This window comes from Candidatus Polarisedimenticolaceae bacterium (assembly GCA_036275915.1).
Classification (GTDB): domain Bacteria; phylum Acidobacteriota; class Polarisedimenticolia; order Polarisedimenticolales; family DASRJG01; genus DASRJG01.
The window spans coordinates 57,672-115,342 of sequence record DASUCV010000006.1 but is presented as its reverse complement, the minus strand read 5'-3'; the positions used below and the strand labels follow the sequence as shown (position 1 = coordinate 115,342).

At 69.2% G+C, this 57,671-nt stretch carries 49 protein-coding genes and 1 pseudogene (2 of these 50 cut by a window edge); 24 read left to right on the top strand and 26 right to left on the bottom strand.

Translation table 11 applies throughout. The features are described 5' to 3' along the window. The 5 genes from VFV19_06570 to VFV19_06550 form a co-directional block, all read left to right on the top strand. Window positions 1–1,060 carry the 3' portion of a PP2C family protein-serine/threonine phosphatase gene (locus VFV19_06570; protein ID HEX4823957.1) on the top strand. The gene continues 185 nt to the left of window position 1, outside the view, so the window shows 1,060 of its 1,245 coding nt (coding positions 186–1,245); its start codon lies beyond the left edge, outside the window; it ends in the stop codon at window positions 1,058–1,060. After that, window positions 1,057–2,151, top strand: a complete 1,095-nt coding sequence (locus tag VFV19_06565) for a histidine kinase (protein HEX4823956.1) — start codon at window positions 1,057–1,059, stop codon at window positions 2,149–2,151. The genes VFV19_06570 and VFV19_06565 overlap by 4 nt, the downstream gene beginning before the upstream one ends. Further along, window positions 2,148–2,915, top strand: coding sequence for a LytTR family DNA-binding domain-containing protein (locus VFV19_06560; GenBank protein HEX4823955.1), 768 nt, complete (start codon window positions 2,148–2,150; stop codon window positions 2,913–2,915). Before VFV19_06565 ends, VFV19_06560 begins: the two co-directional genes overlap by 4 nt. A 94-nt stretch (window positions 2,916–3,009) precedes the next feature. Then, window positions 3,010–4,275, top strand: a complete 1,266-nt coding sequence (locus VFV19_06555; protein ID HEX4823954.1) for a hypothetical protein — start codon at window positions 3,010–3,012, stop codon at window positions 4,273–4,275. Window positions 4,276–4,343: 68 nt separating this feature from the next. After that, window positions 4,344–6,524 (top strand): M1 family aminopeptidase, encoded by a 2,181-nt coding sequence (locus VFV19_06550; GenBank protein HEX4823953.1) that lies wholly within the window; start codon window positions 4,344–4,346, stop codon window positions 6,522–6,524. 22 nt (window positions 6,525–6,546) lie between these two features. Here the strand turns inward: VFV19_06550 and VFV19_06545 are convergent, their stop codons facing one another. Together VFV19_06545 and crcB are read right to left on the bottom strand one after the other, a co-directional pair. After that, the gene (locus tag VFV19_06545) at window positions 6,547–6,888 is read right to left on the bottom strand and encodes a DUF190 domain-containing protein (GenBank protein ID HEX4823952.1); all 342 of its coding nucleotides are present in this window, start codon (window positions 6,886–6,888) and stop codon (window positions 6,547–6,549) included. Continuing rightward, window positions 6,885–7,277, bottom strand: coding sequence for a fluoride efflux transporter CrcB (gene crcB / locus VFV19_06540; protein HEX4823951.1), 393 nt, complete (start codon window positions 7,275–7,277; stop codon window positions 6,885–6,887). The genes VFV19_06545 and crcB overlap by 4 nt, the downstream gene beginning before the upstream one ends. 134 nt (window positions 7,278–7,411) lie before the next feature. On the opposite strand from crcB, the gene VFV19_06535 reads away from it, so the two are divergent. From VFV19_06535 to VFV19_06515, 5 genes and pseudogenes are all read left to right on the top strand, one after another. Beyond that, window positions 7,412–13,672, top strand: coding sequence for a HAMP domain-containing protein (locus VFV19_06535; GenBank protein HEX4823950.1), 6,261 nt, complete (start codon window positions 7,412–7,414; stop codon window positions 13,670–13,672). Then, the gene (locus tag VFV19_06530; GenBank protein HEX4823949.1) at window positions 13,672–15,288 is read left to right on the top strand and encodes a response regulator; all 1,617 of its coding nucleotides are present in this window, start codon (window positions 13,672–13,674) and stop codon (window positions 15,286–15,288) included. The genes VFV19_06535 and VFV19_06530 overlap by 1 nt, the downstream gene beginning before the upstream one ends. Before the next feature lie 50 nt (window positions 15,289–15,338). Next, window positions 15,339–16,145, top strand: a complete 807-nt coding sequence (locus VFV19_06525; GenBank protein HEX4823948.1) for an LOG family protein — start codon at window positions 15,339–15,341, stop codon at window positions 16,143–16,145. A gap of 6 nt (window positions 16,146–16,151) precedes the next feature. After that, complete coding sequence (locus VFV19_06520; protein HEX4823947.1) at window positions 16,152–18,203, top strand: chloride channel protein; 2,052 nt, start codon at window positions 16,152–16,154, stop codon at window positions 18,201–18,203. Beyond that, window positions 18,200–19,090 (top strand): annotated as a pseudogene (locus tag VFV19_06515) (RluA family pseudouridine synthase). The gene VFV19_06520 and the pseudogene VFV19_06515 overlap by 4 nt, the downstream one beginning before the upstream one ends. Window positions 19,091–19,117: 27 nt before the next feature. Here VFV19_06515 and VFV19_06510 read toward each other — a convergent pair. Then, entirely contained in the window at window positions 19,118–20,296 is a 1,179-nt protein-coding gene (locus tag VFV19_06510) for an FIST N-terminal domain-containing protein (GenBank protein ID HEX4823946.1), read from the bottom strand. Window positions 20,297–20,444: 148 nt separating this feature from the next. On the opposite strand from VFV19_06510, the gene VFV19_06505 reads away from it, so the two are divergent. The 4 genes from VFV19_06505 to VFV19_06490 are packed head-to-tail and all read left to right on the top strand — an operon-like array spanning window position 20,445 to window position 25,973. Further along, entirely contained in the window at window positions 20,445–21,803 is a 1,359-nt protein-coding gene (locus VFV19_06505; GenBank protein HEX4823945.1) for a transglycosylase SLT domain-containing protein, read from the top strand. Between the two features lie 40 nt (window positions 21,804–21,843). Continuing rightward, complete coding sequence (locus VFV19_06500) at window positions 21,844–23,019, top strand: 4-hydroxy-3-methylbut-2-enyl diphosphate reductase (GenBank protein ID HEX4823944.1); 1,176 nt, start codon at window positions 21,844–21,846, stop codon at window positions 23,017–23,019. Window positions 23,020–23,050: 31 nt separating this feature from the next. Further along, a complete protein-coding gene (locus VFV19_06495; protein HEX4823943.1) occupies window positions 23,051–23,944 on the top strand; it encodes a molybdopterin-binding protein in 894 nt (297 codons plus the stop codon). 19 nt (window positions 23,945–23,963) lie between these two features. Then, window positions 23,964–25,973 (top strand): hypothetical protein, encoded by a 2,010-nt coding sequence (locus tag VFV19_06490; protein ID HEX4823942.1) that lies wholly within the window; start codon window positions 23,964–23,966, stop codon window positions 25,971–25,973. A gap of 88 nt (window positions 25,974–26,061) precedes the next feature. Here VFV19_06490 and VFV19_06485 read toward each other — a convergent pair whose 3' ends face one another. The 7 genes from VFV19_06485 to VFV19_06455 form a co-directional block, all read right to left on the bottom strand. Then, the gene (locus VFV19_06485) at window positions 26,062–27,018 is read right to left on the bottom strand and encodes a hypothetical protein (protein HEX4823941.1); all 957 of its coding nucleotides are present in this window, start codon (window positions 27,016–27,018) and stop codon (window positions 26,062–26,064) included. After that, window positions 27,006–27,998, bottom strand: a complete 993-nt coding sequence (locus VFV19_06480; protein HEX4823940.1) for a hypothetical protein — start codon at window positions 27,996–27,998, stop codon at window positions 27,006–27,008. Before VFV19_06480 ends, VFV19_06485 begins: the two co-directional genes overlap by 13 nt. Window positions 27,999–28,013: 15 nt before the next feature. After that, window positions 28,014–29,489, bottom strand: coding sequence for a hypothetical protein (locus VFV19_06475; GenBank protein HEX4823939.1), 1,476 nt, complete (start codon window positions 29,487–29,489; stop codon window positions 28,014–28,016). Continuing rightward, window positions 29,476–30,453 carry an ion channel gene (locus tag VFV19_06470; protein ID HEX4823938.1) on the bottom strand — a complete coding sequence of 326 codons (978 nt, stop codon included), beginning with the start codon at window positions 30,451–30,453 and terminating at the stop codon, window positions 29,476–29,478. The genes VFV19_06475 and VFV19_06470 overlap by 14 nt, the downstream gene beginning before the upstream one ends. An 18-nt stretch (window positions 30,454–30,471) precedes the next feature. After that, on the bottom strand, window positions 30,472–30,696 hold the full coding sequence (locus VFV19_06465; GenBank protein HEX4823937.1) for a rhodanese-like domain-containing protein: 225 nt from the start codon (window positions 30,694–30,696) through the stop codon (window positions 30,472–30,474). A gap of 9 nt (window positions 30,697–30,705) precedes the next feature. Beyond that, window positions 30,706–32,274, bottom strand: coding sequence for an FAD-dependent thymidylate synthase (locus VFV19_06460; protein HEX4823936.1), 1,569 nt, complete (start codon window positions 32,272–32,274; stop codon window positions 30,706–30,708). Window positions 32,275–32,335: 61 nt separating this feature from the next. Continuing rightward, window positions 32,336–32,980, bottom strand: coding sequence for a CvpA family protein (locus VFV19_06455; protein HEX4823935.1), 645 nt, complete (start codon window positions 32,978–32,980; stop codon window positions 32,336–32,338). A gap of 62 nt (window positions 32,981–33,042) precedes the next feature. Here VFV19_06455 and VFV19_06450 point away from each other — a divergent pair, with 62 nt between their 5' ends. Further along, a complete protein-coding gene (locus VFV19_06450) occupies window positions 33,043–33,627 on the top strand; it encodes a TMEM175 family protein (protein ID HEX4823934.1) in 585 nt (194 codons plus the stop codon). A 3-nt stretch (window positions 33,628–33,630) separates the two neighbouring features. Here the strand turns inward: VFV19_06450 and VFV19_06445 are convergent, their stop codons facing one another. The 6 genes from VFV19_06445 to VFV19_06420 are packed head-to-tail and all read right to left on the bottom strand — an operon-like array spanning window position 33,631 to window position 40,200. Then, entirely contained in the window at window positions 33,631–34,533 is a 903-nt protein-coding gene (locus tag VFV19_06445) for a hypothetical protein (protein ID HEX4823933.1), read from the bottom strand. A gap of 13 nt (window positions 34,534–34,546) precedes the next feature. Continuing rightward, window positions 34,547–35,998 carry an amidophosphoribosyltransferase gene (purF, locus tag VFV19_06440; protein ID HEX4823932.1) on the bottom strand — a complete coding sequence of 484 codons (1,452 nt, stop codon included), beginning with the start codon at window positions 35,996–35,998 and terminating at the stop codon, window positions 34,547–34,549. A 51-nt stretch (window positions 35,999–36,049) separates the two neighbouring features. Continuing rightward, complete coding sequence (locus VFV19_06435) at window positions 36,050–36,598, bottom strand: hypothetical protein (protein ID HEX4823931.1); 549 nt, start codon at window positions 36,596–36,598, stop codon at window positions 36,050–36,052. Then, complete coding sequence (locus VFV19_06430) at window positions 36,556–37,233, bottom strand: hypothetical protein (protein HEX4823930.1); 678 nt, start codon at window positions 37,231–37,233, stop codon at window positions 36,556–36,558. Before VFV19_06430 ends, VFV19_06435 begins: the two co-directional genes overlap by 43 nt. 58 nt (window positions 37,234–37,291) lie before the next feature. Then, window positions 37,292–39,496, bottom strand: a complete 2,205-nt coding sequence (locus tag VFV19_06425; GenBank protein HEX4823929.1) for a patatin-like phospholipase family protein — start codon at window positions 39,494–39,496, stop codon at window positions 37,292–37,294. Further along, complete coding sequence (locus VFV19_06420) at window positions 39,493–40,200, bottom strand: alpha/beta fold hydrolase (GenBank protein HEX4823928.1); 708 nt, start codon at window positions 40,198–40,200, stop codon at window positions 39,493–39,495. The genes VFV19_06425 and VFV19_06420 overlap by 4 nt, the downstream gene beginning before the upstream one ends. Before the next feature lie 52 nt (window positions 40,201–40,252). Between VFV19_06420 and mqnE the strand changes: the two genes are divergently transcribed. The 5 genes from mqnE to VFV19_06395 all read left to right on the top strand — a co-directional run bounded on the left by mqnE (window position 40,253) and on the right by VFV19_06395 (window position 44,366). Continuing rightward, window positions 40,253–41,380: an aminofutalosine synthase MqnE gene (gene mqnE, locus VFV19_06415; protein ID HEX4823927.1), complete on the top strand. Its 1,128-nt coding sequence runs from the start codon at window positions 40,253–40,255 to the stop codon at window positions 41,378–41,380. Then, window positions 41,377–42,186, top strand: a complete 810-nt coding sequence (locus VFV19_06410) for a menaquinone biosynthesis protein (GenBank protein HEX4823926.1) — start codon at window positions 41,377–41,379, stop codon at window positions 42,184–42,186. Before mqnE ends, VFV19_06410 begins: the two co-directional genes overlap by 4 nt. Before the next feature lie 85 nt (window positions 42,187–42,271). Beyond that, the gene (mqnC, locus tag VFV19_06405; protein ID HEX4823925.1) at window positions 42,272–43,303 is read left to right on the top strand and encodes a cyclic dehypoxanthinyl futalosine synthase; all 1,032 of its coding nucleotides are present in this window, start codon (window positions 42,272–42,274) and stop codon (window positions 43,301–43,303) included. Continuing rightward, window positions 43,304–43,618 carry a DUF167 domain-containing protein gene (locus VFV19_06400; GenBank protein ID HEX4823924.1) on the top strand — a complete coding sequence of 105 codons (315 nt, stop codon included), beginning with the start codon at window positions 43,304–43,306 and terminating at the stop codon, window positions 43,616–43,618. It abuts the gene before it with no gap. A gap of 31 nt (window positions 43,619–43,649) precedes the next feature. After that, window positions 43,650–44,366 (top strand): glycosyltransferase, encoded by a 717-nt coding sequence (locus tag VFV19_06395; GenBank protein ID HEX4823923.1) that lies wholly within the window; start codon window positions 43,650–43,652, stop codon window positions 44,364–44,366. Between the two features lie 81 nt (window positions 44,367–44,447). On the opposite strand, the gene VFV19_06390 is transcribed toward VFV19_06395, so the two are convergent. The 8 genes from VFV19_06390 to VFV19_06355 form a co-directional block, all read right to left on the bottom strand. Further along, window positions 44,448–47,318 (bottom strand): protein kinase, encoded by a 2,871-nt coding sequence (locus VFV19_06390; protein ID HEX4823922.1) that lies wholly within the window; start codon window positions 47,316–47,318, stop codon window positions 44,448–44,450. Between the two features lie 52 nt (window positions 47,319–47,370). Continuing rightward, a complete protein-coding gene (locus VFV19_06385) occupies window positions 47,371–48,102 on the bottom strand; it encodes a hypothetical protein (GenBank protein ID HEX4823921.1) in 732 nt (243 codons plus the stop codon). Window positions 48,103–48,295: 193 nt separating this feature from the next. Next, window positions 48,296–48,850 (bottom strand): ORF6N domain-containing protein, encoded by a 555-nt coding sequence (locus VFV19_06380; GenBank protein ID HEX4823920.1) that lies wholly within the window; start codon window positions 48,848–48,850, stop codon window positions 48,296–48,298. An 82-nt stretch (window positions 48,851–48,932) separates the two neighbouring features. Beyond that, a complete protein-coding gene (locus VFV19_06375; GenBank protein HEX4823919.1) occupies window positions 48,933–49,361 on the bottom strand; it encodes a DoxX family protein in 429 nt (142 codons plus the stop codon). A 120-nt stretch (window positions 49,362–49,481) separates the two neighbouring features. Then, complete coding sequence (locus VFV19_06370) at window positions 49,482–50,318, bottom strand: DUF6159 family protein (GenBank protein HEX4823918.1); 837 nt, start codon at window positions 50,316–50,318, stop codon at window positions 49,482–49,484. Window positions 50,319–50,462: 144 nt separating this feature from the next. Then, window positions 50,463–50,951 carry a DUF5946 family protein gene (locus tag VFV19_06365; GenBank protein ID HEX4823917.1) on the bottom strand — a complete coding sequence of 163 codons (489 nt, stop codon included), beginning with the start codon at window positions 50,949–50,951 and terminating at the stop codon, window positions 50,463–50,465. Next, window positions 50,948–51,355 (bottom strand): thioesterase family protein, encoded by a 408-nt coding sequence (locus VFV19_06360; protein HEX4823916.1) that lies wholly within the window; start codon window positions 51,353–51,355, stop codon window positions 50,948–50,950. Before VFV19_06360 ends, VFV19_06365 begins: the two co-directional genes overlap by 4 nt. Continuing rightward, the gene (locus tag VFV19_06355) at window positions 51,352–52,131 is read right to left on the bottom strand and encodes an enoyl-CoA hydratase/isomerase family protein (GenBank protein HEX4823915.1); all 780 of its coding nucleotides are present in this window, start codon (window positions 52,129–52,131) and stop codon (window positions 51,352–51,354) included. The genes VFV19_06360 and VFV19_06355 overlap by 4 nt, the downstream gene beginning before the upstream one ends. 48 nt (window positions 52,132–52,179) lie before the next feature. Between VFV19_06355 and VFV19_06350 the strand changes: the two genes are divergently transcribed. The 3 genes from VFV19_06350 to VFV19_06340 are packed head-to-tail and all read left to right on the top strand — an operon-like array spanning window position 52,180 to window position 55,064. Beyond that, window positions 52,180–53,109, top strand: a complete 930-nt coding sequence (locus VFV19_06350) for an NADP-dependent oxidoreductase (protein ID HEX4823914.1) — start codon at window positions 52,180–52,182, stop codon at window positions 53,107–53,109. Continuing rightward, the gene (locus tag VFV19_06345; protein ID HEX4823913.1) at window positions 53,106–53,882 is read left to right on the top strand and encodes an alpha/beta fold hydrolase; all 777 of its coding nucleotides are present in this window, start codon (window positions 53,106–53,108) and stop codon (window positions 53,880–53,882) included. Before VFV19_06350 ends, VFV19_06345 begins: the two co-directional genes overlap by 4 nt. A 3-nt stretch (window positions 53,883–53,885) precedes the next feature. Next, a complete protein-coding gene (locus VFV19_06340) occupies window positions 53,886–55,064 on the top strand; it encodes a DNA polymerase IV (protein HEX4823912.1) in 1,179 nt (392 codons plus the stop codon). A 1-nt stretch (window position 55,065) separates the two neighbouring features. Here the strand turns inward: VFV19_06340 and VFV19_06335 are convergent, their stop codons facing one another. Then, window positions 55,066–55,569: a YajQ family cyclic di-GMP-binding protein gene (locus VFV19_06335; protein ID HEX4823911.1), complete on the bottom strand. Its 504-nt coding sequence runs from the start codon at window positions 55,567–55,569 to the stop codon at window positions 55,066–55,068. A gap of 2 nt (window positions 55,570–55,571) precedes the next feature. Then, a complete protein-coding gene (locus tag VFV19_06330; protein HEX4823910.1) occupies window positions 55,572–57,494 on the bottom strand; it encodes a molybdopterin-dependent oxidoreductase in 1,923 nt (640 codons plus the stop codon). Window positions 57,495–57,516: 22 nt separating this feature from the next. On the opposite strand from VFV19_06330, the gene VFV19_06325 reads away from it, so the two are divergent. After that, a protein-coding gene (locus VFV19_06325) for a hypothetical protein (protein HEX4823909.1) crosses the window boundary here: on the top strand, window positions 57,517–57,671 show its 5' end (the start). The gene runs 1,867 nt beyond the window's last position; only the first 155 of its 2,022 coding nucleotides appear in the window; it begins with the start codon at window positions 57,517–57,519; the stop codon falls past the right edge of the window.

Below are 57,671 nucleotides of genomic sequence, written 5' to 3'. Positions count from 1 at the left end.
CGACTTCCGTCCGCTCTGGATCTCGAGTGTCCTCTTCGCGGAGGTCGTCGGCTTCACGTCGCTCGTGAGCGCGCGCCTCATCTTCCCGCTCTACCGGCGGCTTCCCTTCGCGCTGCGGATCGTCGTCCAGGTCGCGACGCTCGTCGTCGGCACGGTCGCCGGCTCGGCGGCGGTCTTCGCGATCCAGCCTCTCTACTTCCTGGCTTACCCGCGACTGCTCGCCGTCATCATGCTCATCAACGCGGTGCTCGCGGTCTTCGTCGGCATCGCGGTCCACACGTATGACGCCATGCGGCGCGAGCTCGAGGCGAACTTCCGCGCGCTCCGCGCGAAGGAGGCCCTCGAGCGCGAGGTCGCGATCGCGCGCGAGGTGCAGCGAGAGCTCCTTCCGCGGGCGATTCCCGAAGTGCGCGGCCTCGAGCTGGCCGGGGTCTGCCTCCCCGCGATCGGCGTCGGGGGCGACTACTACGACTTCCTCCCCCTCCCCGACGAGCGGGTCGGCATCGTCATCGCGGACGTCTCGGGGAAGGGCATCCCGGCCGCGCTCCTCATGGCCGGCCTCCAGGCCTCGGTGCGGAGCTTGGCGCTCCCCGGGATCTCTCCGTGCGAGATCAACCGCCGCCTGAACGACATGCTCCACCAATCGACCTCGGCCTCGCGCTACGCGACGCTCTTCTTCGCGATCTACGATCCCGTCGACCGCAGCCTCCTCTACAGCAACGCCGGCCACTTCCCGCCGCTCCACTGCGGACCTCGCGAAGCCGCGCGCCTCTCGCAGGGCGGGCTGCCGATCGGCCTCATGCCGGGGTCGCTCTACGGCGAGGGGCGGCGTGAGCTGGGGGTCGGCGACCTCCTCGCGCTCTTCACGGACGGCGTCGTCGAGACGCCGAGCCCCGCGGGCGAGGAGTTCGGGACGGCGCGGCTCGTCGAGGTCCTGAGCCGCCATCGCGACCAGCCGCTCGACGCGGTCGTCTCCGAGGTCGTCGACGCCGTCGCGCGGTGGAGCGGCGGCGGCGCGCCGCACGACGACCTCACGCTCGTCCTGGCTCGCGCACGATGAAGGCGCGGCGGCGCGCGGGTTACTCGCTCACCGTCCAGGTTCTCCTCTGGATCGCCGGCAGCTCGGCGGCGGGCGCCGTCGTCGGCGTCACGGTCGGCCTCTTCCGCGACAAGCCGCTCGACGCCAGCCTGCTCCTCATGAGCCTGCTCTTCGGCAACGTCGTCGGGCTCACGGTCTTCGTCTGCTCGGTCGCGCTCTACCCGGCGTTCCGGAACCTCGCCCCGGCGCTGCGCTGGGCGCTCCTCGGGATCGGCCTCCTCGCGGGCTCGGCCGCGGGGACGGCGCTCGTTCTCTGGCGCTTCCTCTTCTTCGTCTTGTCCGACACCCGCCAGGCGCTCGCCGTCTTCGCGCTCAACGCCGTCCTGGCGCTGATCGTCGGCGGACTCGCGCACGCCTATGAGGGGATGCGGTGGCGGCTCGCAGAGTCGCTCCGCGAGGTCGAGGAGGTCCGGCTCGTCGAGGCGCAGCTCCAGGAGCAGGCGGCGAAGGCGGAGCTGTCGGCATTGCAGGCGCGGATCAACCCGCACTTCTTCTTCAACACGCTCAACACGATCTCGGCCCTTCTCGCGTCCGACCCGGCCAAGGCGGACGACGTCGTCGTCACCCTCGCCGAGCTCTTCCGGTATACCTTCAAGGCGGCGCACGCGGGAGCGGTGCCGCTCTCCGAGGAGCTGGAGTTCGTCGAAGGCTACCTCGCCGTCGAGCGCGCGCGCTTCGGCGATCGGCTGCGCGTGGCCTGGGCGATCGACCCGAAGGCGGCCGACGTGCGCGTGCCGGGGCTCATCCTCCAGCCGCTCGTCGAGAACGCGGTGGGCCACGGCGTCGCGCCGGTCCCGGGCGGCGGGACGATCCGTATCTCCGCTCGGGTCGACGGCGGCGTGCTCGTCGTCGAGGTCGAGGACGACGGCGTCGGCCTGCCGGCGGCCGTCGAGCTCATCCGCGAGGACCACGGCCTCGGCAACGTCCGCCGCCGGGTCGCCTCGGCGAGCGGCGGCGAGGGCGCGCTCGAGCTGTCGGCGGCGCCTTCGGGGCGCGGGACGCTCGCGCGCGTCGTGCTGCCGGCCGTCGTCGCGGTGGGAGGACGGGCATGACGCTCCGCGTCGTGCTCGTCGACGACGAGAAGCCGGCGCGCGATCGCCTGCGCCGCTTGCTCGCCGCGATCCCGTCCGTCGAGGTCGTCGGAGAAGCCGGCGACGTCGGCTCCGCGATCGAGATCCTCGATCGCGAGCGTCCCGATCTCTGCCTCCTCGACGTCCAGATGCCGGGCGGCGACGGCTTCGACGTCCTGCGCCGCGCCGCGAGCCCTCCGCGTGTCGTCTTCACGACCGCGTTCGACCACTATGCGGTCCGGGCGTTCGAGGTGAATTCGCTCGACTACCTCTTGAAGCCGGTCCACAAGGACCGCCTCCGCGAGGCGGTCGAGCGAGCGCGCGCCGAGGCCGTGCGCGGCGCGGGACCGCCCCCGAGCGACGTCCTGCGCCTGCTCGAGGAGATCCGCGCGGAGACGGCGCGTCCGCCTTCGGCCCCGAAGCGGATCCCGGCGAAGCGCGGCGCCAAGATCCTCCTCCTCGACCCGTCGGAGGTGATCTGGTTCGAGTCGGAGGACGAGCTCGTCTACGCGCGCACGGCGGAGGGCCGGGCGATGGTCGAGCGCCCCCTGGGCGAGCTGGAGGAGCTCCTCGCCGGCACCTTCTTCCGGATCCACCGGAGCTACCTCGTCAATCTCTCCAGGGTCGGCGCGATCGTTCCCGAGGACGGGGGGATCTACCGGGTCGTCATGAAGGACGAGGCCCACACGCCGTTGCCGCTTTCGCGCCGCCAGGCCCAAAAACTGCGGGAGATCATCCCTTGGTAGGCGCCGCTGGCCCCACGGAAACGACCGCTGGCCCGGAAGTCGTAGCGATCGCGACACGGGAACGTTACAACCCTCCTCGAAAGGAGGCCCGGCCATGAGCGACAACCCGATCCGGCCCCGCCAGGCTCGACTCGGCGTGTCCCTCGCCTGGCTGCTCCTCATCGCCACCGCCACCGTAGCGGCGGCGCCTTCCGAGCCTCCCGCCCCTCCCGAGCCGCCTTCCCCGCCCGAGATCTCGGTCCGCGGCTTCACCGTCCGCCCCGGCGAGACCGTCCGCGGGAACGTGGTCAAGATCGCCCCGTCCGCGAACATCGAAGGGACGGTCGACGGCGACGTCTATCTGACCTCGCCCTCGGTACGGATCACCGGCGTCGTCACCGGCGACGTCTTCGTCGCCGGCAGCCAGGTCGACATCTCCGGCGAGGTCAAGAAGTCCGTCCGCTGCTTCGCCGCGAACGTCTCCGTCGACGGGACGATCGGAGGCACGCTGCTCGTCACCGGCGCCACGCTGACGATCGGCCCCAAGGCCAAGATCGTGGAGAGCGTCACCGCGTTCACCGGGCAGCTGACCCACCACGGCACGATCAACGAGTCGCTCGAGTTCACCGGCGGCACCGCCGTCCTCGGCGGCACGGTCCGCGAGGACGCGACGCTGACCGCGGACGCGATCGAGATCGAGCAGGGCGCCAAGATCCAGGGCGACGTCTCCTACTCCACCCGCCACCGCATGGACGAGGCGTTCAAGGCGATCACCGGCGGCGACGTCACGTTCGACGAGGAGCGCGAGGCGAAGCGCAGCACGAAGGAGAAGCGCTCGCACGAGGACCGGCTCTTCCACCCGTCGACCTTCAGCGTCGGGATCTGGGTCGCCTTCTTCGTCGCGTCTTACCTGTTCGGCTGCGCGCTGCTCGCGATGTTCAAGCACCACGAGCCGAGGATCGACGCCGCGATCGGAAGCGACACGCTGAGGACCGCCGGCCTCGGGTTCGTGTCGATCCTCGTGACGATCGCGGTCTGCCTCTCGGGGATCCTGATCCTGACCCTGCCGTTCGTCGCGATCTACCTCATCGCGTACGCGGTGGCGGTCTACCTCGCGAAGATCCCCGTCGCGGTGTGGGCCGGGCGGCGCCTCCTGGGGCTCATCGGCCGGACCACAGGACCGTTCACGGCGCTGCTCGTCGGGCTCATCGCCCTTTACCTCGTGTTCATGATCCCGATCCTGGGAGTCTTCGCGCAGATCGCCGTCGCGCTGCTCGGCCTCGGCTCGATGATCGCGGTCTACATCGCGCAGCGGCAGGCGCGCCGCGCGGCCGCCGCGATGGCCTCCGCCCCGCCCGAGGCACCCCCCGCGGCCTCCTGACCGCGCGGGCAGCCCGGTTTTGGTCGTATAACATTCCGCCGGTCTTCACTCGATCAGCGGGGTGCTCCGTGTCCTTGACTCGATTCGTGCGCGTCGCCGCGCTCGGCCTGGCTCTCCTTCCCGCGGCCTACGCCGCGCCCGAGCCGCTCCACATCCTCTCGCCCGAGGAGCGGGCAACGCTCAGGAAGAGCCACCTCGCGATCGCGGGGATGACCCTTCCCCGCACCCCCGAGGTCGAAGCGATCGCCGCAGCCCAGGACGACGTCGACATCCAGCACTACTTCCTCGATCTGGAGTTCGTGCCGTCGACGCAGCGCGTCCAAGGATCGGTCACGATCACGGGGATGAGCCTCGTGGCGGGGTTCCAGCATCTCGTCCTCGACTTCGCGAGCAACATGGGGATCGTCTCGATCTTCCGCGGGGCGACGCAGCTCACCTACACCCGCCCGACGAACGTCCTCGACATCCTGCTCGACCAGCCGTTCGGCGTGGGACAGACGTTCGTCGTCAAGGTCAACTACTCCGGCGTCCCCGACGCGACCGGATTCGGCTCGATCAGCTGGCGGAAGACCGGCTCGGCGGCGATCGGCAGCGCCGTCTCGACGCTCTCCGAGCCCGAGGGCGCGCGCTCGTGGTGGCCGTGCAAGGACCGCCCCGACGACAAGGCGACCGTCGAGGAGTGGTGGACCGTCCCCTCGACCTGGATCGCGACCGGGAACGGCGTCCTCATCGGCTCGGGACCGAACGGCACCGGCAAGACGCGTTACAAGTGGAAGCCGACCGATCCCCTGACGACCTACCTGGTCTCGGTGACCGCGTCGGTCTTCTCGACCTTCTCCCAGACCTACACGACGCTCACCGGCGGGACGATGCCGGTCGACTACTACGTCTACCCCGAGGATCTCGCCAAGGCGCAAGCGTCGTTCACCCCGACGCCGTCGATGATCGCCTTCTTCGCGCAAACGTTCGGCGAGTACCCGTTCGTCATCGACAAGTACGGGATGACCGAGTTCTCATGGGGCGGCGCGATGGAGCACACGACGAACACCAGCTACGGCTACCAGCTCGTCAACGGCGGCCACAACTACGACTCGGTCATCGCGCACGAGCTGTCGCATCAGTGGTGGGGCGACGCGGTCAGCCCCCGCACGTGGGCCGACGTCTGGCTCAACGAGGGGTTCGCGACCTACTGCGAGGCGCTCTGGGCCGAGCATCTCGGCGGCGCGGACGGTTACAAGAGCTACATGAGCTCGCTCGCGTCGTCCAACTTCGCCGGATCGGTCTACAACCCGTCGGATCTCTTCGGCTCGACGGTCTACGACAAGGGCGCATGGGTCCAGCACATGCTGCGGCACCTCGTCGGCGACACGAACTTCTTCAATGCGATGCGCGACTGGTACGCCGGGCACGACAACGGCGCCTCCGACACCGCGACCTACCAGGCGACGCAGGAGGCCCGGTACGGCAGCTCGCTCGCCTGGTTCTTCCAGGAGTGGGTCTACCAGCCGGGTGAGCCGAACTACCAGTACGGCTGGACGACCGCCGCCCTCGCCGACGGCACCTATCGCACCTACGTCCGCCTCCAGCAGCTCCAGACGACGGGGCTCATCACGATGCCGGTCGAGTTCACCGCGGTGACGAGCTCGGGCAACCAGGTGCGCACCGTCTGGAACGACCAGGCCGATCAAGTGCTGACGTTCATCACGACCGATTGGCCGTGGGATCTCCGTCTCGACGACGGCGGATTCATCCTCAAGTCGGCCGCGACGGTGGTGGAGCTTCCCGACGCCGACGTCGACGGCGTCCCCGACGGCATCGATAACTGTCAGACGATCGTGAATCCGGACCAGCTCGACTTCGACGGCGACGGCGCGGGCGACGCCTGCGACCCCGACGACGACAACGACGGCCTCGCCGACGTGAGCGACTGCGCTCCCTTCGACGCCTCGCAGGGCACGCCGGGCGAGGTCGATGTCATGACGGTCAGCGGCACCGGTCACGTCGCCTGGAACGCCGCGGCGCGGGCGGACGTCTATGACGTGGAACGCGGGACGCTGTCGACGTTGAGCGCCGGTTACGGAGGCTGCTTCGCGTCTGCGCTCGCGGCGACGTCGATCGACGACGCCGACGTGCCCGCTGCGGGCGACGGCTTCTTCTATCTGGTACGCGGAGACGATACGGGATGCGGCGGCGCGGGCTCGTTCGGCGTCGATTCGAACGGGGTGCCGCGAGCGGCGAGCTGTCCTTAGTCGAACTCGGGCCGCCTCTGGTTCAAGATACCGGTCTGCTCCGGTAGGTCACGACCTGAACCTTCTCGAGCGTGACCATCCCGTCCTGGACCATCGTGTCGAGGATGGGAAGGAACCCGTCGATCGCGGCCTGGGTGTCGACGATCTCGATCACCATCGGCAGGTCCTCCGAGAGGCGAAGGATCTTCGCGGTGTGGACGCGCGAGTGGGCGCCGAAGCCCATGGGACCGCGGAGCACCGTCGCGCCGGCGAGCTTGTGCTCGCGCGCGGCGAGGACGATCGCCTCGTAGAGGGGCTTGCCCTGCCAGCGGTCCGACTCGCCGAGGAAGACGCGGAGGAGGACGCCTTGGCCTTCGAGCTTCATCGCACGCCTCCGAGGCTACGCGCGAGCGTGAACCCGAGCCAGGCGGCGATGAGCCCGGCGACGACCGACCCGACGATGTTCCCGAGCGCGGCGCCGACTTCTCCTTCTCTCAAGAGGGTGAGGGTCTGCAGGCTGAAGGAGGAAAACGTTGTGAACCCGCCGAGAAGCCCCGCGATGATGACCTGGCGCGTCGTCGCGGAAACGATCATCGGCGAATCGGGGCCCGTGAGAAAGAAAGCGATGCCCGCGGCGAACGAGCCCGACACGTTGATGACGAGCGTCCCCCAAGGGAACGTCTCTCCGAATTTCCTCGAGACCCATCCGTTGAGGCCGTAGCGCATCCCGGTGCCGACGAATCCGCCGAGACAGACCATGAGAAGGCGCGCCATCGGCGGCAATCCTACCCCCTCCTGCAACCGCCTAGGGGCATCTAGGTGACCTCCCTAAATACGAGACCGGATTCTCATGCTGGAATTGTCGGGATCCCGCAGCACGGGCGGGATCGAATCACTTCGGAGGCACCATGAAGCGAGCCCCCGCAAACGGCGGAGCCGCCGTCGCCGATCCGACACCGGTCGCAGCGCTCGACAAGCGGCAGCTCCTGCGCGCGCTGCAGCACGTGCGCGGAGGCGACTTCAGCGTGCAGCTTCCCGGCGATTGGACCGGGATCGACGGCGAGATCGCGGAGACGTTCAACGAGATCATCGGCGCGAACCGGAAGATCGCGGGCGAGCTCCAGCGCATCGGCCAGGTCGTCGGCCGCGAGGGCCGGACGCGCGAGCGCGCCAAGTTCGATCTTCCGCGGGGCGCCTGGGGCGACATGGAGGGCTCGTTCAACACTCTCGTCGACGACCTGTTGCGCCCGACGACGGAGGTCACGCAGGCGATCGCTTCGGTCGCGCAGGGCCATCTCACGCAGATGATGCGTCTCGACGTCGGCGGCCGCCCGCTCGAGGGCGAGTTCCTCCGCTCGGCGACGATCGTCAACACGATGATCGAGCGCCTCTCGATCTTCACGTCGGAGGTCACGCGCGTCGCGCGCGAGGTCGGCTCCGACGGCAAGCTCGGCGGCCAGGCGCAGGTGCCCGGCGTGAGCGGCGTGTGGAAGGACCTGACCGACAGCGTGAACTCGATGGCGTCGAACCTCACCGCCCAGGTGCGGAACATCTCCGAGGTGACGATCGCGGTCGCCAGCGGCGACCTCTCGCGCAAGATCACGGTCGACGTGCGCGGCGAGATCCTCCAGCTCAAGGAGGCGATCAACACGATGGTCGACCAGCTCCGGTCGTTCGCGTCGGAGGTCACGCGCGTCGCGCGCGAGGTCGGCACCGAAGGGAAGCTCGGCGGCCAGGCGGTCGTCCCCGGCGTGGCCGGCACGTGGAAGGACCTGACCGACAGCGTCAACGCGATGGCCGGAAACTTGACCGCGCAGGTCCGCAACATCGCCGAGGTCACGACCGCCGTCGCGCGCGGCGACCTCTCCAGAAAGATCACGGTCAACGTGTCGGGCGAGATCCTCGAGCTCAAGGACACGATCAACACGATGGTCGACCAGCTGAACGGGTTCGCCGGCGAGGTCACGCGCGTCGCGCGCGAGGTCGGCACCGAAGGCAAGCTCGGCGGCCAGGCTCAGGCTCCCGGCGTCGGCGGCACGTGGAAGGACCTCCTCGACAACGTGAACTTCATGGCGTCGAACCTGACCGCCCAGGTCCGCAACATCGCCGAGGTCGCGACCGCGATCGCCCGCGGCGACCTCTCGAAGAAGATCACGGTCAGCGTCTCCGGAGAGATCCTCCAGCTCAAGGAGACGCTCAACACGATGGTCGATCAGCTGAACGCGTTCGCGTCCGAGGTGACGCGCGTGGCGCGCGAGGTCGGCACCGAAGGGCGGCTCGGCGGCCAGGCGGTCGTTCCGGGGATCGCCGGCACGTGGAAGGACCTCACCGACAACGTCAACCTGCTCGCGGCGAACCTCACGACCCAGGTCCGCAACATCGCCGAGGTGACGACCGCCGTCGCGCGCGGCGATCTCTCGAGAAAGATCACCGTCGACGTGCGCGGCGAGGTCCTCGAGCTCAAGGTGACGATCAACACGATGGTCGATCAGCTGAACGCCTTCGCCGCCGAGGTCACCCGCGTCGCGCGCGAGGTCGGGACGGAAGGGAAGCTCGGCGGCCAGGCCCAGGTGCTCGGCGTCGCCGGCACGTGGAAGGACCTGACGGACGGCGTCAACTCGATGGCGTCGAACCTGACGGCGCAGGTGCGCAACATCGCCGAGGTCGCGACCGCCGTCGCGCGCGGCGACCTCTCCCGCAAGATCACGGTCGACACCAAGGGCGAGATCCTCGCGCTCAAGGACACGCTCAACACGATGGTCGATCAGTTGAACGCCTTCGCATCGGAGGTCACGCGCGTCGCCCGCGAGGTCGGCACCGACGGGCGCCTCGGCGGCCAGGCGCTCGTGCCGGGAGTCGGCGGGACGTGGAAGGACCTCACGGACAGCGTCAATTTCATGGCGTCGAACCTGACGGCCCAGGTGCGCAACATCGCCGAGGTCGCGACCGCGATCGCGAACGGCGACCTCTCGAAGAAGATCACCGTCGACGTCTCCGGCGAGATCCTCGAGCTGAAGGACACGCTCAACACGATGGTCGTCCAGCTCAACGCGTTCGCGTCGGAGGTCACGCGCGTCGCCCGCGAGGTCGGGACGGAAGGCAAGCTCGGCGGCCAGGCCCAGGTGCCCGGCGTCGCCGGCACGTGGAAGGGGCTCACCGACAACGTCAACTTCATGGCGTCGAACCTCACGGCCCAGGTGCGCAACATCGCGGAGGTGACGACCGCCGTCGCGCGCGGCGACCTCTCGCGCAAGATCACGGTCGACGTCAAGGGAGAGATCCTCGAGCTCAAGGACACGATCAACACGATGGTCGACCAGCTCAACGCGTTCGCCGGCGAGGTCACGCGCGTCGCGCGCGAGGTCGGCACCGACGGCAAGCTGGGCGGCCAGGCGGTAGTCCAGGGCGTCGCCGGCACGTGGAAGGACCTCACCGACAGCGTCAACTTCATGGCCGGCAACCTGACCGCGCAGGTCCGCAACATCGCCGAGGTCGCGACCGCGATCGCCGGCGGCGACCTCTCGAAGAAGATCACCGTCGACGTCCGCGGCGAGCTCCTGAACCTGAAGGAGACGCTCAACACGATGGTCGAGCAGCTCCGCTCGTTCGCGGCCGAGGTCACGCGCGTCGCCCGCGAGGTCGGAACGGAAGGCAAGCTCGGCGGCCAGGCGGTCGTCCCCGGCGTCGGCGGCACCTGGAAGGACCTCACCGACAACGTCAACCTGCTCGCCGCCAACCTGACGACGCAGGTCCGGAACATCGCCGAGGTGACGACCGCCGTCGCGCGCGGCGACCTCTCGCGCAAGATCACCGTCGACGTCAAGGGCGAGATCCTCGAGCTGAAGGTCACGATCAACACGATGGTCGATCAGCTCAACGCGTTCGCCGCCGAGGTGACGCGCGTCGCGCGCGAGGTGGGCACCGAGGGCGCGCTCGGCGGCCAGGCGGTCGTCCCCGGCGTCGCCGGCACGTGGAAGGACCTCACCGACAACGTCAACGTCATGGCCGCGAACCTCACCGAGCAGGTGCGCGGGATCGTCAAGGTCGTCACCGCGGTCGCCATGGGCGATCTCAAGCCGAAGCTCACCGTCAACGCGAAGGGCGAGGTCGCGGCGCTCGCCGAGACGATCAACAACATGACCGGCACCCTCGCCACGTTCGCCGAGCAGGTCACGACGGTCGCGCGCGAGGTCGGCGTCGACGGGCGCCTCGGCGGCCAGGCGAACGTCCCGGGCGCCGCCGGCACGTGGAAGGACCTCACCGGCAACGTCAACCTGCTCGCCGCCAACCTCACGACGCAGGTGCGCGCCATCGCCGAGGTCGCGACGGCAGTGACGCAGGGCGACCTCACGCGCTCGATCCAGGTCGAGGCGCGCGGCGAGGTCGCCGAGCTCAAGGACAACATCAACACGATGATCGACAACCTCCGTCTCACGACGGAGCGCAACACCGAGCAGGACTGGCTCAAGACCAACCTCGCGCGGTTCACGGGGATGCTCCAGGGCCAGCGCGACCTCGGCGCCGTCGGCCGCATGCTCCTCTCCGAGCTGACCGTCCTCGTCAACGCGCACCAGGGGGTCCTCTACCGGTTCGAGGGGGGCGACACGCCGGAGCTCCGGCTCCTCGCCGGCTTCGCCGACCACGGCAAGGACGGCCACCCGCAGTCGATCAAGCTCGGCGAGGGGCTCATCGGCCAGTGCGCGCTCGAGAAGCGCCGCATGATCATCACCGACCTGCCCGAGGGCACGGTGCCGATCGCGTCCGGCCTCTTCCAGTCGGTCCCGCGCAACGTCATCGTGCTGCCGATCCTCTTCAAGGACGACGTCAAGGCGGTCATCGAGCTGGCGTCGCTGTCGACCTTCACGTCGTCTCAGCTCGCGTTCCTCGACCAGCTCGCGGCGTCGATCGGGATCGTCCTCAACAGCATCGAGGCGACGATGCAGACCGAGGGCCTCCTCGTCCAGTCGCAGCAGCTCGCCGGCGAGCTGCAGGCCCAGCAGCGCGAGCTGCAGCAGACGAACGACCAGCTCGCCCAGAAGGCGCAGCAGCTCGCCGAGCAGAACGCCGAGGTCGAGCGGAAGAACCAGGAGATCGAGCAGGCGCGGCGCGCGCTCGAGGAGAAGGCGACCGAGCTCGCGCTCACGTCGAAGTACAAGTCCGAGTTCCTGGCGAACATGTCGCACGAGCTGCGCACGCCGCTCAACAGCATCCTCATCCTCGGCCAGCAGCTCTCCGAGAACATCGAAGGGAATCTCTCGGCCAAGCAGGTCGAGTTCTCGCGGACGATCCACGGCGCCGGCACCGACCTCCTGAACCTCATCACCGACATCCTCGACCTCTCGAAGATCGAGTCGGGAACCGTGACCGTCGTCGCCGAGGAGGTCGTGGTCTCGAACGTCGTCGACGGCGTCGCGCGTCCGTTCCGGCACGAGGCCGAGGGCAAGCGCCTGACCCTGGACGTCGACATCGATGCGGCGGTCGCGCCGGTCATGGTCACGGACAGCAAGCGGCTCCAGCAGGTACTGAAGAACCTTCTCTCGAACGCGTTCAAGTTCACGGAGCAGGGCGGCGTCCGCATGCGCGTCGCGCCGGCCGGCTCGGGCTGGAGCACGGACCATCCGATCCTGACGCGTGTCCCCACCGTGCTCGCGTTCGAGGTGCGGGACAGCGGCATCGGCATCCCTGCGGAGAAGCAGCGGATCATCTTCGAGGCGTTCCAGCAGGCCGACGCCGGCACGAGCCGCAAGTACGGCGGAACGGGTCTCGGTCTCGCGATCAGCCGCGAGCTGGCGACGCTCCTCGGCGGGGAGATCCAGCTCCGCAGCACACCCGGGCTCGGCAGCACGTTCACGCTCTACCTCCCCCAGGTGTACGTCGGCGTCACCGGTGCCGAAGCCGTCGAGTCGTCGGGGGCGCGCCGGTCGATCCCCGCGGTCGGCGTGTGGGAGCGTCCGGTCGAGAAGATCCCGGACGATCGCCTCGACATCGCCCCCGGCGATGCCGTGCTCCTCATCGTCGAGGACGACCCGGCCTACGTCCGCATCCTGATGGACCAGGCACACGCGGCCGGGTTCAAGGTCCTGGTCGCCCTCCGTGGCGGCGACGCGCTCGCCCTCGCGCGTGAATTCCGCCCGACGGCGATCTCGCTCGACGTGTTCCTCCCCGACATGCTCGGCTGGACCGTCCTGAGCCAGATCAAGCAGGAGCCGGGGCTCCGCCACATCCCGGTGCAGATCGTCACGCTCGACGAGGACCGGCAGCACGGCCTCGCCCGCGGAGCGTTCAGCTTCGTGCCGAAGCCGGCCTCCGCGGAAGGGCTCGAGTCGGCGTTCCTCCGCATCAAGGACTACGCGGCCCCGCGCACGCGCCGCCTGCTCGTCATCGAGGACAATCAGGCGGAGCAGGTCTCGATCGCGGAGCTCCTGGGCCACGACGACGTCGACATCGACACGGTCGGCTCCGGGGCCGAAGGGCTCGATCGCATGCGCGAGGGATCGTACGACTGCGTCGTCCTCGACCTCCGGCTCCCCGACATGTCGGGGTTCGAGGTGCTCGAGCAGGTCAGGGACGACGAGACGATCTCCGATCTCCCGATCGTCGTCTTCACCGGAAAGGAGCTGACGCCGGAGGAAGACGCGCGCCTCCACACGCTGGCGCGCAGCGTCGTCGTCAAGGGGGTCGAATCTCCCGAGCGCCTCCTCGACGAGACGGCGCTCTTCCTGCACCGCGTGCTGGCCGACCTCCCGCCGGAGAAGCAGAAGATGCTCGACCGGCTCCATCGCTCGGACGAGGACCTCCTCGGGAAGACCGTCCTCGTCGTCGACGACGACATGCGGAACATCTTCGCCCTCTCGAGCGTGCTCGAGCGACGCGGGATGCAGGTGCTCACCGCGGGCACCGGCCACGAGGCGATCGCGACCTTGAACGACAAGAACGACGTCGCCATCGTCCTCATGGACATCATGATGCCGGAGATGGACGGGTACCAGACGATGACCGCCATCCGGCAGGAGCCGTCGCTCCGGCGCCTGCCGATCATCGCGCTGACGGCGAAGGCGATGAAGGGCGACCGTGAAAAGTGCCTCGACGCCGGCGCGTCGGACTACCTCGCGAAGCCGGTCAACACGGAGCAGCTCTTGTCGGCACTCAGGATGTGGCTCCACCGCTGATGCACGCCGTGGACGACAGGGTCAACATCCTGCTGGTCGACGACCAGCCCGGAAAGCTCCTCGCCTACGAGGCGATGCTCGACGAGCTGGGCGAGCGTCTCATCAAGGCGGGCTCCGGTCGCGAGGCGCTCGAGCACCTCCTCAAGAACGACATCATGGTCATCCTGATGGACGTCAGCATGCCGGACCTCGACGGCTTCGAGCTGGCGGAGATCATCCGGCAGCACCCGCGCTTCCAGAAGACGGCGATCATCTTCGTCTCCGGCGTCCATCTCACCGATCTCGACCGCCTGCGCGGGTACCAGTCCGGAGCCGTCGACTACGTCTCGGTTCCCGTCATCCCCGAGCTGCTCCGCGCCAAGGTGCGCGTCTTCGCCGAGCTCTACCGCAAGACGCGCGAGTTCGAGCGCCTGAACGCCGATCTCGAGGCGCGCGTCCACGAGCGCACCGTCGAGCTCGAGCGGGCGATCGCGCGCGAGCGCGAGCTGACGGAGCGGCTCCGCGAGAACGACCGGCGCAAGGACGAGTTCCTCGCCCTCCTCGGGCACGAGCTCCGTAATCCCTTGGCGCCGATCATCAACGCCGCCAGCCTCATGCGCCTGAAGGCCGGGGCCGACCCCGACCTCTCGCGATGCCGCGAGATGATCGAGCGCCAGGCCGGCCAGCTCACCCGCCTCGTCGACGACCTCCTCGACGTTTCCCGCATCACGCGCGGCGCGATCACGCTCCGCGCCGAGCCGGTCGCGCTCGAGGCGATCGTGGCGAACGCGATCGAGAGCACGCGGCCGATGATCGAGAAGCAGCGCCATCGTCTCGACGTGCGCCTTCCCGACGAGCCGGTGGTCGTCTGCGGCGATCCCGCGCGGCTGACGCAGATCGTGGCCAACCTCCTCAACAACGCGGCGAAGTACCAGGAGGAGGGCGGCCGGATCGACCTCGAGGCCCGCCGCGAGGGCGATGACGCCGTCCTCACGATCCGGGACCACGGGGTCGGTATCTCCGCCGACCAGATCGGGAGCGTGTTCGAGCTGTTCTTCCAGGGCTCCGAACCGGGCCGCCGCGTCGAGGGCGGGCTCGGGATCGGGCTCTCGCTCGTGAAGAAGCTGGCGGAGCTGCACGGCGGCACCGTCGAGGCGAGGAGCGACGGCGCCGGGCTCGGGGCCGAGTTCACCGTGCGCCTCCCCTGCCTCCCCGCCGCGGCCGCGCCGGCTGAGGCCGCGCGCGCCGAGCCGGAGTCGCATCCCGCGCAGCGGATCCTCGTCGTCGACGACAATCGCGACGCCGCCGAGAGCCTCGCGATGCTCCTCCGGAGCGTCGGCCACGACGTCAGCGTGGCGCACGACGGGGAGAGCGGCCTCGCGCGCGCGCTCTCGGAGCGGCCGGAGACCGTCTTCCTCGACATCGGCCTGCCCGGCCTCGACGGCTACGAGGTGTGCCGGCAGGCGCGCCTCGGCGGGCTCGTCGACGCGCGCATCATCGCGCTGTCGGGGTACGGGCAGGAGCGCGACCGCCGCCGGTCCCGCGCCGCCGGATTCGACGGCCACTCGGTGAAACCGGTCGACCTGGACGCGCTCCTGGCGCTCCTCCAGCCGTGGCCCGTCAAGCGCTCGCCCTGACACGCGCGATCGCTGGTGTTCCACGGCGCGCTCTGCCATGATGCGGGGCCATGGAGAAAGCCTACAAGAACGAAGAGTTCCTCATGAGCCGCGACGCGCGCGCGCTGCGGATCCTGAGCGAGTACATCGAGCCGCAGTCGCGCTTCGCGCGCTACCACGTCCAGGACACGGTCGTCTTCTTCGGGTCGGCGCGCGCGCTCCCGATGGAGCAGGCCGAGAAGGCGCTCGCCGAGGCGAAGGCGCAGGGCGACGCGGGGATCGTCGAGCGCGCCGAGAGCGTCGTACGGCTCGCGCGCTACTACGAAGACGCCCGCGCGCTCGCGCGGATGATGACCGAGTGGTCGAAATCGCAGTCGAAGTCGAGCCGGCGGTTCCTCGTCTGCTCGGGCGGCGGCCCCGGCATCATGGAGGCCGCGAATCGCGGCGCGTCGGAGGCCCACGGCATCTCGATCGGCCTGGGCATCTCGCTCCCCTTCGAGGCCTCGACGAACGACTACATCACCCGCGAGATGCAGTTCGAGTTCCACTACTTCTTCATGCGCAAGTTCTGGTTCGTCTACCTCGCCAAGGCGCTCGTCGTCTTCCCCGGCGGGTTCGGCACGATGGACGAGCTGTTCGAGCTCCTGACGCTCGTGCAGACGCAGAAGAGCAGCAAGCACATGCCGATCATCCTCTACGGCCGCGAGTTCTGGAGCGACGTGCTCAAGCTCGACGCGCTCATCAAGTGGGGCACGATCTCGGCGGGCGACCTCGCGCTCTTCCACATCGCGGACAAGCCCGAAGAGGCGTTCGAGTACTTGAAGCACGAGCTCCACACCCTGTATGGGGCGAAGGATTCCGAAGTCCCGTCGGTGTAGATCCACGTGGCGCCGCTCCGGCTGAACGTCTTTCGCGGGATCGCCTGGCTGCGGCGGAAGCTGCGGCGCCGGTTCAACCAGGACGATCGGGCCTACGCGGTCGGGCTCACGCTCGGTGTCGGCGTCCTGGGTGCCGTCGCGGCGGTCGCCGTCCGTTACGTCGGGATGGCGATCCAGTGGCTCGTCCTCCACAACGCCGACGAGCCGCTCCGGGTCGCACGCACCCTCGGCTTCCCGATGATCATCGTCGTCCCGATGGCCGGAGGCATCCTCTTCGGCCTCCTCATCCGCCTGCTCGCGCCGGGCCGGTCGGGCGAAGGCACGTCGGAGATCATGGAGGCGGTGTCGCTGCGCGGGTCGGCCCTGCTCGACCTCCCGGCGACCGCGAAGAAGTCGCTCGCGTCGACGGCGCTCAACGCGCTCGGCGGATCGGTCGGCCGCGAGGGGCCGATCGTCCAGCTCGCCTCCGCCGCCGCCTCGCGGCTCGCGACAGCCCTCCGCGTGCCGCTCGAGAGGCGCCGCGTCCTCATCGGCTGCGGGGCCGCCGCCGGCATGGCGGCGGCGTACAACGCCCCGATCGGCGCCGCGATGTTCGTCATGGAGGTCGTCCACGGGAACTTCGCGCTCGAGATCTTCGGACCGGTCGTCCTCGCGTCGGTGACGTCGACGATGGTCTCGTGGGGCGCCTTCGGCTCCGCTCCGCTCTATCCCGTGCCCTTGGAGCCGCCGCCCGCGCTCCTCTCGCTCCCCCTCTTCGCGCTCCTGGGCGCGCTCGTCGCCTGGACCGGCGTCGTCTTGAGGGCTGGGCTCGACACCTTCGAGCGCGGCTTCAAGAACGTGAAGCTGCCGATCGAGGCGCGCGCCGGGCTCGGCGGCCTCGGCGTCGGCCTTCTCGCGTGGTGGATCCCCGAGGTCTGGGGGAACGGCTACGACGGCGTCCGCGAGGTCCTCGCCGGCGCGCTCATCCCCAGCGTGCTCCTCCCCCTCCTCATCGCGAAGATCCTCGCGACGTCGTCGTCGATCGGCTCGGGGGGCTCGGGCGGCGTCTTCACGCCGGCGCTCCTCGTCGGCGCCGCCGGCGGCGCCCTCTTCGGCTTCGGCGCCGAGAAGGTCCTCCCGGCGCTCCACGTGACACCGGTCTTCTTCGTGCTCGCCGGGATGACCGCCGCGATCGCCTCGACGACGTTCGCGCCGATCACCGCGCTCATCATCGTCTTCGAGATGTGCCAGAACTACGGTGCGGTCATGCCGCTCGCCGTCGTCACCGTCACCGCGACGTGGGTCGCCCGGAGCCTGCGGCGCGACTCGATCTACACCGCGTCGCTCCGCCGCCGCGGCGTCGACTTCGATCTCGCGTTCGAGCAGATGGCGCTCGCGTCGCTCCGGGCCGAGGACCTGGTGCGGGCGGATCCGCTGTCGGTCCAGGCGGAGGCCCCCGTCGCGCAGGTCCTCGACCTCTTCGCCGCGAGCCGCGGCACGGCCGTCTACGTCCTCCGCGACGGGCACCTCGTCGGCGCGATCGACCTCCGCGACGCCTTCCAGATCGCCGGCTCGCCCCGGCGGAAGGACAGCCTCACCGCCGCCGATCTCGTGCGCGACGTGCCGCGCGTGAACCCGCGCACCCCTCTGGACGAGGTCATGCGGCGCTTCAGCCAGCTCGAGCTGGCGCAGCTCCCCGTCGTCGCCCTCCACGACCCCGACCACCTCATCGGGTCGGTCGCGCGTCGGGACGTCGTCTCGGCGCTCGACCGCGAAGTGCTCCGCCGGAGGATGGTGCTCGCCGAGTACCTCGGCGCCACGGTGCCGCGCGAGTTCGGCGCGCGCCGCTCCGAGGACCTCACGATCCAGGAGCACCCGGTCCCCGAGGGGTGGATCGGGCGCACCCTCCAGGAAGCCGATCCCTTCCGCACGCGCGGCCTCTTCGTGCTCGCCGTCCGCCGCGACGAGATGGAGGAGGTGCGCGAGATCACCCCGGTCCCAGCCGAGCACGCCTTTCGCGAAGGCGACCGCCTCGTGCTGCTCGGCTCGCGGTCCTCGCTCGATGGAGTCGTGACATGACGCGTCTGACCGCCGAGGCCGGCGACGAAGGCCACACCGTCCAGCGGCTCGTCCACGAGCGCCTCCCCGCTTCGAACGCGGAGGCGAAGGGGCTGATCGCCGCGGGATGCGTGACGCGGAACGGCCGCCCGGTCGCGAAGCCCGACGTGCGGGTCAAGGCGGGCGACACGGTCGAGGTCGTCCGCGAGCAGGACCGGAAGTACGCCGCGGCCGCGAAGGGCCCTCGCGGCGGCGACGGCTGGCGCATCGTCCACGAGGACGACGACGTCCTCGTCGTCGACAAGGACGCCGGCGTCCTCACCGTGCCGACGACCGCGCCCGGCGACGACTCGCTCGAGGAGATGCTCCTCGCCGCGTACAAGAAGCGCGGGCACAAGAAGCCGTCGCTCCACGTCGTGCACCGGATCGACCGGTTCACCTCCGGCCTCGTCGTCTTCGCGCGGCACCACCCGGCGGCTCAAGAATTGAAGCGCCAGTTCCTCGAGCGCACGCCGCAGCGCGTCTACACCGCCGTCGCCGAGGGCCACGTCGAGCCGCAATCCGGGCGCCTCTCCCACCAGCTGGCCGAGCACCCGAAGAGCCTCAAGGTCCACGTCGCGGCGGGGGTTGCCGGCGCGCGCGCCGCGTCCCTCCGCTATCGCGTCGTCGAGCGGATGCCCCACGCCGACCTCCTCGAGGTTACCCTCGAGACCGGCCGGCGGAACCAGATCCGCGTCCAGCTCGCCGCGACGGGGCATCCGATCGTCGGCGACGTCGCTTACGGGCGGCCCTCTCCCTTGATCGGGCGCGCGGCTCTCCACGCCCGCAAGCTCGCGTTCGACGCGCCGCGCGGACGCAAGCGCCTCACGTTCGAGTCGCCGCTCCCGGCGGACATCCGCCGCCTCGTGACGAAGCTCAGGACCGGGGCGGCGCCGTCACTCCGAGAAGAGGACGAGCACTCCGGTGTACGTGAAGAGGTGGTTCGCCCCGCGCAGCGGCGCGATCTCGGCGTTGCAGAAAAACCCAAGGACCGGCACGCCCGGAAGATGCCGCGCCAGCGCCGCTGAATCGACTCCGTCGCGGCCGTAGAGCGAGCGGCCCCGCGCCAGGCAATCGAAGTAGAGGCCGAAGCGATATCCGCCGGGCGGCGCCGCGGCCGCCGCGCGGGCGGCCATCGATTCGACGTCTTCCCGTGCGGCCCGGGGCTCGCGCCGCGCGAAGAGGATCGACTGCCCCTCGTCGACCTCGGCGGCGATCGCGACGACGCCGGTGTCCGGATCGACGGCGACGATGTTCCGGACGAGGTACTCGCCGGCTCGCAGGACCGATTCGCCGGGCTCCGGCAGGAGCGCGACGGTGAGCGCGCTCATGATCTCCATCGGATCGTCGAACTTCGGGTCTCCGGCGGCGGCGCGGAGCGCCTCGAGCGCCGGCATGCCGTCGACCTCGAGGAGCAGGTTGTCGTGCGCCCCGGTCACGCGCCTCGGCGTGCCGAGCGGCCGGCAGCCCTGCGTGAGCGCGACGTGGTAGCGGAAGTCGCCGCCGAGACGGATCCCCGACACGGCGCCGGTGGCGACCTCACCGCCGCTGAACTGGAAGGTGCCGCCCGAAGGCGCCGGCGACGAAGCCGCGCCTCCGGCCACCGGAACCTGCCCGAGCGTCACGTCGAGCCCTTGCAACAGGCGGTCGGGGCGGACGATGTAAGGGTCGGGCCACACGAGGACGACATCGCCCGAATCGCGCGAGGCCGACAGACGCTGGCCGAGGTGGATCCCCGCGGTCAGCCCGTGATCGCCGGTATCGCCGAACAGGAAGGGCGTCCCGCGCATCGCGTCGGATCGCACGGCGAGGACGCCGACCGCGGGGCCCTCCTCGAGCTCTTCGCCGCCGGCGAGGACACCCGAGGCCGAGCAGCCGACGACGTAGGGCGTCCCGACGGTGGCACCGACCGCCTGCACCAGCTCCGGGATTTCCTGCGTGTGCTCGACGGTGGCGAAGACGATCGCGAAATCGGCGTGACCTTCGGGTAACGCGGCGGCGGCACGCGACGCCGCCTCGGTGGCGGCGGTCTCCGTATCGCCTTGTCTCGAGAGCCCGGCCCCTGCGTGGATCATCCCCAGTGTCGCCCTTGTCGCCTCTTTCGAGGCGGCAGCACGATAGCAGGCGGCCGGTTGCGGTGCCGAGCCCGCATTTCCGTTTGATGGGGCGCGGAAACCTTCTTATATTGTCTGTCGTCGGAACGCCCACGCCCGGAGGCTCCAGGTGTCGCGCCGCTCGCTGTTCTCGCTCGCGCTGGCCGCGGTGTTTTTCACCGCATCGGCCGGAACGGCGCGCGCGCAAGAGGCCGATCCGTTCCCGTGCCCTCCGGAGCTGCGCGAGGGGGTCGACTTCTGGAAGAACGTCTGGTCGCAGTGGACGCTCTCCCAGGTCGTCCTCCACGACACCGAGCATCCGTCGATCGTCTACGAGGTCTTCGAGCTGCCGCCGCCCGCCGGCGACGTCTACACCGACGAGCAGCGCGCCTTCGTGAAGTCCCGCAAGGAGGCGATGTCCGCCCGGCTCGCCACGATCGAGAAGAAGCTCGCGGCCGGCGACGCGCTCGACGACGACGAGAAGGCGCTCGCGCTCAAGATCACCGAGATCGCCGGCAACAACGGCATCGCCGGCGCCTCCGACCGCGTCCGCTCGCAGCGGGGCCTGCGCGAGCGGTTCCGACGCGGCATCGAGATCAGCGGCCGCTACCGCGAAGCGTTCGTGAAGTCGTTCCGCGAGCTCGGCCTCCCCGAAGGGCTGGCCGATCTCCCCCACGTCGAGTCGTCGTTCCAGGTCGAGGCGCGCTCCTCCGCCGGCGCCGTCGGCGTCTGGCAGTTCACGCGCGCCGCGGCGAAGAAGTTCATGCTGGTCACCTCCGGAATCGACGAGCGGCTCGACCCGGTGGCGGCCTCGCGCGGCGCCGCACGCTACCTCGGCGCCGCGTACGCCGAGCTCGGGAGCTGGCCGCTCGCGATCACCTCGTACAACCACGGGGTCGAGGGGATGAAGGCTGCGCGCGATCGCTTCGGCACCGACTTCGTCCGCATCCTCGCCGAGTACGACGGCCGCGCCTTCGGGTTCGCCTCGAAGAACTTCTACAAGGAGTTCCTCGCCGCGCGCGAGATCGCCGCGGATCCCGCGAAGTACTTCCCCGAGGGGATCACGCCGGAGCCGGCGCTCGAGGGCGACGTCGTCACGCTCAAAGATTCCGCGCCGGCGTCCTCGCTCACCGCGCGTTACGGCGTGCCCGGCGCGAAGCTCCAGGCGATGAACCCCGCGTGGACGACGAAGGCACGGAGCGGGCACGCGCCGCTCCCCGCCGGCACGCAGGTCTGGCTCCCCGCGGGGACGCTCGAAGCGTTGAACACGAAACCGAAGCACCCACAGAAGACGGTCGTCCTTCCCCCGTCTCCACCGGCGTCGGCCGGCGCCGAGTTCGCCGTCCACATCGTCAAGAAGGGCGAGACGCTCTTCCGCATCGCCACGAACTACGGCGTCTCGCTCGCGCGCCTCGTCGATGCGAACGGCCTGGGCACGCACTCGCCGATTCACCCCGGCCAGGAGCTCCGCATCCCCGTCCTGAAGTAGCTGACTGTCGACTGTTGACTGTCGACTGTAGACTTCCCGCATGGGCGAGCCCCGCTACACCAACCGCGGCTTCGGCCTCAAGCAGGTCATCGGCGGCCAGGTCGTCCGCGACTACGCGAGCCCGCTCGTCGACCGGATGCGCACTGAGGGGTTCAAACTCGAAGCGGGCGATCTCACGTTCCATCTCGCGCAGGAGTTCGGCTTCTGCTACGGCGTCGACCGTGCCGTCGAGTACGCTTACGAGACGCGCGAGAAGTTTCCCGACCGGACGATCCACATCACCGGCGAGATCATCCACAACCCTCGCGTCAATGGTCGCCTGACGGAGATGGGCATCCGCTTCCTCGATGACAAGACGGTGGATGAGCTGGGCGCCGAGGACGTCGTCCTTCTCCCCGCCTTCGGCGTCACGGTGCCGACGATGGAGCGCCTCCGCCGCGCGGGCTGCGTCGTCGTCGACACGACGTGCGGGTCGGTGCTCAACGTCTGGAAGAACGTCGAGCGCTACGCCAAGGACGGTTACACGTCGCTGATCCACGGGACGTGGAGCCACGAGGAGACGCGCGCGACCGCGTCACGCGCCGGCAGGTACGTCATCGTCCGCGACATGGACGAGGCGGAGGTCGTCGCGCGGATGATCGAGCACGGCGGCGACTCCGCCGCGTTCCTCGAGCGGTTCCGCCACGCGGTCTCGCCCGGGTTCGATCCCGCAGTCCACCTCGAGCGGCTCGGCTGCGCCAACCAGACGACGATGTTGTCGAGCGAGTCGCTCGCCGTCGCCGCGCGGGTGCGGCGGGCGGTCGCCACGCGCCACGGCGAGGACGAGGCGAAGCTGCGCTTTCGCGCCTTCGACACGATCTGCTCGGCGACGCAGGAGCGGCAAGACGCGCTTCGCGCCCTTGTCTCCGGCACGCCGCTCGACCTCCTCCTCGTGATCGGCGGGTACAACTCGTCGAACACGACGCACCTCCTCGAGATCGGCATCGAGCACGGCCTGCCGACGTTCCACATCCAGGACGCGTCGTGCCTCGAGGGGCTCGATGCCTTGCGGCACCAGCCGCTCCACCGCAAGGCGGAAGCGGTTGCGCCGGGCTGGCTCGCGCCGGGGCGCCGGACGATCGGCGTGACGGCGGGCGCGTCGACGCCCAACGCCGAGATCGAGCGCGTCATCCGGCGCGTCGCCACGCTCCGCGGCGCCGCGCTCCCCGACGCCTGACCCTCTGCTATCTTCCTCGGCCGGAGAAGCCGTGAAGCCGTCCAAGCCCTCGTACCGCTCCAGCCGTCCCGCGCCCGGCGCCAGGCGGCGCCCGTCGCCCGCGCCGGCGCCCAAGGTCGTCGTCGACCGCCAGGGACCGCTTCACGCCGAGATCGTCGTGGTGGGGCGTGAGCTGCTCCGCGGCCAGGTCCGGGACGGGAACGCGGGCTGGATCGCCGGCGAGCTGACGCGACGCGGCGCCCTCGTCCACCGCGTCACGATCGTCGACGACCTCGAGCGCTCGATCACGAACGCCGTGAGCGAGGCGCGGCACCGCGGCGTCCACCTGATCGTGACGACGGGAGGCCTCGGGCCGGCGCTCGACGACCGCACCCTCGCCGGTGTCGCCGAGGCGCTCAACCTCCCGCTGACGCTGAGCGCGCCGGCGCGCGACATGGTCGAAGAGGCGTACCGGGCCCTCAAGGAGGCGCGGGTCATCGGGAACACGGGGCTCGACCGCCCGCGCGAGAAGATGTGCATGCTGCCGGTGGGCGCGGAGGCGCTGCCCAACGCCGCCGGCGTCGCGCCCGGGATGCTCCTGCGCCTCACCGGGGGTGCGGCCGTCGTGGCGCTTCCCGGGCGGCCCGAGGAGACGCGCGCCGTCTTCGAGGGCGCCGCGGAGCGCCTGCGTGACCTCTTCCCGCTGCGCGCGTCGGCCGAGCGCGAGCTCGAGGCGCCGACGTCGGACGAATCCGCGATGCGGCCGGTCCTCGACCGTCTCGTCGAGGAGTTTCCCGGCGTGTGGATCAAGTCGCATCCGCCCGCCGGCCGCCGCCGCGACCCGATCCGCGTGACCCTCCAGTCGTTCGCCGCCACCCAGAAGGAAGCCGACACGCTCGTCGAAGGCGCGCTCCGCCGCCTCCTCGCGCTCGCCGGCAGCCGCTGACTCCACCCGTGAGGCTCCCATGGTCCGAACTCTTCTCGCGCTCGCGACGGGCGTGCTGATGCCCACCCTCGTCCTCGCCGCCCCGCCGAAGCCGTCGATCGCGCCGGCGACCGTCGATGCGACGGTCGCGAAGATCGTCGCCGCCCATCCGGGAAGCGACGCCCGCGCGCGGCAGGGCGTGGCGCAGGCGGCTCAGCGGTGGTTCGCCGACGACGGCGACGACGCCGCGTTCACGGCGTTCTGCGCCCTGAACTTCGCGGCCGACGACGCCGCACGCGACGCGATCTTCGCGCGACTCGAGACGGTGCTCGAGCAGATCGACGGCCGCATCCACGAGATCCGCCGGATGCTCGTGAGCCCGCAGGACCTCGACACGGGGCCGGTCTCCCCGCTCGACCTCAAGCTCGGCGATCTTGATCTCGCCGCCCACGTCGACGACGATCTCTTCAAGACGAAGGTCGCGTTCGTCGCGCTCCTGAACTTCCCGGTGCACACGCTCGCCGAGCGTCTGACATCGGGCGGGTCGTGGTCGCGCGACACCTGGGCGCGCTCGCGGATGATGGACCGCTTCGCCGTTCGCGTTCCGGCCGAGATCCAGCAGGAGGCGACGAAGGCGTTCACCGCCGCCGAGCAGTACATCGCCGGCTACAACATCCGGCTCGACAAGCTCGTCGACCGGAGCGGCAAGCCCCTCGGATTCCCCGACGGGCTCTCGGTGATCACGCACTGGGGGCTCCGCGACGAGCTGAAGTCGCACTACGCCGAGGGCGCCGCGGGGCTCGCGAAACAGCGCGCGATCTACGAGGTCATGACGCGCATCGTGCGGCAGGAGATCCCCAAGGACGTCATCGACCGCGGCGATCGCACGTGGAATCCGTGGTCCCCCGCCGCCGACGCCGACCGCGAGCCGGACACGCGCTACCGCAAGCTGCTCGACACCTTCCAGGCGGTGCGCCTGGCCGACCCGTACTGCCCCACGGCACCGACCTACATCGACCGGAAATTCGAGCTCGACCGTCAGATCCCAGAGACGCAGGTCGAGCAGCTCCTCGTCTCGGTGCTGTCGTCGGCCGAGGTCAAGGACCTGGCCGCGCTGATCGTGAAGCGCCTCGGGCGGCCGCTCGAGCCGTTCGACATCTGGTATGCCGGCTTCTCGCCCCGCGCCGGGAAGAGCGAAGCCGAGCTCGACGCGATCACGAAGGCCAAGTACCCGAGCGTCGAGGCGTTCCAGGCGGGGCTGCCGTCGATCCTGACCGGCCTCGGCTTCACGGCGGAGAAGGCATCGTGGCTCGCGGAGCGCATCGTCGTCGATCCGTCCCGCGGCGCCGGCCACGCGATGGGCGCCGTCCGCCGCGAGGACAAGGCCCACCTGCGCACGCGCATCCCGTCGGGCGGCATGCTCTACAAGGGCTACAACATCGCGATCCACGAGCTCGGGCACAACGTCGAGCAGTCGTTCTCGCTCGGCGAGATCGACCACTGGTTCCTGAACGGCGTCCCGAACAACGCCTTCACCGAGGCGCTCGCGTTCGTGTTCCAGGGGCGCGACCTCGAGCTGCTCGGCCTCGCCGGCTCGGACGAGGAGCGCGCGAAGCAGGAGGCGCTGAACGACCTCTGGGGCGCCTACGAGATCGGCGGCGTCGCCCTCGTCGACATGGGCGTCTGGCGTTACATGTACGCCCATCCCGACGTCACGCCGGCGCAGCTGCGCGTCGAGACCCTGCGCATCGCGCGCGACGTCTGGAACCGGTACTACGCGCCGCTCTTCGGCGTGAAGGACGTCGACCTCCTCGCCGTCTACTCGCACATGATCTCGTACGGGATGTACCTGCCCGACTATCCGCTCGGCCACATCATCGCGTTCCAGGTCGCGAAGACGGTTCGCGTCCCGAAGTTCGGCGCTGAGTTCGAGCGCGTCGCGCGCCAGGGCCGGCTGACCCCCGACGCATGGATGCGCGGCGCCGTCGGCGCGCCGCTCTCGGCTCAGCCATTGCTGGATGCGGCGCGTGCCGCGCTGCGGGGACAGTAACCAAGTTTTTCTTACACAGAGGGAACAGCTTCCGAAACTTTGAACAGCAAGTTTCGGAAGCTGTTCCCTCTGTGTAAGAAAAACTTGGTTACTGTCCCCGAGCTGCGGCGGCCATCGCGGCGAGCTTCGCGCGGGCGACGTCGACGCGCAATGCGCGCAGGCCGCCGTCAGGGACGGCCCACAGACGGTCGGGCGGCAGGAGCTCGCTCAGTCGCGCGACACGGCCGCGGATCTCGTCCTCCGTCTCGACGCGGGAATCGACGACGTCGACGATGCCGACGCCGGCGACGCGATCGGAGGGCAGCGCACGCGTGAACGCCTCGAGCCCTTCGTAGTCGCAGTGCGCGCCTGCGACGAGGAGGCCCTGCGCGGGGAGCGACGCGAGATCCCTCCCGACCGCCTCGAAGTCGACGTAGCCGAGGTAGAGCCAGACGCGCGCGCGGCCGCGGAGCGGTGCCGTGACCTTCTCGAGCGCCTCGTGGAGGAGCGCGACCTCGCCCGCGCGCGCCCCGGCCGACGGCTCGTCGAGCTGGATCTCACGGGCGCCGGCGGCGACGAGCGCGAGCGCCTCGTCGCGCACGATCGCGGCGAACGCCAGGCATGCCTCGCGGCGCGAGGGGTAGTGCTCGTCGAACGCGGCGTCCATGAGCGAGTACGGGCCGGGGATCACCGCCTTCATCACGCCGCGCGTGAGGTCGCGCGCGAAGGCCCAGCGGTCGGCCGTCGCGGCGACGCCGCGACCCAAGGGACCGACGATCCTCGGCCGGCGAACGTAGCGGTCGCCGTAGACGCGCACCCATCCGTCGATCTCGATCCCGGAGAGCCCCTCGGCGAACGTGGTGATCGGGTCGGCGCGGTCCATCTCGCCGTCGACGAGGAGGCTCAGGCAGAGGCCCTCCTGGAAATCGACGGCGCGGCGTACGGCTTCGTCCTCGACCTCGCGAAGCGCCGCGGCGTCGATCTCGCCGTCGCGGAAGCGGCGGCGCGCCTCGTGGAGCGCCGGCGGCTTCGGGAACGACCCGATCGTCGACGTCAGGAGCGCCATCGCCACTCCCTCTCGAGTCGCTCCTTGAGGTAGCGCGCCTGGAGAAGCTTGTCGAAGGCCGCGTCGCGCGGGATGAGCTCGAGGCCGCACTGCGGCCCGACCATCGTGTCCCGCGCCATCAGGATCTCGCGGTAGGGCGCGAGGCGCTCGGCGACCTCGTTCGCCGTCTCGAGCCGCGAGGTGCGCGCGTCGAAGAGGCCGAGATGGACGCCCCGTCCTTCCGGCAGCTGCGCCAGGAGCGGCCAGTTCGCCTGGCCGTGGACCATGTCGAGGCCGAGGTGCGTGCCCGGAAGCGCCGCGAGCGCATCCGAGAGCGCGCCGAGATCGCCGAAGTAGGTCGACAGCACCGTCGTCGCGCCCTCGCCGCAGGCATCGAACACGGTCGCCGCGGTCGCCGCCGCCAGCTCCGCATCGTCCGCCACCCGGCAGAGCATCGGCTCCTCGAGCTGGAAGTGGAGGATCCCCGCCGCTCTCAGGTCGCGCGCCTCGTCGGCGAGCGCCGACGCGTACGCGTGCGCGAGCGACGCGACGTCGCCGTAGTGCCGATCGCGGCTGAGGCGCGCGAGCGTGACCGGCCCCGGGAGCGCCGCCTTGAGCGCCTTGGGCCGGACGTCGAGCGCCTGCCGCGCGTCGCGCACGAGGATCGGTCCGTTCCGCGCGACGTCGCCCGTGACGACGATCCGGCGATCGTAGAGCCCGGTCTCGAACCACCGCGTCAGACCGCAGAGCGTGACCCCCCGGAGCTTCCCGGCGACGTGGGAGAGCGGTCCGCTCCAGCGCACCTGCCCGTCGGTGACGACGTCGACGAACGCCCGGCTCTGCTCGGCGACGACCATCGACGCCACCTCGTCCTCGACGAGCCGGACCGTCGCATCGTCCGCCTGTCCGCGCTCGCGCTCCCTCGCGACGCGGCGCAGCTCCTGGTCCCACGGCGCGTTGCCGATGCGCGGGTACGACGAGTGCGTCGCGGAGCGGATCATGGGCGGAGCGAGAGTCTACCGCGCCGGCGGGTCTTCGAGGTGCACGACCGAGGTGAACAGGTTGGCCCAGACGACGTGGAACCGCGGGTCGCCCTCGATCCGGCGCGAGAAGGTGACGTAGCGCGCCGGCAGGAAGACCCAGCGGCAGCCGAACGTATTCCGGATCGCGCCGTAGAGATCCTCGGCCTGGCCCCGCGCGATCTGCGTCCAGAGGAGGGTCCGCTCGCGGCTCGTCACCCACATGTACGTGGGGTCCATGCCGACGAGGTAGTGATGCGTCCCGTCGGCGTAGAAGAGCTCGGGGAATTCGTCCCAGCCGAGGTGGAAGATCGTCTCCCCGGGGGGCACGTGGTCCTTGATCCACGCCGACGCCTCGAGATACTGCGGCGGATCCTCGTCGGCCGCCGCCGCGCGGTCAGCGGCCCAGGTGCGCCAGAGGATCGCGGCGATGAAGAGCGAGGCCACGAGAACCGCCCGGCGCTGCCTCTCGTCCCCAATGGGATGGTCCGCCACCACGTCCCGGACGGCGACCGCGGCCAGGAGAAATGTGAACGGCGCCGCCATCTCGATGAACCGCTGGCTCAGGAACGCGAGGACGAGGAACCCGCCCGCGACCGGCAGGAGCGTGCGCGCCTCCTCCGGAACGCGCCGGCGGTAGCCGATCGCGAGCAGCGCCGCCGCGAAGACGACGAAGACCCCGAAGTTCCGCAGCAGCAGCTCCATCGGCGGCAGCGGCAAGAGCTCGGTTCCGATCCGTAACGTGTCCCCCATCGCCCACGACGCGCGGAGCACCTCGACGTTCGAGACCCACCACATCCTGAAGTCGTTCGGGAAGTAGGGACTGAGCGTGATCCCGGCGAGCGCGCCGCCGGCGGTCCACAGCGTCGTGCGAAAGCGGGAGCGGCCGGGCGCCGGCGCGACGACGTCGTGGAGCAGCGCGACGCACGGCAGCAGATGGAACGAGCAGTGCCAATGCGCGTAGACGAACGTCAGCGCGGCGGCGAGGCGCGCCTGCCCGCGCAGGATCGCGCCCGTGCCGGCGAGGGCGAGCCCGATCGCGAGGACGACCGGGCGCGTGTACGTCATCCGGTAGGTCATCTCGGGCGCCAGAGCCAAGAGGCCGATCGCCCACAGCGCGGGCCACGGGACGCGCAGCGACCGGACGGTCCCCCAGAAGATCGTCATCGTCACCGCCGCGAGGAGGACCGAGAGCGCCTGCGCGCCCCGCAGCGGGTCGCCGAGCGTGAACGGGATGAGCAGCGCGTGGTACAGGATGTTCAGGTCGGCGAACCGGTCCTTCAGGAACGATTCCTGGAACCAGGGGAAGCTCCGCGACAGCCCATCGTGCCTGACCACCTCCGCGTACTTCACGTGGTACCAGCCGTCGGTGTCGTAGATCGGCGGCCCGGCGAGACGGATGCTTCCGACGACGAACGCAGTCAGGAGGAAAACGCCGAGGGCGCCGGCGAGCGCCGACCTACGACGGGACAACCGTCAATCCCGTCGCGCGCGACTGGACGCGATCCATCCAGAGCTTGAGGTGCGGCGCGTACTCGCGGGGCACGCACTCGCCGCAGATCTCCTCGGCGAGGCCGGCCATCGTCCTGAGGTTCGTCGCGAGCGCCGCCGAGCGCCGGCGCTCGGGGCTGAGACACTGGAGGAGCGCCGCGAACTCGCGCAGGCCGCCATCCAGGTGCGCGAGGATCGACTCCATCACGTCCTCGCCGGGGATCGTCTGCGGGCGGTAGAGCAGGTCGTGGATCGCCCGCATCTCCCCCGAGAAGACCGCCGCCGCGCTCTCGATCCGCGTGAGGAGCGCCTCCGACGGCTCCTGGCCACCCTGGCAGTGCTCGGCGATCTCCTGGATCTCGCGCACGACCAGGTGGAGGTTCGTCCGGACGCGGCCGAGCCGGTCCTCGAAGGCGATCCGGTGGATCTCCGCCGTCATCTCCTCCTGCCGCCCCGAGGAGAGCTTCGAGATGATCGCGCCGAAGACGAGCAGGCACGCGGCGCCCTCGATGATCGCCAGCAGGCGCAGGATCCCGTTCGGCACGACGTCGCCGAAGCCGATCGAGAGGCCGGTGACGAAGCTGAAGTAGATCGCCTCGAGGAGGTCGGCCGCCTCGTGCCCGAGCGGCTGGCCGAGCTCGCGGAGCCCCTGGCCGGGGAGGAAGCTCAACCCCCAGTAGAGGAAGCCGAAGACGAGATTGATCGCGAGCCACGTGACGAGGAGTCGCTTGACCGTCCACGAGCGCGGGACCGTTTCCGTGATCGCCAGCGGTCTCGGCCGCCGTTGCTGCGCGCTTCGAACGGAGGCGACGAACGGCGAAGCCGCGTGCGGCGCCCGGGGCAGCTCCGCCCCGCGATCGACCGGAAGACCGGCCTCGCTCCACTCGGCCATCCCGCCATCGAAGGCGCGGACGCGCGTGTAGCCCATCTCCTGAAGAAGGCCCACGGCCTTCACGTCGGCGTGTCAGGTGGGGCTGGCGCAGTAGACCGCGATGTCGGCGTTCTTGTCGGGCAGGACCTCGCCGGCCTTCGTGGGGATCTCCGAGACCGGCAGCGACAGCGAGCCCGGGATCCGCGCCGCCTCCCATGCGCTACGCGCCAGCGCGTTGACGATCGTCAGCGACGGGTCGTAGAGGCGCCTGAGCAGCTCTTGCCGGGAGATCTGGGGAACGACGAGCGGCTCGGCCATGCCGCCATCCTAGATGACGCGGCGATAGTCTTCGAGCGCGAGGTTCCAGACCGGCACGCCGCAGAAGCGTGCCCCCTCGGGACAGAACGGCTTCGTCCCAGCCTCTTTACGCACGCCGCACGGCGGCAGAAGTTGCGCGCCGAGGCGCGGATGGACGGCGCGCACCTGCTCGGCCTCGTCGACCGACGCCTGCCAGATCTCCTCCTGGGCGAGGTAGCAGAGGCGCATGACGTGCTTGTGCCGCAGGTTCAGAAAGTCGGTCGACTCGGTGTAGCGAACGTTGACCGCGTTGGGCAGCAAGTAGAGGGCGAACTCGTCGGACACGCCCATCGACTGCAACGCGCCGATCCGCTCCCACACGCGGACCATCATCTCGCGGTAGCGCCGCTCGACCTTCGGGTCCTGCCGCACGAGCGCCGGCACCGCGTAGTCCGGCTCCCCCGTCGCGTGCGCCGCGAGCATCGGCCGGCTCGCCGGCGTCATCCGGTGCCGCTGATCCTGCGAGTCGCCTGCGTGCGAGATCTTCTTCCGGAAGGTGTACGCCGGGTGGTGCATCGCCCGCGTGAGCTTATCAAACGTCGTCACGTTCAGCGCCTGACCGAGCGTGGCGTTCCGCGAAGGATCGCACGCCAGCGCGATCGCCTCGTCGTCGGTCATCCTGGACGACGGAACGCCCAGCACCTCGCGCACCGCGCGCGCCGTCTCTTCCTCCGCCCGCGCCTTCCAGTCGACGAGCTTCGACATCCTCCCGCCGAGCGAGGCGTCGAACTCGGCGATGAACTCCGACCGCACTGTCCGCGACGCCAGCTCCGGCCGCGCCGCGAAGAACGCCGCCTCAGGCGTCTCCTCGACCGGCACCGGCTCCTCGAGCAACCTCCGGTACTCCGGATCGATCGCGAGGAGCGCCTCGACCATCTTCCCGACGACCAACTTCTGCTCGTAAGGAACGTCGGCGTGCTCGCACATCCTCCAGTACCGCAGGATCGTGAGCGCCGACACCGTGTGGTAGAGGTACGCGCACGTCGCGATCGGCAGGACGTAGCGCGCGATCTCCTGCGCTTTCTTTTCGATCTCTTTCGCGTAGCCGTCCTTCCCTCGGCGTGCCGGGAAGCGCTGGAAATACGCCGTCTCGGCGAGCGGGAGGAGAACCTGATTCAGCTCGCGGTAGAAGGCGAGCTGCTGTTCCACGCCTTCGAGATAGATCGCCCTCGCGTCGCCAGTCAAAGGAGGTACAAAGCAGTTCGATTTGCGCACCTTGACGTAGCGCTGGCTCACCTGCTCCGAGTTGTAGAACGGGTGCGCGTGCAGGAACGACCAGAGGAACTGCCGCGACACGTTCTCCATCGCGAACTGGAAGTACGCGTGCTGGATCGTGGTGTGGTGCCCTGCCTCGTAGAGGTCGCGGGCAAGCCCCTCACCTCCCGGCTTTAGATCCGAGTCCTCGATGAGGCCCTTCGACGAATAACAGGTCCGCGCCGTCGTCAGCACCGTGTTGAACGGCTTGACGAAGTGCCGCACGATCCGGATGCGCGGCTCGGGGGATCCTTCGGGAACCTGAAGCGGGATCGGCTCGGCCATCAGGCGGAGATTTTAGCAGCACGGGGACAGGAACCACGTTTTTCTGACGCGGTGACTGTCCCTATTTTTTCGGCGTGCCGGAGACAGCCTTCTCCGTCTTCTCGACCGCCGACTTCGTCGCCTTCGTTCCGGCGTCGACCGCCTGCGTGATCTTCTTCTTCACCGCGTCGAGCTCCGGCGCCGCCTCGCCGCGCCACACCTTGCGCAGCGTCTCCATCCCCGCTTCGTACTTCTGCGCGACGGCATCCGGCGCGACAGCGTTCCCGATGTCGGCGACGACCGCCACGTACGGCGCCAGCTTCGACGTTGCCAGGAGCTGCGACCCGCCCTTCGTCGACACGACGATCGGATGCACGATGAACGCCGCCGCCAGCGCGGCCGCGACGAGCCCGAGCGCCGCCCCCGCCATCCGGTCGGCCCACGACAGCATCGCGACCTTCAACATCTTGCCGACCAGAAACGCGACGAGCCCGCCCGCGACCATCGTCCCGACGAAGATCAGGAGATAGGCCGCGACCCGCGCCGGCGTCTCACCGACGTGGCGCCCCATCAGAACCTGCGCCAGCCCTTCCTGGTACCGGTTGGCCAGGAAGAACGCGACCAGGAGCGACAGGATCCCGATCAGGATCCGCGTGAAACCGCGCATCAGCCCCATCACGAACCCGAACGCGAAGAGGGCGACGAGGATCCAGTCGAGAACGTTCATGGGACGCATGGTACCGCAGGCGAGTCCATGTAGGATCGTGCGCCGGGAAGCGGAGGACGACCGTGGGCAGAGGCAGGCTGGAAGCGTTCAGCGACGGCGTCATCGCCATCATCATCACGATCATGGTGCTCGAGATGAAGGTGCCTCACGGCGTCACCGTCGATGCGCTCATTCCGATCATCCCGACCTTCCTCTGCTACGTCCTCAGCTTCGTCTACGTCGGCATCTACTGGAACAACCACCACCACATGCTTCACACCCTCGAGCGGGTGACCGCGTCGGTGCTCTGGAGCAACCTGCATCTCCTCTTCTGGCTCTCGCTCTTCCCCTTCGCGACCGGCTGGATGGGCGAGAACCATTTCGCCGCGCTCCCCTCCGCGCTGTACGGCGTCGTCCTCCTTGGCGCCGGAATCGCCTACTACGTCCTCCAGCTCACGATCATCGCGTCGCAGGGACCGCACTCGAGACTGAAGGCCGCGATCGGCAAGGACTGGAAGGGCAAGCTCTCCCCCGTCATCTATATCGCCGGCCTCATCGCCACGTCGTTCGCGCCGTGGCTCGCGCAGGCGCTCTACGTCAGCGTCGCGATCATCTGGCTCGTGCCGGATCGGCGGATCGAGCGATCGTTCAAGCAGCACGAAGCGTGAGCCCTAGCCCCACATCTTCCCTTCCTCTTCCCCCACCCACGCCTTCCACAGATCGAACCAGAGCGCGAGCGGCGCCCAGCGGCCGAGAGGCGCGAGGCGGCGCTGGATCGTCGTGTCCTTGATCTTGCGGCCGCCGTGGTAGAGCTCGCAGTACTTCGCGCGGATGGCGGAGTCGAGGGCGAGGCCGTACGGCTTGCCGAGAAACTTGAGCAGATTCTCGGCGACGTAGGGGCCGACACCGGGGAGCTTGATCATTTCCTTGCGGAGGATCTCGGCGTCGCGCGCGTCGGCGTCCCAGGCGGCGGGGTCGTAGGTGCCGGTGACGACGCCGCGGCTCAAGGCGGCGAGGAACGGTGAGCGGTAGCCGGCCTTGATGATGGTGCGGTAGTCGCGCTCCTTCACCTCCGCCATGCGTGCGGCGGTCGGGAACGAGCGGGCGCCCTCTCTGTCCTGCTCGCCGTAGCGCTCGACGAGGGCGCTCGTCATCTTCTTCGTGAACGCCCACGAGCAGTTCGTCGTCAGGACGAGCTTGACGACGTCTTCCCACGCGGTGGGGCTGCGGAGCAGGCGGCCGGCGCCGCCGTCGGCGATCCAGCGATAGCGGTCGTCCTTCCTCACGGTGTCGTGGAACTCGGACATGTCGACGTCCAAGGCGAGGACGCGGCGCGCGGCGGCGGTGAGGGTCTTTTTCTCCTTGGCCGTTGCCGCTCCCGGCGACTCGATCTCGATGTGATTCGTGTCGCCGCGCATCGTCAGGCGGCGCGCGCCGCCGCCGGGCATCGCGACGATCGTCGTCAGCGTGCGCGCGTCCTTCGCGGCCTGGAACGGCGCGAGATCGCACCAGCCGTGGCTGGCGACGGTGCGGCGGAAGGAGAAGCCGGTGGGGAGGTCGAGCCGCGCGCGCATCGCACTTGGCCGCTCAGTGCTCCTGCGCGATCCGCTCGTGCTCGATCTGGAGGAGCATCGACGACGTGATGTCGCCGGTCGGGTAATCGCCCGAGAAGCACGCGGTGCACATGCGCGGGATCTCGGGGTTCTTCTCGATGACGGCACCGACGAGATCGTCGAGCGTCTGATAGATGACGGCATCTGCGCCGATCTCGTGCGCGACCTCGGCGTGCGTCCGGTCGCGCGCGATGAACTCGCGGCGCGTGCTCATGTCGATCCCGTAGACGCAGGGGTGGATGAGCGGCGGCGACATCGAGGCGAAGAGGACGCGCCGGGCGCCGGCCTGGCGGACGAGTTGCACGATCTGCTTGCTCGTGTGGCCGCGCACGATCGAGTCGTCGACGAGGAGGACGTCCTTGCCCCTGAACTCTTCCCCGATGGCGTTCAGCTTGTGGCGGAGCGAGCGCTTGCGCTCGCCGTCCGACGGCATGATGAAGGTGCGGCCGACGTAGCGGTTCTTGACGAGCCCTTCCCGATACGGGACCTTCAGCGCTTGCGCCATCGAAAGCGCGGCGGTACGCGCGGAGTCCGGGATCGGGACGACGACGTCGGCGGTGTGGCCTTCGTCGATGAAGACCTTGGCGAGGCGCTCGCCCATCCGGATGCGGGCCTCGTAGACCGAGATCCCCTCGAGGTACGAGTCGGGGCGCGCGAAGTAGACGAACTCGAAGACGCACGGGTGATGGCGCGGCTCCGCGACCTGCTCGCGGCTCATCGTGCCCTCGAGGTCGATGAAGAGCGCCTCGCCGGGGGCGCAGCCAGGGATCAGCTCGAAGTCGGTCGTGGAGAGCACGACGCTCTCGGAGGCGACGGCGTAGGCGTAGCCCCCTTGCGTGGCGCGTCTTCCGACGGCGATCGGCTTGATCCCGTACGGGTCGCGGAAGGCGAAGAGGCCGTGGCCGGCGATGAAGCCGACGACGCTGTAGGCGCCGCGGACGGTGCGGTAGACCTCTTTGACGGCGGCGTGGTACGCGGCGGTGGTGAAGATGCCGTTCGCCGAGCGCGCGAGGGCGCCGGCGAAGACGTTCAAGATCACCTCGACGTCGCAGCCGGAGTAGAGGACGCGGAGCGAGTCGTGCTCGAGGTCGCCGCGGAGCTCTTCGTAGTTGGCGACGTTGCCGTTGTGGGCCATCGCGATGCCGAACGGGAAGTTCACCGTGAACGGCTGCGCGTCCTCGCCTCCGCCGGACCCGACCGTGGGGTAGCGGACGTGGCCGAGGCCGAGGTTGCCTTTCAGACGATCGACGTTCGCGGCGGTGAAGATGTCGCGGACCAGCCCTTCGCCCTTCTTGACGTGGAACCGGCCGCCGTCGTACGTGATGATCCCCGCCGCGTCTTGGCCGCGGTGCTGGATCGCGACCAGTCCGTCGTAGATCTCACGGACCGCGTCGTCCGCACCGATGACGCCGATGAACCCGCACATCGGATGGTCCTCCGTCGAGGGAGGCAGGGTAGCACTCGGGACGAGAGGTCGTTACGGGCAGGACGAGGTGATGCGCGGCGCTCCGGGCGCGCCGTGATCTCCTTGGAAGCCCCAAGGACCGGGACCGGCGCAGGCGTTCACGCCGCGCACGAGGTACCAAACCCCTGTTCCCACCGGAGGGATGTCGAGGTCGTCACCTTCTTGGCCGTACTGCGCCGGGCGGATGCAGTCTTCATCGAGGCCGCCGGGCCCGACCGGGAGTCCCGACAGCTGGCCGCGCACCACCTGGTAGTAATCGGCGTGCGCGATGGGGACCCACCGGATCGCGGCGAAGTTGTTTCCCCACTTGACGATGTAGACGGTGTTGCCGACGTCCCCCGGCACGACGCCCACCGGCGCGCCGACGCAGTGGCCGGCGCCGTCGCACGCATCCCCCGACGTGCAATTGCTCGCGTCGCTGCACGCCGTCCCCGCCGCTTTCGGGGTATGAGTGCAGGCGCAGGCGTTCTGGTAGTCGGTCACGTCGTCGGTGCAGGGATTGCCGTCGTCGCAGACGCTCACCGGAGCGCAGCTCCCGGCGCCGTCGCAGACGCCGCCCACGACGCACGTCCCCGAGGCCGGACACGCGGTGCCCGCTGGGACGTTCGCTTGGTAGCAACCTGTGATCGGATCGCAAGCCGCCGCCGTGCAGGGCAGCCGTTGATCGGTTGACCTACGCAATAGCCGTCGTAGCACTGGTCGTAGTCGGTGCACGCGTTGAAATCGTTGCACAAGGGATCACTCTGCTCGATCGTCGAGAAGCCGCACTGCGACGAGACCGAGGAGTCCCCCGGCGCCGTGGCCGTCGCTGAATTCGTGACGGTGGTCCCACCCGGGAGACAATATTGAAGTAATGAGCTGACGGTGAATTCGACGGTAGCTCCCGGAGCCAGGCCGGAGTAGTCGCACTCGATCGGCGCGTCGTTCGACTCGTAGGTCGGAAGCTGGCAGACCGTTTCGGGGCCGGGGAAGTCTCCGTTCACGAAGAGGTTTTCGAAGAGGACTTCGTCAGGCAGCGCATCATGGAGATGGAACGACACGGCGGCGGTGCCTCCGTTCGTGACCGTGATCGTGTAGGCGAACCCTGTGCCGGCTTCGACTCGATCCGGCGGACAGGTCTTGACGATCGAGAGGGTCGCGGCGGCCGGCACTGCCACGAAAAGCGCGCATCCCACTGCGAGCGCACGGACGATCATGGGGACGCCCCTTGAGGCGGTTATACGCGGCCAGGAGGGGGCAGGCAACCCCCGATCGTCAGAACCTTTGCCCGATGATCAGATACGCGGCGTTCTGGCCGCTCTGCTCGCGCCCGTAACCGATGTATGCCGGACCGAGCACGGTGTCGGCGCCGATGAAGAGCGAGCCGGCGGTCCGGAGCGACTTCACGGTCACCGGGTCACCCTCGACGTAAACGTTTCCGGCCTCCGCCGACACGCCGGCGTACATGCGCTGCGTCAGGGAGCCGAGGCTGAACCTCGTCAGCTCGCGGTAGTACATGAGCCGCGCGATCCCTCCGCGCGACCCGACGAGCTGGTTCGGCTGCAACCCGGAAAGACGGAACAGGCCGCCGAGCTCGTAGGCGTTGTCGTAGGTCACGGCGCCGTTCACGAGATCGCTTATCTCCGCCCCGATGGAGATGATGTTCCTTCCGAGCTCGAACACCTGCAGGGCGTCCGCCTTGACGAAATCGCCGGTCTCCTGCGCGCCCATCCCCTCGAGGGAGCGCCGGTAGAGCGCGTTCAGGTGCGTGCCCTGGCGCGGCCAGGTGATCGTGTCGAGCGTGTCGACGCGGAACTGCGCCTCGAATCCGGCGTCGTCGGTGCTCACCGCCGGAAAGACGTCGTCCCCGATGCGCCGCCGCCCCTGGCCCCAATCCCGGAACGCTCCGGCGGAGAGCTCGCCCCATCGCCCGAGCACGCGCCCGAAACCCGCTCCGATGTTGGTCGTCTCGAACACGTACTGGGCGACCGCGTCCCCTTGGTCGGTGTAGAAGTTGGCGATGTCGCGGCGGTACCCGGCCTTTCCATCGAAGACCCACGCGAGGCTCGGCTCGAGCGGCTGGTAGTACTCGGTCGAGACGAGCGTGTTCGTCCCGAACTGGAGGATGTTCCGCCACTCGCCGCCGCTGCGGTTGAACGGGTTGAAGATGTGGCTGGCGATGAGATCGAACTGGAAGTCTCCCGCGAAGTCGGAAGCCATGAAGCCGCCGAACTGGAGGCTGTTCCGGCTGTACGGCTTCGGGGGGACGTCGATCGTGAGCGTGCCGGTTTCGTCGGTGCGGTCGAATGTGTGGCCGATCGGGCCGAAGACGTCCATCCCGTAGAGGTACTGGATCTGCTTCTCCAGAGCCGGCTGATCGAGCGGGACGCCGGTCGGTATCTTGATTCGCCGTTCGACGATCGCGTCGTTCAGCGGACCGGTGTTCTTGATGACGACCTTGTCGACGACCAGGTCGGCGGCGGGGCGCTTGTGGTGCTTCGCCACGTACGCTTGCCACTCCTCGTCGGACACCGCGAGCGCCCGGAGGCGCGCTTCGGCCTCGTGAGCCGCGTTCTCGCCGCGGCCGATCGTCTCCTCCGCCTTGTCGAAGTCGGAGAACGAGATGTCGCTCAGCTCGGGGACGAGGATGATGTCCTGAGGCTTCACCGCCGCCATGTCGGCTTCTTTGTTGGCGTTCGTGAGGAGGCCCGTGACCTGGTCGATGCGGGTGAGGATGTTCCCCAGCTCTTCTTTCTTGCGGAGGGGGCTCGTGATGTCGACGCCGATCACCACGTCGGCGCCGAGCGCGCGCGCGATGCGGACGGGGAAATTCGCCGCCATGCCGCCGTCGGAGAGCTCGCGGCCGTCGAGGATGATCGGCGGAAAGATCCCCGGCAGCGCCATGCTCGCGCGCATCGCGTCGGAGAGCGAGCCGCTCCCGAGCACGACCGCCTTGCCGGTGGCGAGATCGGACGCGACGGCGCGATACGGGATCGGCAGCTTGTCGAAGTCGCGCTCGCCGGTCGTCTGGATCTCGAGCCCCTGGAAGAGCAGCTCGAGGTTCTGACCGCCGATGACCGCGGGAGGGATGTACGGCTTCCAGTCGCGGAACCGGAGCTTGATCGGAATGAGGAAGCGCGACTGCTCGTCCTTGCGGCGGAAGGTCATCTCTTGCCGGGTGAGGCGGTCGTTGAAGACCCCGCCCCAGTTGATCGTGATGATCTGGTCTTCGATCTCCTTCGAGGTCCAGCCCGACGCGTAGAGGCCGCCGACGATCGAGCCCATGCTCGTGCCGACGATCATGTCGACGGGGACGTGGTATTCCTCGAGGACCTTGAGGACGCCGATGTGCGCGCTCCCGCGCGCGCCGCCGCCGGAGAGGACGAGAACGACCTTGGGGCGATGGGCGGGAGGCTCGTCGGCGATCCCGTTCGAGAACACGGCGCATGCGGCGAGCGCCGCGAGGATCGAGCGTCTCATCCCAGGAACTCCCTCAGCGCCTCGGCCAGCTCGCGGCCGTGCGAGTGCACAAGATACTCGCCGTGGAAGCCGCCGGGAATATCCAATCGCTTCGACGCGGAGAGCGCCCCCGCGAGGCGCCTTGCATGCCGCTCGGAGATGAGCCAGTCCCCTTCTCCGTGCACGACGAGCACCGGGATCTTGACCCGGGCGAGCTCGTCGTCCCGGAGGCTGCTCCGGCGCGGAATCTCCGCGCTCAGGCGTCTTCGCCCGCGTCCGCGCATCGCCGGAAGGTGCCGCCAGAGCTTCGGCCCGAGGGGGAAGTGATCGAGGACGCGAAGATCGGCCGGAGCGCCGATGAGGGCGAGCCGCTCGATCGGCGCCCCGTGTGCCGCGGCCCTCACGGCGTGGAACCCCCCGAACGAAAAACCGACCACCGCGACCCGCCGCCCGGTCGCGGCGAGGTGATCGACCCCTGCCGCGACCTCGCGCCACTCCTCCCGTCCCCACGTGAAGCGCCCGGGGGTCTCGCCGTGGCCGCGGACGTCGAGCGCGAGGACGTCGTGCCGCTCGGCCAGCAGCTCCGCGATCGCCACGATCTCGTGCATCGTGCGCCGGCCGAGGAGGCCGTGGACGAGGACGACGCCGGAGGGCCGGCCGGCGTCCCACAGCGTGGCGGCGGCTTCCGAGACGGGGAGGACGAGAGACCTCGGGGCGGGGATCAACGGCGGGATTATACGGGGGCGCTATAATTCCGCTTCACGTTCGGGAGGCGGCATGTCGCAAGTTCTCGAGTCGCTCGCGTCGGCCGCCGGCCTCAGCGCGATCCACGACAAGGTCATGGCGGGCGAGCGCCTCTCGTTCGACGACGGGGTCGCGCTCTTCCGCTCCCGCGCGCTCATGCCGGCCGGCGCCTTGGCGAACGTCGTGCGCACGAAGAAGAACGGCAACGCCGCCTACTTCGTGCGCAACATGCACCTGAACCCGACGAACGTCTGCACGGTCGACTGCAAGTTCTGCGGGTTCTACCGCCCGTACAAGCACAAGGAGCAGGGCTGGACGTGGGACCTCGACCGGGCGCTCGGCGAGGTGAGGTCGAACCTGAGCGACGCGATCACCGAGGTCCACATCGTCGGCGGCCACAACCCGGACTATCCGTACGAGTTCTACCTCGATCTCGTCCGCGGCATCCACGAGCTGAAGCCCGGGATGCACGTCAAGGCGTTCACCTGCGCCGAGTACGACTTCTTCGCGAAGCGGTTCAAGAAGGATCTCGACCGCGTGATCGACGACTTCAAGGCGGCCGGTGTCGACTCGCTCCCCGGCGGCGGTGCCGAGGTCCTGGTCGAGCGCGTGCGACGGGAGCTGTACCCCAAGAAGATCTCCGCCGAGCGCTGGCTCGAGGTCGCCCGCACCGCGCATGCGCACGGCCTCCGCTCGAACGCGACGATGCTCTACGGCCACGTCGAGACGATCGAGGAGAGGGTCGAGCACCTCTGCCGGCTCCGCGCGCTCCAGGACGAGACCGGCGGGTTCATGTGCTTCATCCCGCTCGCGTTCCACCCGGAGAACACGCAGATCGCGCACCTCCCGGGTCCCACGGGGTTCGACGACCTCCTCACGATCGCGGTGTCGCGCCTCATGCTCGACAACTTCGACCACGTGAAGGCGTACTGGATCATGATCTCGCCGCGGATCGCGCAGGTCGGCCTCGCGATGGGCGCGGACGACATCGACGGCACGATTCACGAGGAGAAGATCGTCCACATGGCGGGCGCCAAGACGCCGGTCGGCCTCACGGTCGCCGCCCTCTGCCGCCTGATCCGCGACGCGGGGTGCGTGCCGGTCCAGCGCGACTCGGTCTACAACGTGCTCCAGCGGTTCGAGGAGCCGGCGCTCGCATGATCCGCATCGGCGCGGTTTCGTACCTGAACACGCGCCCGCTCGTTTTCGGCCTCGAGCAGGCCGCCGACCCGCGCTACGCGCTCTCGTACGACGTCCCCTCGGTGCTCTCGACGCGCCTCGAGGCCGGCGAGCTCGACGTGGCGCTCCTCCCGGTCATCGAGCTGGCCCGCATCCCCGATCTCGCCGTCGTTCCCGGCATCGCGATCGGGAGCTACGGCGACTGCCGCTCGGTGCTCCTCGTCTCGAAGAAGCCGCTCGACGAGATCCGCACGGTGGCGCTCGATCCGGAGTCGAGGACCTCGAACGCCTTGGTCCAGGTCCTCGCGGCCGACGCGTGGGGCATCTCGCCGCGCTTCGGGCCCGGCCCGCGCGATCTCGAGCTGGCGCTCACGGAGCACGACGCGGTGGTGAGGATCGGCGACAAAGCGCTCTTCACGCCGCTGCCGCCCGGCACGCGATCGTTCGACCTCGGCGGCGCCTGGACGCAGGCGACCGGCCTCCCCTTCGTCTTTGCGGTGTGGGCCGTCCGGATGGGCGCTCTCGATCGCGATCTCTACACGGCGCTCCACGAGAGCCGGCGCTCGGCGCACGCGGAGCTCGCGGCGATCGCCGACGATTACACCTGGAACGGGCGGCGCGATCCCGAGACGGCCTTTCGCTACCTCACCGAAGCGATGCGCTACCGTTTCGGCGGCCCCGAGCTGACGGCGCTCAACCGGTTCCTCGCGTCGTCCGCGCGCCTGGGCCTCATCGACCGCGCGCCCGAGATCCGCATCGCGGCGTTTTTGCCGACGGCATGCCGCTAAATGGGGACATTCTGCTTTTTCCTACAATGCTCTCGTGCGCGGGAGTGATGGAATCATGAGCGAGAGAATTGTAGGAAAAAGCAGAATGTCCCCCATCGAGGCGCTCGACCTCCTCGAGCGCGAGAGCCTGACGAACCTCGGCGCGATGGCCGATCTCGTCCGCCGTGCGAAGCATCCTGACGGCGTCGTGACGTACATCATCGACCGGAACGTGAACTACACGAACGTCTGCAACGCGTTCTGCAGCTTCTGCGCCTTCTACCGTCCACCGCATCACGAGGAGGGCTGGACCCTTCCCTACGAGGAGATCGAGAAGAAGGTCGAGGAGACCTACGCGCTCGGCGGCAACCAGATCCTCCTCCAGGGCGGCCACAACCCGAAGCTGAAGATCGAGTACTACGAAGACCTGTTCACGCGCCTCAAGACCCGTTTCCCCGATCTATGGCTCCATGCGCTCTCGGCGCCGGAGATCGTGCACATCTACCGCTCGTCGCGGCTGACGCTCCAGGAGACGCTGACGCGCCTGCGCGCCTCCGGCCTCGACTCGATCCCCGGGGGCGGCGCCGAGATCCTCGTCGACGAGGTGCGCAAGCGGCTCATGAAGAACAAGGCCTCGAGCGCCGAGTGGATCGAGGTCCACGAGACGGCGCACGCGATGGGCATGCGCACGACCGCGACGATGATGTTCGGCCACGTCGAGTCCCGCGCCGACCGGATCGAGCACCTGCGCATGCTCCGCGATCTGCAAGACCGCACCGGCGGCTTCACCGCGTTCATCGGCTGGACCTTCCAGCCCGGGCACACCGAGCTGGGCGGCCAGGAGGCGACGACCGCGGAGTACCTCCGCACGATGGCCGTCGCCCGCGTCTTCCTCGACAACTTCGACAACCTGCAGGCCTCATGGGTCACGCAGGGGCCGAAGGTCGGCGCCGCCTCGCTCGCGTTCGGCGTCAACGACATGGGCAGCACGATGATCGAGGAGAACGTCGTCTCGGCGGCGGGGACGGTCCATCACATGAACGAGCCCGAGATCGTCGCCGCGATCCGCGACGCGGGCTTCGTCCCGATGCGCCGTACGATGGCGTACGAGCGGATCGGCGGCCCGCTGCACGCCTAGATGTCGTTCGACGGCTTGGCGCTGACCGCCGTCTCCGGTGGAACGCGTCTACGCCTCAGGGTCAAGCCGGGAGCACGGCGCGCCGAGATCGTCGGCGTCCACGGCGGCGCGCTCAAGATCGCGGTCAGCGCCCCGCCGGAGCGCGGCAAGGCGAACGGCGCCGTCATCGATCTCATCGCGCGCACCCTCGACCTCCCGATCGAAGCGGTCACGATCGTCCGGGGATCGGCCTCCCAGGACAAGCTCGTCTTCGTGCGCATGCCGGTCGACGAGATGAAACGCCGGCTCGGCCTCGGTGGGAAGGCGCGAGGTTGACGGGCCAGGGTCCGGAACGGATGCTGTCTCCGTGATCTCGCTCGTCATTCCCGCCTACAACGAAGAGCGCGCCCTCCCGCGCTTGCTCGCGACGGTCACGGAGGCCACGCGGGCCTACGCCGGGTCCGTCGAGACGATCGTCGCCGACAACTCGTCGACCGACGGAACCGCGGGCGTCGCGGCGGCCTGGGGCGCTCGCGTCGTCCCGGTCGCCAAGAGGTCGATCGCCGCCGCCCGTAACGCCGGCGCTGCCGCGGCGCGCGGCGAGATCCTCGCCTTCGTCGACGCGGACATGCAGATTCACGCCGGAACGTTCGGTGCCATCGACTCGGCGATGGCGTCGGACCGCCTCGTGGGGGGCGCGACCGGCGTCACGCTCGAGCGCTGGTCGCTCGGCCTGGCCGCGACCTTCGCCGTCCTCCTGCCTGTCGTCTGGTTGACGCGGTTCGACACCGGCGTCGTCTTCTGCCGCCGCCGCGATTTCGAGACGGTCGGCGGCTACGACGAGACGTTGCGCCTCGCCGAGGACGTGAGCTTCCTCATGAGGCTCCGGCAGCTCGGGCGCTCCCGCGGTCAACGGCTGACGCGATTGACGAAGGCCAAGGCGATCGCCTCGACCCGCAAGTTCGACGAGCACGGCGACTGGCACTACTTCCGGATTTTCCCGCCGGCGCTGTTCAAGCTCGCGCTCTCCGGCCGCTCCGCGCTGCGGTCGATCGAGTCGTACTGGTACGAGCCCAACCGTTAGAGAGAACGGGGACAGTAACCGAGTTTTTCTTACACGCGAAGTGCGCGTGTAAGAAAAACTCGGTTACTGTCCCCGTTCTCTCTACCGGAAGTTCTTGATGAGGACGGCGTCGCTGGACGCCTTGCCGGCGTTCACAGCGACGTGCATGTTGTCGGGCATCCACGTCATCGCGAAGATGAAGTCCTTGGGGAAGCGCGTCGCCTGCACCGGCTTCGAGCCGTCGGCGTTGGCGATCCACAAGTTATTGGCGTCGCCGATCGTGAGCGCGACCGCGAGCTTGCGTCCGTCGGGCGAGAAGGCGTAGTCGCTGATCCGGCCTTCCTTGAACGCCGTGATCGGCTGCGAGGGACCGCCTGCGAGCGGTGCACGGTACAGATTCCACACCGGCTGCCCGCGATCGACGAAGGTGACCGCGGTACCGTCGGGCGCCCATCCGAACGATTCGCCCTGCGGCGGCACGCTCGACAGGTTGACCGGGTCCGCGTCGCCGCCCGTCGAGAGCGCCTTGATCGCCCGGCTGACCATCCCCGACGGAGCGATCGCCAGATCGGTGACGACCGCCCGCTTCCCGTCGCGCGAGAGCCTGCCGACGCCGAGCCTCGGCCCCAGCTTGCGCGTCGCGCCGTCCTTCAGGTTGATCGTCCAGATGCTGCTGTCGTCGACGCGCGTCACCGTCATGATGCTGCCGTCCCGCGCGACGTCGAGCACCTGATACGCGCCGTCGGGGGTGAGATTCCGCGCGTTGCCGCCATCGGCGTCGGCGCGCCAAACCTGGGCGCGGCCGTCGGTATCGAACCGGTTGTGGACGAATCCCTGCGCGAAGCAGCTCGGCGCCACCGCGAGCGCGGTGCCCTCCGTGAGCGGCTTGGGCACGGCACCGGCAGCCGCGACCGAATAGATCTGGAGCGACTGACTGCGCGGGCCGGCGAACAGGACACTTCCATCCGGGCACGCAGAGGCGCCAAACGGCGAGTTCTCGGCATTGCGATACGACGTGAGAGCGCGCGGCTCGCCTCCCCCGGCATCCGCGAGCCAGAGGTCGCTCAAGATCGAGCGACGCACGGCCGCGATCGCCTCGTCGCCGGACGACACCGACACCTGCGCGTAATCGTCGACGTCGTTCGTGATGCGCCGCGCGCGTCCGCTAGGAAAATCGACCAGCGCGATCTGGCGCGTGAGCGCCGAAGCGAGATCGTAGCCGGTCCTGACGAGGCCCTTGCCGTCGGCGAGCCACGCGACGCTCTGGGGAATCGCTCCTTTGAGGGTCTCGCGGACCTCGCGCGCCCCGCTCGTCGCGTCGTACGTCACAGTCGAGGCGACGAAGATGCCGGACGAGGCGTCGAGCTCCATCGCCGCGATCTTCGCCCCGTCGGGCGACCACGCGGGCGCTCCGACGACCTTGCGCGGATCGGTCACCGTGGCGAGGGTCCGCTCCTTCCCCGCCTCGAGGTCGCGCACGACGATGAGCGCGTGCTGCTTCTGCGGCTCTCCGCGGACGAACGCCACCTGTTTGCCGTCGGGGGAGAACGTGGCCGTGGAATCGACGTCGAACGCACGCTCCCTCGACGGACCGCCGAGGGAAGGCACCTGCATGAGCGCACGGTAGCTCGGATTGTCGCGGCGGCACTTCAAGTAGAAGAGGTAGTTGCCGTCGGGCGTGAACGACAGCCCCTCGAAGAGACCGTCTTCGGAGGGGACGACCTCGAGATCGCTCCCCGTGGCGACCTGCCGCACGCGCACGCCGGCCTTCCCGAGCTCGCCGGTCAAGTACGCGAAGTAGCGGCCGTCTCGCGAGATCGCGACGTCGGTGAGGTCGCCGCGGTCCGTCTGGGTCACCATCTTCATGTTCTGGAACGGCTGCGATGGGTCGGCGGTGGAGCCCCCGCGCTTGAGCGCCCACACCGCCACCGCCACCGCCGCGAGCGCGACCACCGCCGCTCCGGCGAGCACGAGGAACGACGGCTTCGAGCGCGCCGTCGCGAACGTCCCGGTCTTCGTCGTCCCGATCGACGTCGCGGTCGAGGTGAGGTTGTCCCACTCGTCGACGATCTCGCGCAGCTCGATCGCCGCATCCTTCATCGACTGGACGCGCTGATCGGGGCTCTTCGCCAGGCAGCGGCGCACGAACCGGCGCAGCTCGGGGGGCGCCTTGGGGTTCCGCTCCTCGATCGGCGGGAACGGATCGTTCAGGATCTTGTGCATCGTCTCGACCGCCGTCTCGGCGACGAACGGGCGCGTCTTCGTGATCGCCTCGTAGAGGACGCATCCGAACGAGAAGATGTCGGAGCGCGCGTCGACCGGCTTGCCGCGCACCTGCTCGGGGGACATGTAGCCGGTCGTGCCGAGGATCGAGCCCGCGCCGGTCTTCTGCTCGAGCATCGTCGGCGCGTTCGTCATCTCGATCTCGGGCTCGGTGCGCTCGGTGAGCTTCGCGAGCCCGAAGTCGAGCACCTTCGCGAACCCGTCGGCCGACACCATGATGTTGCCGGGCTTGAGGTCGCGGTGGACGATCCCCGCCGCGTGCGCCTTCGCCAGCCCCTCGGCCGCCTGCGCGAGATAACCGAGGAGCGTCCGCAGGTCGGTCCGCTCCTCGTGGATGAGCGTCGTCATCGTGCGCCCGTTGATCAGCTCCATCGAGATGAACTGGACAGGCGCCGAATCGCCTTCGGCCGGCGCGCCCTTGGTGCGGACGACGTCGCGGCCGATCTCGTAGATCGTCACGATGTTCGGATGGCTCAGGGAGGACGCCGACTTCGCCTCGAGGACGAACCGCCGCAGGCGCTCGTCGTCGCGGACGAACTCCGCGGGGAGGACCTTGAGCGCGACGTTCCGCTCGAGCGCCTGGTCCTGGGCGAGGTAAACCTCGCCCATCCCGCCGGTCCCCAGGGGCCCGACCACGCGGTAGTGAGAGAGCTGGTCTTCGGGCTGAAGCGTACGGGCTAACGAATTCATCGAGTCTCAACCATGGCGGGCGATTCTACAGGAGCCGCCCCCCGCCCCTTCGCTACCCGGTCCGGCGCGCCCGGAGTACCAGATCGGGATCGAAGACGGTCAGCTCGGAAGCCTTCTCTCCTTCCACGACGAACCTCACCCGCACCGCGGGGGCCCCTGCGGGGTGGAAGGCGTTCTCCCCCAGGGGAATGAGATTGCGCGCCATCATCGTGCCGCGCTTGAATTGCGCCTGTCCCTTGTTGAGGGAGATCTCGATACGGTCGGCGTCGCGCGGGCCGAACGCGTAGACGCCCACGTACCGCTGCAGCACTTCGGCCGTCACGTCCGCGGCCTTCGGCACCGGATCGGCGCCGCCGACCTCGAGGAGAAATTTCTTCACCGGCTTGGCGTTGGCGCCTCCGGCCTCGGCGTGCGCGAGCAGCGTGATCCCATGGGGGCCCGGCGTCCCCTGGATCCCCGGCGACGCCTCGACGAACGCCTTCACGACCTCGACGTGCCCGAGCATCGCCGCGGAGAAGATCGACGGCCGCGCCCCGTGCAAGAGCAGCGCCTGCGCGATCTCGAGGTTGCCCATGTGCGACGCGGCGCCGAGCGCCGTCTCCCAGTCGCCGAACCCCCAGTCCCACGACGCGTTCGCGAGGGTCGGGTGCTGATCGAGCAGCTCCTTCACCCGCTTCGGGTTGAAGTGGGAGACGGTCACCATCTCGCGCGCGAGCGCGGGCGACTGCGTGGGGAACTCATCGGGGACGGCTGGGGTGGGCGCGGTTTCCGCGGCGGCCGGCATGGGGGGTACCGCCGCGGACGCCGCGCCCTGTGTTTGCGCATCGGCGCCGCTCGCAGAACGCGAAAGAGCGCCGATGCCCGCGACTGCGGAGAAGCCAAGGAATCCCCGGCGTGTGATCGGGTCCATGCTCCTGATAGTACGCGCCGGATTGCCGATGGTTGCCCGTTTCCCGGCACTTACAACTTTTTACAGTTCAGCGCGACGGCGGCACCGAAAAGCCGATCGGACGGCTCGGGCCCGGCGACTCCAGCAGCGAGCGAATCGCATCGAAAAGCCGCTCGATGTCGACGTCGTGCCGACCGACCGTTTCCTCGATCGTCGCCAGCTTCTCGGCGATCTCCGCATGGCTTCGAGAGAGATCCCTCAATCGGACGAACGCACGCACCACGTACACGCTCAGCTCGACGGCCTGACGGCTCTTGAGAACGCTCGCCGCCATGATTGCGCCGTGCTCGGTGAAGGCCCACGGACACGCTCGTGAGAATCGGAGCTGAGCGAGGTGGTCACAATTTGTGACCACCTCGTCGCGTTCGGCGGGGCGCAGTCGAAACGAGAAATCCTGGGGAAATCGTCCGCGATTCCGCTTCACGGCTTGGTTGAGCGCCTTCGTCGTGACTCCGTACACGAGAGCCAGATCGGCGTCGAGCATCACCCTGTGCCCGCGAACCACGACGATGCGTCGATCGATCAGCGGAACGAGCTTTCCGGTCTGTCGCCTTCCGCCCGTTCTCGAGCTCCTCGTGCGCATCGCGCGGAGTGTGCCGATACAAACCGAAGAATCAATCCCCCCGCGCCGCACGAGGGGTTTCCTAGCGACAACCGGCTGCCTGTCAGTGCCGCTGGGCGTAGGGCTGGTGCCCCGTCTCCTGCGAGATCGCCCAAGGAAGAATGGCGTCGAGGCTCAGCTTGCCCGAGCCCTTCGCGGCGATGACCAGGAAGATGAAGCAGTAGAGGACCGCCAGCTCGCCCTTGTTCGCGAGAGGCGAGACCGCGTTCGGCGCGTGCGCGGTGAAGTAGGCGACCGCCATCTCACCGCTCGCCACGAATCCCGCCCAGCCAGCCCAGACTCCCAGCGCGATCATCAGTCCGCAGATGAACTCGATCGTGCCGGCGGTCATCATCATCGGGTTGCCGGTGAGCGGCGGCCCTCCTGGGCCCCCGAACAGCTTCTGGGCACCGTGCGCGGCGAACATGAGGCCGATCACGATGCGCGCGACGGCGTAGATCCATTCCGAGTACCGGCCGAGCCACCGTTCCATGGGGCACCTCCGAGGCCCCCCACTCCCCTTCGGTTATAGCGCGACTTTCGTCGCCGCGCAGGTCGGGTTTCCCCTATCCCCTGGGAACTCGGCGGATGACGCGAGAAGCACGCGCGGATCCTACCGCGCCTGGAACGCTCCGCTGACGAGCTCGGCGGGGAACGCCGCGCCGCCGTCGCCCTTCACCGCGTAGCGGTACACGGCGGCGGTGTAGATCGCGGTGAGGGTCGAGCCGACGAGACCGAGCGCGAGGAGCGACGTCACGCCGAGCACGACCGCCGCGATGACGAGCGGGATCATGTGCGTGTTGACCGCGACGATGACCACGCCGGCGAACGCCGCCACGGTGAAGAACGAGATCATCCCGAACGCGAACCCGATGCCGATGTTGCCGACGATCTGCTCGCCCCACGTCTTCTTCAGGAGCTCGGTGCTGCGCTTCACGGCTTCGACGGGACCGATCCCCTCGACCACGAGAATGGGAACCGCGAGGAACGTCGCGAGGTTCCAGCCGAAACCGAGCGCCGACGCGATGAGGCGGCCGATGAAACCGCGCCGCGCGATGCTGCGCAGGAGCACGCCGACCGTCGCCGAGATGAGCGCGTAGCCGACGATCGCACCGAAGCGGCTGCTCGCGATCCGGAACCCGTCACCGAGCGTCGGCTTCCCGCCGTCGAGGCGGATCATCGCGGCGCCGATGAGCGCCGAGTTGCAGTAGAAGATGACGATGTATTGAACGACGTAGAAGAGGAATCCGAGCGCCAAGCCGATGACCGGCAGTCCCTCGGCGAAGCCCCCCTCGAAGATCCCCGTGAGGAACATCGGCACCGCGAACGAGACCATGACGAGCACCACCGCGATCGTCGAGATCACGGGGAAGACCATCAGCTCCTTGTCGTCGCGGAGTACCGACCAACTCGCCTTGACCAGCTCCCAGCTTCTCGTGAACGCGTTCATCGTCCCCTCCCGTCACACGCCTACGCCGGAGACTACGACGCCTCCCGCGGAGGGTTCCACGTCAGAGATGGGGACATTCTGCTTTTTCCTTCAGAGCTTCGAACCGCAGAAGCTCTGAAGGAAAAAGCAGAATGTCCCCATCTCTCACAAGCCCACAGCCAGCGCCCGGACTGCGGCGTGGTGCGGCGCCCAGCAATCCCAGACTTCGCGGCCCCACGCCTTCACTTTTTCAACATGGGCTCCCGGCTCGCCGAGCGCCAGCGCGACGTCCGCGACGGTCAGTTTGGCGCGGCGTTCGGGAATATCGAAGTGCGGCCACGTGGCGATCTTCGACACGAAGCGCTGGAGGCGTGGCGCGATCTCGCCGGGCGTGACACCCCGCTCGATGGCGGTGTGGAGGCCGATGAGATGGACGCAGACCGACTTGTCCGGGTGGCGCCCGCCGGCGTGCTGCACGGCGTAGGTGTCGACCGTGATCTGGTGGGCGCGCCCGAAGATCGTCGCGTCCTGGAACTCGACGGCGAGGACCTCTTCGAAAACCGCCCAGCACTCCGCCGAGGCGTGGAACTTCCGGTCGTAGACGGCGCCCGACACCGGCCTTGTGAGACCGCAACCGGGGCAGGTCGTCGTCATTTCGCCCGATCCGCCTCCAGCAGCGCCCGCCAGTCCGCCGGGATCGGCGCCGACTTGTGCGCGGCGTAGTCGTAGTGGACCTGCGTCGAGGTCCCTTCGACGACGAGGCGGCCGTCGGACTTCACGCGCCCTTCGTAGGCGAGATCCCATGAGGCGTTCCCGATCCGCGTCGGCGTGCAGCGCATCGTCACGACCTCGAGCATGTAGACCGGGGAACGAAACTGAAGAGTCGTCGAGCCGAGGACGAAGTCGACCTGCTCCATCTTCGTGAGGTTGCGGCGGGCGCAGACATAAGCGGTCCGCACCTCCTCGAACCAGTTCACGTAGACGGCGTTGTTGACGTGGCCGAGGGCGTCGGTGTCGCGGAGCGTGGCCTGAATGTCGAGGGTATACGCCCAGGTCACTTCGACTTTCCCTTCAATTCTTCGACGATCGCCGCGATCCGCGAGCGCGTCCCCGGCGAGAACCAGCAGTCGAGCCACTCGGGGAGGAGAAGCAGGTTGCTCGCCCGGATCCGCTCGATGACCGGCGAGCGCAGGTAACGCTTCGTCACCGAGAACGACGTCGCGTCCTTCGAGAGGAACTCGTCGAGACGGGTGCGAGCGAGCGCCTCGACGGCGGCGGGGTCGTCCGCCAGCTCGTCGGCGAGACCGGCCTCGACCGCCGCGTCGTCGCTGAAGTTCCGGCCGAGGAGCGCGACCTCGGCGAGCGCGGTTCGCGGCACGGCGTCGCGCACGATGAGCGCGACGCCGAACGGCAGCGGGACGCCGACCTTCACCTCGTTCAGGCCGACGAGCGCGCCGCGCCGCAGCACGCGCCAGTCGGTGCAGAGGCCGAGCACGCTCCCGCCCGCGAGCGCGTGGCCGTGCATCGATGCGACGACCGGCTTGGGGAAGGCGTAGAGCGCGAGCACCATCGCCGAGAAGCGCCGCATGAACCGCTCCATCGCATGGCGGTCGAGCGGATGCAGCTCCTGGAGGTCGAGGCCGGGGCAGAAGATCTTGCCGGCCGCGGTCAAGAGGACGCCCTTGATCTCGGGGTCGGCCTCCGCGTCGGCGAGGACCGACATCAGCGCCTCGACGAAGTCGTCGTTGATCGCGTTGCCGTGCGCCCGCTCGAGGCGCACGATTCCGACGCTTCCGTCGCGTGTCAGCGTCACCGAAGCCGTCTTGACCGCCATGGTGCCCTCCGCGGCTGCCTATAATAACGAGCCGTCCCGGGGGGACATGTGAAGGCGGTCGCGATTCGAGCGTTCGGCGGGCCGGAGAAGCTCGCCGTCATGGAGATGCCCGATCCCAAGGCTGCGCGGGGCGAGATCCTCATTCGCACCGTCGCCGCGGGCGTGAATCCGGTCGACTGGAAGATGCGCGAGGGCGGCCTCGCGTCGCTCCCCCACGCCTTCCCGCTCATTCCCGGTTGGGACGTGGCAGGCGTCGTCGAGGACTTGGGAGAAGGGTGCCATCGCTTCCGTCGCGGTGAGCGCGTCTTCGCCTACGCACGCAAGCCGTTCGTCCAGTGGGGCACCTACGCCGAGCTGGTCGTCGTCCCGGAGGCCGACGCCGCGGCGATGCCGCCCAACCTGCTCTTCGAGGAGGCGGCCGCGGTCCCCTGCGCCGCGCTCACCGCGATGCAAGCGCTGGCGAAGGCGGGCGTCAGGAAGGACACGAAGCTGCTCATCCTCAACGGCTCGGGCGGCGTCGGTCACTTCGCCCTGCAGCTCGCGCGGGTCGCCGGCGCGCGCACGCTCGCGACGACGGGCCCTAAGAACCAGGAGTTCGTCATGAGCCAGGGCGCGGAGGCCGGAATCGATCACGACCGCGACGATCTCGTCGCGTCGGTGAACGCTCGCTTCGACGGCGGCGCCGACGCCGTGATCGACGCCATCGGCGGCGCTGCGCTCGAGCGCGCGCTCCATGCCGTCAAGCCCGGAGGCATCGTCGTGAGCGTCGCGGGTGCGACCGCCGCGGCGAACGGCATCCGCTTCGAGCGTCTGAACTCTCGCCCTTCGGGAGACGAGCTGGAGATCCTCGCCGCCCACGCGCAGCGCAAGACCCTGAGGCCGCACGTGCAGACGATCTTCCGCCTCGACGAGGCCGCGAAGGCGCAGCACGAAAGCCGTCAGGGCCACGTCCGAGGGAAGCTGGTGCTCGCGCTGTGATCTTCTCCACCGCCGACGGCGCGCAGGTCGCCTGCCTGTTCCGTGACGGGAAGGATCCTCTCGTCCTCCTCCACGCCCTCGGCTGCGACGGGTCGATGTGGGACGACGTCATCAAGGCGCTTCCGCCGAACCGCGGCCTCGTCGTCCCCGACCTCCGCGGCCACGGCGCCTCGACGCTCGGCTGGCGCACGCCTTCGGTCGCTTTGTGGGCCGAGGACGTCGCGAACGCGATCCTCGCGCTCCCGATCGAGCGGCCGCTGGTCGCCGGCATCTCGATGGGCGGCTACGTTGCGCTCGCCCTCGCGGCGGCCCATCCTGGCCTCGCCCGCGCCTACGCGTTCATCGGCACGACCGCCGAGCCCGACGACGACACCGGCCGATCCAAGCGCGCCGCCGCCATCGCGACGGTCGAACGCCGGGGGTGGCACGCCTACCTCGACGGGATGATGGGCACCTTCCTGAATACCGAAGACGAGAGGTTCACAGTCAACAGTCGACAGTTGACGGTGATGTTCGAGAGAGTCGGCGACGCCGGTCTTCCGCCGACGCTCATGGCGCTCGCGGCGCGTCCCGATCGGACGCCGCTCCTTCCGTCGATCGCCGCGCCGACTCTCGTCGTCGCCGGCAGCGGCGACAGCTTGATCCCGCCGGAGAAGACGCGAAAGATCGCCGAGACGATCCCAGGCGCGAAGTTCCACCTGCTCGAGGGCGCCGCGCACCTGACGGTGCTCGAGCGGCCGCGCGCGATCGCCGAGCTTCTCGCTACCATGTAGGCCATGGCCGGCCGCGTCGTCCTCCACCTCGACATGGACGCGTTCTACGCGGCGGTCGAGATCCGGGAAGACGCCTCGCTCGCCGGCAAGCCGCTCATCATCGGCCACGACGGAAAGCGCGGCGTCGTCGCGACGTGCTCGTACGAGGCGCGCGTCGACGGCGTGCGCTCGGCGATGCCGTCCGTCACCGCCGCCCGCCTCTGTCCCAACGCGGTCTGGCTGCCTCCGCGCATGGAGCTTTACGTCGAGGTCTCGCGCGCGATCCGCCGCATCATGGACGCCGAGGCGCCGGTCGTGGAACCGCTCTCGATCGACGAGGCGTTCCTCGACCTGACCGGTTGGGCGGCGGATCTCGAAGCGGGGCGCCTGGTCGCGCGTCGCCTCAAGGACCGCATCAAGCGCGAGCAGCGGCTCACCGCGTCCGTCGGCGTCGCACCGAACAAGTTCCTGGCAAAGCTCGCGTCGGACCTCGAGAAGCCGGACGGTCTCGTCGTTTTCCCGCTGGAGGACGTGCCGAAGCGACTCTGGCCGCTCCCGGTCGGACGCCTCTGGGGCGTCGGCCCGAAATCGGCCGAGAGGTTCGAGCGCGCCGGAATCTACACCGTCGGCGACGTCGCGAAGATCTCGATCCCGGCCCTTGCCTCGCTCGTCGGCGACGGCCTCGCGCGTCACGTCGCGGCGCTCGCTCAGGGGGAAGATGATCGCCGCGTCCACGCGGACCCCGAGTCGAAATCGATCTCCGAGGAGCGAACTTACTCTGAGGACCTGCGCGACCCGCGGGACATCGACCGCGCGCTCCTGGCGAGATCGGAAGGAGTCGCCCGCTCGCTGCGCTCGTCCGGCCTCAAAGGCCGGACCGTCAATCTCAAGATCCGCACCGGCGACTTCACGACGTGGACGCGCGCGACGACCCTCAGCGCGCCGACCGACCTCGCCGAGCCGATCGTCGAGGCGGCGCGTGCGATGTTCGCCGAGAAGATCGACCTCGCGGGACACGGTGTGCGTCTCATCGGCGTCGGCATGAGCGGGCTCGTGACCGCGTCGTCAGTACCGACGCATCTCTTCTCGGACCCGGCTACCGACCGCGCGCGCAAGATGGCCGAGGCGCAGGACGCGGTGCGCGAGAAGCTGGGCGAGCGGGCGGTGACGCGGGCGACATTGCTGAAGAAGCGAGCCGACTGAGCTACTGCCGGTAATTCCCGAACTGCAGCTCGACGCCGAAATCCTTCTGGCGGAGCAATCCCATCGCATGCTGGAGGTCGTCGCGCGACGGCGACGAGACGCGCACCTGGTCGGCCTGGATCGCGGCCTGCACCTTCTTCAGCTTCTGGTCCTTGAGGTACTTCACGATCTCGCGTGCGGTATCGATCGGGATACCTTGCTGGAGCGAGATCTCCTGGCGCGCGGTGCCGCCGCCGGCGGGCTGGATGTCGCCGGCCTTCAAGTTGCGCAGCGGGACCTTGCGCTTGACGAGCTTGCCCTGGAGGACGTCCCAGATCGCCTTGATCTTGAAATCGTCGGGGCCGGTGAGGACGATCTTGTTCTCGGCCTTCATCAGGTCGATGCCGGCCTTGATCCCCTTGAAGTCGAAGCGCTGCGTGATCTCCTTGAGCGCCTGGTTGACCGCGTTGTCGACCTCCTGGAGGTCGCAGCCGGTCGTGATGTCGAAGCTCTGCTGTCCTGCCATCGTTACCTCGCGACCAAGCGGACCGGTGTGTCGTAGTAGACCGCGCCGCCGCCCGCGTCGGTCGTGGCCGCGGGAATGATCGCGTTCGCGCACCGGCCGGTGTGCAGCCAGCCGCCCTTCGCCATGAGGACGACGTCCTTTCGCTGACGGTCGTCGAACTTCAGCGTGACCTCGAGAGAGCCCATCGCCGACTCGAGGCGCACCGTCTCGCCGTCAATGAATCCGTTCGCGACGGCAGGATGCACGGTCGCGGTCGCGGGGCCGGCCTGTTTGCGCGGGTGCGCCCACTGCGACGACTGCGCCTTCTCCGTGGAGCACGCCATGAGGAGGAGCGGCCGGTCACTCGTCGGCCGCGCGGGCTCGGGATCGACGTCGTGGATGAGGTTGACGCGGCCGCTCGCGGTCTTGAATCGACGGTCGGCGAAGAGGATCTTCGGCGCGATCGGATTCTTCACGTAGCCGGCTCTCAGGGCCTCGAGCGACACGCCCTTGTCGGCGACCGGCGCCAACAGGCGCCGCTTCCAGCTCTCGACGCTCCCCGAGAATGTCTCGGACAGTCCGACGCGCTCGGCGAGCGCGACCAGGATCTCGTAGTCGGTCCGCACGCCGTCGGGCGGCGGGACGACGGGGCGCAGCTCTCCGAGGAAGTGATGGCCGTAGGCGCCGACGAGGTCGTCGTCCTCGAGCATCGTCGTCGTCGGCAAGACGACGCGCGCGGTGCGCGCCGTGTCGGTGAGGAACGAGTCGACGACGACGGTCATCTCGCGCGTCTCGAGCGCGTGCGCGACGGCTTTGGAGTCCGGAAGCATCGCCACGGGGTTGCCCGCGGTGACCCACACCATCCTCACGGGAGGATCCGACGCCTCGAGGAGGCTCCGGCCGAGCGTCGGCTCCATGATCCGCCGTGGCGGCTCGCCGAGCCCGAGGCCGAGCGACGTGTCGAACGCCCCGCGGCGCTTGAAGTAGAACGAGACGCCGCCGCCCGGCACGCCGATGTTCCCGCTGACCGCGGCGAGCGCGTCGAGCAGGCGCACCGTCGCGGAGCCATTCGTGCGCCGCTGCATCCCCCAGCCGACGAGGATCGCGGACGGTCCATTGGCGTAGAGATCGGCGAGCTGCACGATCTCCTGCGGTCGCACGTCGGCGAGCGCCGCCCACGCCTCGATCGTCTTCGACTCCGCGGTCGCGCGGAAGTCGTCGAAATGGTCGCAGTACGACGCGGCGCCGGGATCGGTGCGGCCGGTCTCGAACAGACGCCGCGCGATGCCGAGCGCGAGCGCGATGTCGCCGCCCGGGCGCGGCTGCAGGAACATCTCGGCCAGATCGGCGCCTCGGTGCCGCACCGGATCGATCGTCACGATCCGCGCGCCGTTGGCCTTCGCCTCCTCGAGCACGGGAAGGATGTGAAGGTTGCTGATGTAGGGGTTCTTCCCCCAGAGCACGATCGTCTTCGCGTTGAGGAGATCGAAGAGGTCGTTGCTGTCCTCGTCGCCGAAGTCGGTGAGTTGGGCATCGTCCCCCGCCCCCGAGCAGATGTCGCCGTCCTTCGCCGAGCACGGCCCGAACGCCTGGAAGAAGGCGTCGCCTATCGCCTTCATCATGCCCAGACTGCCGCCGCTCCGGTAGTGGAGGATCGCCTCCCCGCCCGACTCGGCCTTGATCCGGAGCATCGTCTCCGCGATGAGGTCGAGCGCGTCGTCCCACGAGGCGGGCCGTAGCCCGTCGCCGCGCCGGATGAGCGGGGTCGTGAGGCGGTCCGGATCGTACTGCCGCTCGAGAAAACGGCTCGTCCGGTAGCAGAGGAAACCGCGCGTCACCGGATGGTCGGGATCGCCCTGGATCTTGACGATCCGCCCGGCGTCGACCGTTGCCACGATCCCGCAGGCATCGGGACAATCGCGGTTGCACGTCGTACGGACCCGCATCCACGGAGGATATCATCCGCGCGTGCGCCTACCGAACGACGCGCGTCTCGGAATCGTCCTCGCGGTGGCGGTGGCTCTCGCCGTCGCGACGACGACGCTCTCGGTCCACATCGCGCCCTCCGTGTGGGTGCTCGTCGCGGCCGCGGTCGTCGCCTCGGTCGCGCTCGCGGTCCCGCA

Bases quoted from the DNA above. Each gene is read 5' to 3' on its own strand.
- VFV19_06565 (HEX4823956.1), top strand. From the start codon at position 1,057: ATGAAGGCGCGGCGGCGCGCGGGTTACTCGCTCACCGTCCAGGTTCTC.
- VFV19_06560 (HEX4823955.1), top strand. From the start codon at position 2,148: ATGACGCTCCGCGTCGTGCTCGTCGACGACGAGAAGCCGGCGCGCGAT.
- VFV19_06555 (HEX4823954.1), top strand. From the start codon at position 3,010: ATGAGCGACAACCCGATCCGGCCCCGCCAGGCTCGACTCGGCGTGTCC.
- VFV19_06545 (HEX4823952.1), bottom strand. From the start codon at position 6,888: ATGAAGCTCGAAGGCCAAGGCGTCCTCCTCCGCGTCTTCCTCGGCGAG.
- crcB (HEX4823951.1), bottom strand. From the start codon at position 7,277: ATGGCGCGCCTTCTCATGGTCTGTCTCGGCGGATTCGTCGGCACCGGG.
- VFV19_06535 (HEX4823950.1), top strand. From the start codon at position 7,412: ATGAAGCGAGCCCCCGCAAACGGCGGAGCCGCCGTCGCCGATCCGACA.
- VFV19_06530 (HEX4823949.1), top strand. From the start codon at position 13,672: ATGCACGCCGTGGACGACAGGGTCAACATCCTGCTGGTCGACGACCAG.
- VFV19_06525 (HEX4823948.1), top strand. From the start codon at position 15,339: ATGGAGAAAGCCTACAAGAACGAAGAGTTCCTCATGAGCCGCGACGCG.
- VFV19_06510 (HEX4823946.1), bottom strand. From the start codon at position 20,296: ATGATCCACGCAGGGGCCGGGCTCTCGAGACAAGGCGATACGGAGACC.
- VFV19_06500 (HEX4823944.1), top strand. From the start codon at position 21,844: ATGGGCGAGCCCCGCTACACCAACCGCGGCTTCGGCCTCAAGCAGGTC.
- VFV19_06490 (HEX4823942.1), top strand. From the start codon at position 23,964: ATGGTCCGAACTCTTCTCGCGCTCGCGACGGGCGTGCTGATGCCCACC.
- VFV19_06485 (HEX4823941.1), bottom strand. From the start codon at position 27,018: ATGGCGCTCCTGACGTCGACGATCGGGTCGTTCCCGAAGCCGCCGGCG.
- VFV19_06480 (HEX4823940.1), bottom strand. From the start codon at position 27,998: ATGATCCGCTCCGCGACGCACTCGTCGTACCCGCGCATCGGCAACGCG.
- VFV19_06465 (HEX4823937.1), bottom strand. From the start codon at position 30,696: ATGGCCGAGCCGCTCGTCGTTCCCCAGATCTCCCGGCAAGAGCTGCTC.
- VFV19_06460 (HEX4823936.1), bottom strand. From the start codon at position 32,274: ATGGCCGAGCCGATCCCGCTTCAGGTTCCCGAAGGATCCCCCGAGCCG.
- VFV19_06455 (HEX4823935.1), bottom strand. From the start codon at position 32,980: ATGAACGTTCTCGACTGGATCCTCGTCGCCCTCTTCGCGTTCGGGTTC.
- VFV19_06445 (HEX4823933.1), bottom strand. From the start codon at position 34,533: ATGCGCGCGCGGCTCGACCTCCCCACCGGCTTCTCCTTCCGCCGCACC.
- purF (HEX4823932.1), bottom strand. From the start codon at position 35,998: ATGTGCGGGTTCATCGGCGTCATCGGTGCGGACGACGCGGTCCGTGAG.
- VFV19_06430 (HEX4823930.1), bottom strand. From the start codon at position 37,233: ATGATCGTCCGTGCGCTCGCAGTGGGATGCGCGCTTTTCGTGGCAGTG.
- VFV19_06425 (HEX4823929.1), bottom strand. From the start codon at position 39,496: ATGAGACGCTCGATCCTCGCGGCGCTCGCCGCATGCGCCGTGTTCTCG.
- mqnE (HEX4823927.1), top strand. From the start codon at position 40,253: ATGTCGCAAGTTCTCGAGTCGCTCGCGTCGGCCGCCGGCCTCAGCGCG.
- VFV19_06410 (HEX4823926.1), top strand. From the start codon at position 41,377: ATGATCCGCATCGGCGCGGTTTCGTACCTGAACACGCGCCCGCTCGTT.
- mqnC (HEX4823925.1), top strand. From the start codon at position 42,272: ATGTCCCCCATCGAGGCGCTCGACCTCCTCGAGCGCGAGAGCCTGACG.
- VFV19_06400 (HEX4823924.1), top strand. From the start codon at position 43,304: ATGTCGTTCGACGGCTTGGCGCTGACCGCCGTCTCCGGTGGAACGCGT.
- VFV19_06390 (HEX4823922.1), bottom strand. From the start codon at position 47,318: ATGAATTCGTTAGCCCGTACGCTTCAGCCCGAAGACCAGCTCTCTCAC.
- VFV19_06385 (HEX4823921.1), bottom strand. From the start codon at position 48,102: ATGCCGGCCGCCGCGGAAACCGCGCCCACCCCAGCCGTCCCCGATGAG.
- VFV19_06380 (HEX4823920.1), bottom strand. From the start codon at position 48,850: ATGCGCACGAGGAGCTCGAGAACGGGCGGAAGGCGACAGACCGGAAAG.
- VFV19_06375 (HEX4823919.1), bottom strand. From the start codon at position 49,361: ATGGAACGGTGGCTCGGCCGGTACTCGGAATGGATCTACGCCGTCGCG.
- VFV19_06370 (HEX4823918.1), bottom strand. From the start codon at position 50,318: ATGAACGCGTTCACGAGAAGCTGGGAGCTGGTCAAGGCGAGTTGGTCG.
- VFV19_06365 (HEX4823917.1), bottom strand. From the start codon at position 50,951: ATGACGACGACCTGCCCCGGTTGCGGTCTCACAAGGCCGGTGTCGGGC.
- VFV19_06355 (HEX4823915.1), bottom strand. From the start codon at position 52,131: ATGGCGGTCAAGACGGCTTCGGTGACGCTGACACGCGACGGAAGCGTC.
- VFV19_06340 (HEX4823912.1), top strand. From the start codon at position 53,886: ATGGCCGGCCGCGTCGTCCTCCACCTCGACATGGACGCGTTCTACGCG.
- VFV19_06335 (HEX4823911.1), bottom strand. From the start codon at position 55,569: ATGGCAGGACAGCAGAGCTTCGACATCACGACCGGCTGCGACCTCCAG.
- VFV19_06330 (HEX4823910.1), bottom strand. From the start codon at position 57,494: ATGCGGGTCCGTACGACGTGCAACCGCGATTGTCCCGATGCCTGCGGG.